This window comes from Pseudomonas sp. GM102, from assembly GCF_000282555.1.
Classification (GTDB): Bacteria; Pseudomonadota; Gammaproteobacteria; order Pseudomonadales; family Pseudomonadaceae; genus Aquipseudomonas.
Genome location: NZ_AKJB01000070.1, coordinates 1 through 57,671, shown reverse-complemented (window position 1 = coordinate 57,671; position 57,671 = coordinate 1). Strand labels below are relative to the sequence as shown.

Genomic DNA, 57,671 nt, shown 5'->3' with positions numbered 1-57,671 from the left:
AGCGCACTGTCGGCCACGGCACGTTGACCCTGTGCGTGGGCATGAGTGCATTGCACTTTTATCTCAGCGGGCAACGCTCGTTCAACGACATCTTGAAGAAACCCGGCGCCCGCCCCGCGCAGTTCTCGGCTACCGACCCGACACGTCGCGCCAAAGACCAATGGAACCAGGCTTTCGACGCCGCCCCCCATGGCACCGCAGACACGCTGCTGCCCTACGAAGAGATCGAATACCCGCACCTTCAAAACGATGACAGCCACGAGGCAGCCGATCGCCAACAGCATTTCCCGACCTATGTGCTGCCGGTGATCAATCACAGCCCTGGCGGCTATTGCCTGGCCTGGCCCGGCGCGGTGCCCGCCGAGCTACAGGCTGGCGAAATGGTCGGTATCGAGGATGCTGCCGGTCAAGGCTGGAGCATTGCAGTGGTGCGCTGGATCCGCCAGGTGCGGGGCGGTGGCACGCAGATGGGGATCGAGCAAGTCGCGCCTTGCGCCGAACCCTGCGGCCTGCAACTGATGCGCTCCGACGACGAGCACAGTCAGTACTTGCGCGGGCTGTTGCTGCCCGCCATCAGCGCCATCGACCTGCCGGCCACCCTGCTCACCCCGCGCCTGCCGTTCCAGGAAGGTCATAAGGTGCTGATCAATACCAACGGCGAGGAACGCCGGGCCGGGCTGGAGCGTCGGGTGGCGAGTACCAACAGCTTTAATCAGTTTGCCTACCGTTCGCTTGAGACAGCCAGAAACGAAAACGCCGCGAGGAACGGCGTGGTCGGGGCAGTGGAAGAATTTGATTCGTTGTGGAAGTCGCTTTGAGCGTCCGGCATTTGATCGGCGGTGATGCGTTCGCGGGCAAGCCTCGCTCCTACGGGTCCGCGCAACCCCTGTAGGAGCGAGGCTTGCCCGCGAAGAGGCCCGCCCAGACAACCTGAAACTCAGAGCTGCCCGTCGCGATCCCGAAAGCCCAGCAGGTACAGCACGCCATCCAGCCCAAGGGTGGAAATCGCCTGTTTCGCCGATTGCTTGACCAGCGGCTTGGCACGGAACGCTACACCCAGCCCGGCAATCGCCAGCATCGGCAGGTCGTTGGCACCGTCACCGACCGCAATCGTCTGCTCCAGACGCAAACCTTCCTTATGCGCCAGCTCACGCAGCAGATCCGCCTTGCGTTGCGCATCGACAATCGGCTCGACCGCCACACCCGTCACCTTGCCGTCGACCACTTCCAGTTCGTTGGCAAATACATAGTCGATGCCCAGCTTGGCCTGCAGTTGCTTGGCGAAGTAGGTGAAACCACCCGACAGAATCGCCGTCTTGTAGCCCAGACGCTTGAGTTCGGCGAACAGGGTTTCGGCGCCTTCGGTCAGGCGCAGCGAGGCGCCGATGGAGTCCAGCACGCTGACGTCCAACCCTTGCAACAAGGCCAGGCGCTCTTTGAAGCTGGCGCGAAAGTCCAGCTCGCCAGCCATCGCCCGCTCGGTAATCGCAGACACCTGGTCGCCCACACCGGCAGCCTTGGCCAGTTCGTCGATGACTTCGGCTTCGATCAGCGTCGAGTCCATGTCGAAGACTGCCAGACGCCGGTTACGGCGGAAAAGCGAATCTTCCTGGAAGGCGATGTCGACGTTCAATTCTTGAGCGACGCTGAGAAACTCGGCCCGCAGCGCTTGCGGATCCGCCGCCTCGCCGCGCACGGAAAACTCGATGCAGCCCTTGCCCTTGTCGGCAGGAGTGTCCAGCGGCATGCGCCCGGACAGGCGATCGATATGATCGATGTTCAGGCCATATTTGGCGGTGATCGAGCTCACGCGTTGCAATTGCTCGGCGGTCACTTTGCGGGTCAGCAGAGTGACAATGTGGCGTTTCTTGCCCTGATTGCCGACCCACAGCTGGTAATCCTCTTCGGACACCGGCGTGAAACGCACTTGTTGCTCAAGCTCATAGCCTTTGAACAGGATGTCCTTGAGCACCGAGTTACCTTGTTCGGTATCGGGAATTTCAACCAGGATGCCAAACGACAGAGTGTCGTGGATCACCGCCTGACCGATGTCGAGAATATTCACACCACCCTGGGCCAGAACGCCGGTAATGGCCGCAGTCAGACCCGGACGGTCGACTCCCGTGATGTTTATCAGGACGATTTCGCGCAAGGCGCACCCCCGCAGGTGGAAAAAAACCGCATTCTACCCATTTTCAGTGACCATCGGGCACCGCGAGCGCTTTGACGGTCTAGGGCCTGTCGCTATACTGCGCGTCAACTTCACGGACAAAGAGCCGAGCTCAAGTGAACCGGCCCACGCCAGTAAAAACCGATAACTTCTTTCTGCTGATCTTCCGGGCACTGCGTCATCGCCGTGTACCGATCGCATTGCGCATTGCCAGCCATAACGTGATCCTGGTCGCTCTGGCCCTGGTGATCTATGCCTGCGTGATGGGTTTGCAGTTCAAGCAGGCCATGCACGAGCAGGCGGATGCCTTGGGCGAAAGCCTGACCACCCAGACCGCGACCTCGGCCACGGAGCTGTTGGTGTCCAATGACATCCTCAGCCTGAATGTGCTGCTCAACAACCTGACCAAGAACAAACTGGTGGCTCACGCGGCCATTTACAGCGTGGATAACCGTATCCTCGCCGAAGCCGGTCAGCGCCCCAAGCACGGCCTGTTGGGCGAAGCCGAAGGCATGTACCAGAGCAAAATCACTTTCCAGGACGTGACTGCCGGGCAACTGCGCATCAGCCTGGACATGGATCAGTTCCAGCAGCCGATGACCATCAGCCTGCAAAGCATGGGCATTCTGAGTGCGATTCTGCTGGCGCTGTCCCTAGCCTTGAGCCTGCGCCTGGGGCGCAATATCTCCACACCGCTGATGCAATTGCGGGTGTGGCTGCGCAATATCGACGAATACACCCCGGCCACCGAGCGTCAGGATGAAGTCGGCGACCTCGCTCGTCAGTTGCACGCCAATTTCGCACCGGAGCCTGCCGAGCCAGAACCTGCGCCGGAGCCTGAATACGACGACAGCGATTACGAAGACGCCGACGATAACGAGCCGGCCTTCGAAGTGCGCAACCTGCGTGATCCAGGTTTCGACGAAACCAAGCCTGTAGCCGGCCTCAAGCCTGCACCACGACGTGTTGTCAGCACCGTCGAAGATGATGAGGACGACGAAGATCCGTTTGCCGACCTGCGTGACGACTCGACAAACAGCGGGCCGAAACCGGTGGCAAAACCGCAGGTATCGAACGCGCCTCAGCACAGCGCGGTACTGGCGGTACAACTGGGCGCACAGGATCAACTGCGTCGCCTGCCCCGCGCACGCCTGGAAGAACTGCTGAAACGCTACCGCGATTGCCTCGATCAGGCCGCTTCGCTCTACCAGAGCGAACTGCACACCCTGAACGATGGCAGCACGCTGATGCTGTTCCACACCGAAGACAGCGGCGACGATTACCTGACCAACGCTATCTGCTGCGGCGAGTTGCTGCGTGCCTTGGGTCATCAGTTGCAGATCGAAGTCGCCGACAGCGGCATCACCCTGCAATTGCAGTTGGGTCTGACGCTGGGGGACGAACTGTTCGGTCTGAGCCAGATCGACCTGCTGTTGACCGAAACCGCTCAGGATGCACTGGCCCTGTCGCAACACAGCCGCAACCTGCTGCTGGTGGAGCGCAAGATCAGTGACGACGCACTGATTCGCCAGCGTGCGCGGATCCGCCCGATCGCCAGCCCTGAAGGTGCATGTTGCGTAGAGCGCTTGATGGAGCCTTATCCGTCGATGCTGGAACGGCAACTGGCGCGGATGCACGAACGCCGGGCGTAAACCCCAGTCCCCCGGTAAAAAGAAGCCCGCAGACAAGTAATTGTCTGCGGGCTTTTTGGTGACCGCCTGAAAAGATCGCAGCCTTCGGCAGCTCCTACAAAGTTCGCATACACCTGCAAGGCCGCGGTCTACCCGGCCCCTTTGTTGCCTGCTCCGACGCCTTCGCGGGCAAGCCTCGCTCCTACGGGGCCGCGCAAACGGGGACTGCCCCACTCTTGTAGGAGCGAGGCTTGCCCGCGAAGAGGCCAGCAGCAGCGCTGGATTTCTCAATCTGCAGAAACAACAAAGCCCGCATCAATGGCGGGCTTTGCTTTGGATCAATCCAGGCTTAGAACCTGAACACTTCCATATCCGTGCGAATCGGCGAAGCCATCGGGATTTTCGGCTGCTTCTCCGGCTCTGCTGCCGGTGCCACAGGCTTGGCAGCCTGTTTGCGCGGCGCTTCGGCGATCGGCGGCTGGTTGGCCAGCGGCTTGAGCGCAGTCGACAGTTGCTCGGCCAGACGCTGCAGCAACACACCCTGAGCCTGAACCTGAGCCGCAGTCCCGCCAGTGTGCTGCTCCTGCAGATGAATGATGCGGTTATCGCGCACCTGACCACGACGGTCGATCAGGCGCCATTGCGCATCAAGGATCGCCGGTTGCGATGCCCCCGAATCCAGTCGCGTGATCGTCAGCAGCACCTGAACATCCGGCGTGAAGCCTAATGTCGCCGGTGCCAGGACAACGCGCTGACTGTCCAGATGGCCGGCGACCTGACGCAGCAACAGCTGATCAATATCGGACGACAGGCTACCCGCCCAACGACCATCAGCCGAAGCTTGCAGGCTGCCATCGGGCTGACGCTGCAACAAGGTTTCGCGTTGCAGGTAGTCGGCAACCGTTACCGGGCCCAACAATACCGCCATGCCCGCGCTTTGCGCAGGCTGAGCCGGACTTCCGCTGTCCAGCTGATACAGCGACACCGGTTGGTGAACGCTGCAACCCGCCAGGCCAAGAACGCCGGCGAGCATCAAAATAAAAGGAAGGCGCAGAGCAGTCATCGTCCCATCCAGGTGGCTGCCACAAGGCTAACCACAGTGAAAATACTCAAAAAATATGAAGAACGCTCAGCTACGCCGGCGCTTGAAAGGCCATATCATCCGTGAATATGCGTTCCGACTCCAGCGGCAAAGCGTCGATCTACGCGTTAAATCGTAGATCGAGCGCTCTAGGACGCTTAATTGAGGTTTTCGACGAACAGCGCATCCACCCTCTGAAAGCCACGTGGAAGTTTGTTACCGCGACGTCCACGCTCACCTTTGTAGTGTTCGAGGTCGTCCGCCTTCAGTGACAAGGTACGTTTTCCGGCCTGCAGCACCAAAGTGGCACCCTCCGGCAAAACGGCAATGTCCGTGACATATTCTTCGCGACTGGCAACACGTTCACCGGAAATCCCGATGATCTTATTCCCTTTTCCTTTACCTAATTGTGGCAAATCGCTGATTTTGAAAATCAGCAGCCGACCTTCGGTGGTCACCGAGGCCAGCCAGTTGTGCTCACGATCGGCTACCGGACGCGGCAGAATCACTTTGGCGTTGTTCGGCAAACTCAACAGGGCCTTGCCCGCCTTGTTCTTGGCTTGCAGGTCTTCACCCTTGACCACGAATCCGTAACCGGCGTCGGAGGCGATCACGTACAGCGAATCGTCTTCAGGCATCAGCACGCATTCGAAACTCGCCCCTGGCGGCGGCGTCAGACGGCCGGTCAGCGGTTCGCCCTGGCCGCGGGCCGATGGCAAGGTGTGGGCCGCGACCGAATAGCTGCGACCAGTGGAGTCGATAAACACTGCAAACTGGTTGGAGCGACCGGGCGCTAAGGCCTTGAAACCATCCCCGGCCTTGTAGGAAAGCCCGGTGGCGTCGATTTCGTGCCCCTTGGCAGAGCGAACCCAGCCTTTTTCCGACAGAACTACGGTCACTTTCTCGTTCGGCAGCAGATCGTGCTCAGTCAAGGCCTTGGCTTCTGCACGCTCGACGATTGGCGAGCGACGGTCGTCGCCATACGTTTCGGCGTCCTTGATCAGCTCGGTGCGTACCAGCTTTTTCAGCTTGGCTTCGCTGCCCAGCAGGGCTTGCAGCTTGGCTTGCTCCTTGAGCAGTTCATCCTGCTCGGCACGCAGCTTCATTTCTTCCAGTCGCGCCAACTGACGCAAACGGGTGTCGAGGATGTAATCGGCCTGGATTTCGCTCAGGGCGAAACGCTCGATCAGTGCGGCTTTCGGGTGTTCCTCGGTGCGGATGATGTGAATCACTTCATCCAGATTGAGGTAAGCGATCAACAAACCGTCCAACAGGTGCAGGCGACGCTCAACCTTGTCCAGGCGGAATTGCAGACGACGACGCACGGTCTGCACCCGGAACTCCAGCCACTCGACCAGCAAGGCCCGCAGGTTTTTCAGCTGCGGCTTGCCGTCCAGGCCAATGATGTTGATGTTGACCCGGTAGCTCGACTCCAGCTCTGTGCTGGCGAACAGGTGGGTCATCAATGCATCGTGGTCAAAGTTTTTGCGTGCACCGGGAATAATCACAATCCGGCACGGGTTTTCGTGGTCGGACTCGTCTCGCAGGTCAGCGATCTGCGGAGCCTTGGAGGGCTTGGCCTGCATCATGGCCGCGATCTGTTCCAGCACCTTGGCGCCGGAGACCTGATGCGGCAGCGCGGTGACGATGATGTCGCCGTCCTCGATGTGGTAAACAGCGCGCATGCGCACCGAACCCTTGCCGGTTTCGTAGATTTTCAGCAGGTCGGCGCGCGGCGTGATGATTTCCGCTTCGGTCGGATAATCCGGGCCCTGGATGTGCTCGCAGAGCTGCTCGACCGTGGCTTTCGGCTCGTCCAGCAAGCGCACGCAAGCGGTCGCGACTTCGCGCAGGTTATGCGGCGGTACGTCGGTGGCCATGCCCACGGCGATACCGGTGGTGCCGTTGAGCAGGATGTTCGGCAAACGGGCCGGCAATACCAAAGGCTCTTCCAGCGTGCCGTCGAAGTTCGGGCCCCAATCCGCAGTGCCCTGGCCCAGTTCGCTGAGCAGCACTTCGGAATAACGTGATAGCCGCGCCTCGGTGTAACGCATGGCGGCGAAGGACTTCGGATCGTCCGGCGCACCCCAGTTACCCTGGCCGTCGACCAGCGTGTAGCGGTAGCTGAACGGCTGGGCCATCAGGACCATGGCTTCGTAGCACGCCGAGTCGCCGTGCGGGTGGAACTTACCGAGCACGTCACCGACGGTACGCGCCGATTTCTTGTGCTTGGAATCGGCGTCCAGCCCCAACTCGCTCATCGCATAGATGATGCGCCGCTGTACCGGTTTCAGGCCGTCGCCGATATGCGGCAGGGCACGGTCCATGATCACGTACATGGAGTAGTTGAGGTAGGCATTTTCGGTGAAGTCAGCCAGTGACCGGCGTTCTACACCGTCCAGGCTGAGATCAAGGGAGTCGCTCATGCGGGCCTCATCAGTTCGTTGTCTGGCGCAGCAGCATGGTGCCACCGCGCTGGGTAAATTCAAGTTTGTTCAGTGCGCTCATACCGAGCAGCACCTGATTGCCGTGCAAACCGGGCGCCACCAGCGCGCGAACGTCACGCAGCACGATGTCGCCCAACTGCAGCCGGTCGAGGCGGGTTCGATAGCCCTCGCTCAAGCCATTGGCCGTGCTCAGGGTCACCCCGAAGCCTTTTTCCAGTTTCAGTCGCTCGGCCATTTCGGCCGGGATCGACACATCGGTCGCACCGGTATCGAGCATGAACTCCACGGGCTGGCCGTTGATCTGGCCGGTAGCAACAAAATGCCCCTGGCTGTTGCCGATCAGCTTCACTTCGATAAAACCTTGGCCCTGCTCAGAGCTGACGACGGTGTTGGGATTCTGTTGACGCTCCTCCCACTGACCGAAGAACCTCGTCGCCAGAAACAGCGCGGCGCACCAGGCCAGCACCATCAACACCCGACCGGCGCGCTTGCCCGGCGGTTGCTGACTCATGGCTTGGCACTCCAGCCGCCTTCAGGCACGGCAAAGCGCCAGACAATCGGGCGTACCTCGCCATCGGCTCGCGCACCGTTATTGTTGTCGATGCCGATCCAGGCGCCGTCGGCGTCCACGATCAACGCCTCCGCCAGCCCATAGGCCTGTGAATAACGACGGTTTTCCTGCAAGGCCTCGGTGGCAAACGACCAGCAGCGCTCCACCTTGGCTGTCACTGCATCACGGCGGCAAATCTGAAAGACATTGCGCTCAAGGGTAAACAGCTTGCCGTCGAACAATGACAGATCGGCAAAATCCCGAGAGCGCGCGCGGGCCTTGGGAAACTGTGCTGGTTGCATCTCCACTCCGGCTTCACTCAGCAGCACACAACCACCCTTGCAGTCCCAGACCGTTTGCTGACGCTTGATCATCAGCAAACCGCGGCGCTCACGTTCGGCAGCCAGCCACAGCGTGTCACCGGCCGGATTGATCGCCAGCCCTTCGAACAACGCATTGAAGTGCAGCAACATACCGCTGGCCCGTGCTTCGCGTACCAGCATCGGCGAGATTTTCAGCCAGGACGCAGGTCCGATTGGCGGAACTTGCAACACCGCCGCGTGCGCTTCGCTGACGATGTAACGATTGCCAGCGCTGTCGCAGGTGATGCCTTCGAAATCCAGGTCCCCGCCCCGCACGAACGACGCCGCCCAGGTCCGCGAACGCAAGCCCCAGGGCAAACCGCTGTCGGGCGGCAGGGGTACGTCGATGCGCACGGTTTCGGCTTGCCAGGTGTTGTTGCGGGTGTCGAGGCGATAGATTTGATCATCGTCACGATCCGAAACGGTCCACAGATCCTTGCCGCACTGGGCCAGCCCCGACAGATTGCCGCCGAGCATGCCGTCGACGGCATGCTCGGATAACAAGCGCAGCTCGGGTGCAGGCTCCGCCGAAACCGTTACCGAGGTCAGCAGCAACGCACACGCCAGGGCCCAGCCAAATCGCATCAGCCCAGAACCTCGGCCAGGTTGCCCTTGGACTCCAGCCAGGACTTGCGATCGCCAGCGCGTTTTTTCGCCAGCAGCATGTCCATCATTTCCGAGGTCGCGTCGAAATCTTCCAGCGTCAACTGCACCAGACGCCGCGTGTTCGGGTCCATGGTGGTTTCGCGCAGCTGCGGCGGGTTCATTTCACCCAGACCTTTGAATCGGGTGACCTGTGGTTTGCCGCGTTTCTTCTCGGCTACTAGACGATCGAGAATGCCATCGCGCTCGGCCTCGTCCAGGGCATAGTAAATTTCTTTGCCCAGGTCGATACGGTACAGCGGCGGCATGGCGACGTAGACGTGACCGGCATCCACCAGCGGGCGGAAATGCTGGACGAACAAGGCGCAGAGCAACGTGGCGATGTGCAGACCATCGGAGTCGGCGTCGGCGAGGATGCAGATTTTTCCGTAACGCAGCTGAGCGATGTCCGCCGAGCCCGGATCGACACCGATGGCCACGGCGATGTTGTGCACTTCCTGGCTGGCCAGCACTTCGCTGCCGTCGACTTCCCAGGTATTCAGAATCTTGCCGCGCAACGGCAGGATCGCCTGAAATTCTTTGTCCCGCGCCTGCTTGGCCGAACCGCCGGCGGAATCACCTTCCACCAGGAACAGCTCGGAGCGCATCGGGTCCTGCCCGGCGCAGTCAGCGAGTTTGCCCGGCAGTGCCGGCCCTTGGGTAATGCGTTTACGCTCGACCTTCTTGCTGGCCTTCAGACGACGGCCGGCGTTGTTGATCGCCAGTTCCGCCAGCAACATGCCGGTTTCCGGGTGGGCGTTGAGCCACAGGCTGAAGGCATCCTTGACCACACCGGAAACAAAGGCCGCCGCTTCACGGGATGACAGGCGCTCCTTGGTCTGACCGGAGAATTGCGGTTCCTGCATTTTCATCGACAGGACGAACGCGATGCGCTCCCAGACGTCTTCCGGCGCCAGCTTCACACCGCGCGGCAACAGGCTGCGGAACTCGCAGAACTCGCGCATCGCATCGAGCAAGCCCTGACGCAGACCGTTGACGTGCGTACCACCCTGGGCTGTAGGGATCAGGTTGACGTAGCTTTCCTGAACGCTGTCGCCGCCCTCGGGCAACCACAGCAACGCCCAATCGACCGCTTCTTTGTTACCGGCCAGGCTGCCGCAGAACGGCTCGTCCGGCAGGCGTTCGAATTCGCTGACCGCGTCCACCAGGTAGGAGCGCAGGCCGTCTTCGTAATGCCATTCGACTTTCTCGCCGGTGGCCTTGTCTTCAAAACTGACCAGCAGCCCCGGGCACAGAACGGCTTTGGCCTTGAGCACGTGCTTGAGGCGGCTGATGGAGAATTTCGGTGAATCGAAATACTTCGGGTCCGGCGCGAAGAACACGCTGGTGCCGGTGTTGCGCTTGCCGACGGTGCCGATCACTTCCAGCTCGGTCTTTTTGTAACCGTCAGCGAAAGTCATCTGGTATTCGTTGCCGTCGCGTTTTACACGTACCCGAACTTCGGTCGACAAGGCGTTGACCACAGAAATACCCACCCCGTGCAGACCGCCGGAGAACTGGTAGTTCTTGTTGGAAAACTTGCCGCCCGCATGAAGCTTGGTGAGGATCAGCTCCACACCCGACACACCCTCTTCCGGGTGAATGTCCACCGGCATGCCACGGCCGTCATCGCTGACTTCCAGAGAGTGATCGGCGTGCAGGATGACCTGCACCGATGTCGCATGCCCGGCCAAGGCTTCGTCGACGCTGTTGTCGATGACTTCCTGGGCAAGGTGGTTCGGCCGACTGGTGTCGGTGTACATGCCGGGGCGTTTGCGCACCGGGTCGAGGCCCGAGAGGACTTCGATGGCGTCTGCGTTATAAGAGCTAGCGCTGGGAGTGGCCATGGGGTCTCGTCGTCCGCCTGTAAAAAGTGTTCTGTGAAAAAGAGGCGACAAATCACAGTGCAGTGAAATCAATCGCCTGATACAAATCTGCGCCGATGCCGGCGAAACTCAGCATTGCCGGCAATTGCCCGGCAAAACCCTGGAAACTATGGTCGCCGCCCGCCTGGATGCGCAAGGCACAGGCCCGGTAATACTGCTGGGCGAGGCGATAATCCAGCGTTTCGTCGCCGGTCTGCAACCATACTTGAAACCGCTGCGGATCCTTGGGCGCCGGCACTTCCAGCTCGGCCAGGGCCGTCACATGGTCGTGGGTCAATTCCCAAGTCTCATCGGTATACAGATTTTTCTGCGTCCCCAGGAACCCGTCGAACATCCGGTGCGGGCTGACGGCAGGGTTGATCAACAGGGCTTTCAAGCCATGGCGCTCGGCCAAGTGAGTCGCATAGTAGCCGCCGAGTGAGCTGCCGACCAGCAGTGGCCGCCCCAGCTCGGCAATCGCCTGCTCCAGCTGACCGATGGCCTCGCGGGGATGGTGATGCAAGGCCGGCACACGCAACTGATCGCTCAAGCCCAGCCGTTCCATCACATTAATCAACTGACAGGCCTTTTTCGACGCCGGCGCGCTGTTGAAACCGTGGATATAAAGGATCGAACCAGACATTTGAGCTCCCTGTGCGTCGGGTAAAGAGGCGCAGTTTACAGGGTGTCGGGAAAATCGGGGATATGCGTGAAAATCAGGTTGCCTTGGCGGACGCCATCGCGAGCAGGCTCGCTCCCACAGGGGTATGCATTCCAATGTGGGAGCAAGCCTGCTCGCGATGACCGCGCCGCGGTCTTTCTGTATGTTCAGTAACCGTTGGAACCGTAATCAACCTGAAAATCGAAACCGGTGACGCGCTCAACGCCTGTTTCGAGCTGGCCATCCGGCAACAACCGCAACCACCGATACCCCGGCGCCTGCTCGCTCACCTTGAAATCATCACTGCCCGGCTCGAACTGAATGCAGGTCGAGGGCGATGCGATCAGGCGAACATTGTTGCGTAGCTGATCAATCTCCTGATGCACATGCCCCCACAACACCGCACGCACCTGTGGAAAGCGATCCAGCACCGCGAATAATGCTTCTGGATTGCGCAAGCCAATGGGCTCCATCCATGCACACCCGATCGATACCGGGTGATGATGGAAACACACCAGATGATGCCGCTCCGGTGCCTCACTCAACGAGCGAGCGAGTAACTGCAATTGCTCATCCTGCAAATACCCCGGCACCGACCCCGGCACCGCCGAATCGAGCAACGTGACCCGCCAGTTACCGATATCCACCACCGGCTCCAGCAGCGCACTCTGCACCGCCGCCACAGCCATGACCTGCGGCTCGTCATGATTACCGGGAATCCAGCGTGCCGGCGCATCGATCTGTCGGCTCAGGTCGCGAAACAGTTGATATGACTCCAGCGTCCCGTCCTGAGACAGGTCACCACTGGCAATCATCAGATCGATCTGCGGCTGCTGCTTCAATACCAGCTCAATGACCTGTTGCAGGCTGTCGCGGGTATTCATGCCCAGCAACGCCCCGTCCGCCTCGGCAAACAGATGGCTGTCGGAGAGTTGCACCAGCAACGCCGGATCGGCGGTGGTCAATGTGGATACGCTCGGCAAGGCGTTCTCCCAGGGCGTGATCACGGGATGGGTAAGTGCCGCAATTATGCTGGGGGACGATCAAAAGAGGAAATCTGTGAACCGGACGCAGTTCACAACTACACAGGGCTCTTAGCGCACAACGGCGTACTCGTGACCGCAAGCCAGGCAATGACTCAGCCATTCCCCCAGAAACAGATTGAGCTGAGCTTTTTCATCCGGCTGATGCATCGCGGCGTTCGGGTAAGGATAGATGCCGCGAAAGCGTCGTGCATGTTCAGCGCTGACCACTTCGGCCATGCACGCGTCGTGATACACCTGAACTTCAAGTTGCGGCACCGGCAGCCACGGCAGGCTGTGTTCCTGGCGGACTTGCAGGGTCGTGGTGTACGGACAAACCTGCAGCACTTCGAGGGCCAGCACGCCCAGCATCTGGTCGCCGTGGGTCACGGCAATGCGCCGCGCCTGCGGCTCGCTACGCATGTCCGGTAGCAGTCGCATCAGGCGCGCGTAGTTGGCCTCGCAGGAGGCTTGCAACCCCACGAGGTCGATCCGGTAGCGATCGCGCAGCTTGTTTACGACCATAACCCCCTCACTTCAACGCGGTTCAAAGCCAGCCATTGCAAGGCGATGATGCTTGCCGCGTTGGCAATACGTCCGTCGCGTACGGCTTGCAGGGCATCTTCGAACGCCCAGACCGTGACGCGAATATCTTCTGCCTCTTCCTCCAGCCCATGCAGGCCGCCAACCCCGGTTGTCTCGCAACGCCCCAGGTACAAATGCACAAACTCGTTACTACCGCCCGGCGATGGAAAATACTTGGTCATCGGCCAGAGCGCCCCGAATACAAGCCCAGCTTCCTCCTGCGCTTCGCGGTGAGCAACTTCTTCCGGTACTTCATCCTTGTCGATCAGACCGGCGACCAGTTCGATCAGCCACGGGTTGTCGGTCTTGCCCATGGCGCCGACGCGAAACTGCTCGATCAGCACCACTTCATCGCGCTGCGGATCGTACGGCAGCACACACACCGCATCGTGGCGCACGAACACTTCACGATTGATCTCGCGACTCATGCCACCGGCGAACAACTCATGACGCAAGTGCACGCGGTCGAGCTTGTAGAAGCCCTCGTAGCACTTTTCGCGCCGAACGATATCAACGGCGGTCGGAATGGCGTTGGCAAAATCAGTCATGACAATCCTCGTTTACTGCAAATCCGTTACGAGGCTCCTTTTTGTTACTTGCAACCTCGACTTCGCGCCATCCTAACGCGCCCGCGATGTTTGATGCAGCCCCTTTCCAGTCAGCGGGATAGACGGTGAGGGTGAAACCAACTCTAATTAGCTTAGTGGCGAACTGACTGCTTCGTTGAGAGTCGAAGCGGGTAACTTTTCGCCTTCCCCTGTTTCGTAAAGGACGCCCATGTCGCTTTTCAAGATTGCCTCCGTGGCCGCCATCGCCCTGACCCTGGGTGCGTGCCAGAGTTTGTTCCAGCCCAACTATCGAGCGCCGCTGGAAACTACCCGCGACGCATCGGAACAGTTGAAACCAGGCTGTGCCAACCCTGAATGCCCGTTGGTGAATATCGATACGCTGCGTTTCCCCGATGAGCCTGCACTAAACGGCATCATCGAAAAACGCCTGCTGCAAATGACCCGCACCTCACCCGAAGCCCCCGTAGCGCCCACGCTGGCGGCGTATCGCGAGCAGTTCTTGAGCAGCGCAGGCCCGCGCTACAGCAGCTACTTGCAAGCCAAGGTACGTGAGCAGCATGACGGCTTGGTGATCGTTGAATTGTCCAGCTACCTGGACACCGGCGGTGCCCATGGCACGCCGGGCCGCGGTTTCATCAACTATTCACGTCAACAGCATAAAGTGCTGACACTGTCGGATATGTTGGTTCCGGGGCAGGAAGAAGCGTTCTGGAAAGCCGCCCAAGTGGCGCACAACAGCTGGCTGATCAGCACCAAGCTCGATCAGGAACCGGAGTTCGTGAAGAGCTGGCCCTTCGTGAAAACCCAGAATGTGGCGCTGACCTACGGCGGGGTGATCCTCAAGTACGAAGTGAGCACCCTTGCGCCTTACGCATTGGGCCACGTCGAACTGAAGATCCCCTACCCGCGCCTGAACGGTATTCTCAAGCCTGAGCTGTTTCCCGGCCGTAGCTGAAGGCTCGACCGAGCAGCAGTTGCAGCAGCCCTGCCAGTACCAGCGACGGCAGGGTTGCGCCGATGTCCGGATAGAGATTGGCCAGCAAGTGATAGGTGCTCACCCCACCTAACCAGGCGAGCAACGCCGGCCAGCGCAATGCAGCTGACGCTACCTGGCCACTGCGCTTGCGCAGGATGAAGTGATCCACCAGCACCACGCCGAACAGCGGCGCAAACACCGAACCGATCAACAGCAGAAAGTTCTGGTACTGGGCCAATGGCGCCAGGCAGGCGATCAGCGTGCAGATGACGCCGATGGCCAAGGCCAGATGCTCGACTTTCAAGCGCAACAGAATCCCGCTGGACACCGCCGCCGAGTGAATATCGGCAAAGGCATTGTCCGACTCGTCCAACAGAATCAGCAGCAATGGAATCCCCAAACCTGCACCGGCCAACGCCAGCAGCAAGGCATTCACTTCACCGCTCGGCGCGAACGCCAGGGTGTAGGCCACGCCCAGGCTCATCAGCCAGAAATTACCGATAAAGAAGCCCAGCGCCGTACCGCCGAAGACATTCTTCGCACGCTTGCCGAACCGCGAGTAGTCGGCAATCAGCGGCAGCCAGGACAGCGGCATGGCGATCGCAATGTCAAAGCCCACGGCGAACGGCATCGAACCATCACCGGCCTGCGCCCACAACGCCGCAAGGTCGGTTTTGGCGAACAGGTTCCAGGTCAGCCAGATACACGCGGCCAACAGCAGCCAGATGCCCCACTTGCGCAGGATCTTGCGCACGAAGGTCAGTGGCCCGCTGACGGCCAGCAACGTCGCCAAACCACCGAAGAAAACTGTCCAAAGCAGCGGATTCGACAGCAGGCTGCCTTCGCTGAATGCGCGGGCGCCGAGCAGGCTGGCAGCGTCGCGCATCACGATGATTTCGAACGAACCCCAACCGATCAGTTGCAACAGGTTCAACACCGCCGGAAGGCTCGCGCCATGACGGCCCAGGCTGAGTTTAAGCGCGGCCATCGACGACAGGCCGGTGTCGCTGCCGATCACACCGACAGCGGCCAGCAACAGAACGCCGACCAGCGTGCCGAGAAAAATCGCCAGCAACGAGCCAGACAGGCCCAGACCCGGTGCGAGCAAAGCACCGGTCTGCAACACCATCAGGCCGATGCCAAGGGAGAACCACAGGGAAAACAGATCACGGCCGCCGAAGACACGTTTGTCGCTCGGCACCGCGGTATCCGGGGAGTAGGTGCTGGGTTGAATGCTCAAGGGGTGTTATCTCAGAGGAACATATGTTGTTGTAACCACAACCTGTAGGAGCGAGGCTTGCCCGCGAAAGCGGTGTGTCAGACAAACCGCCTTCGCGGGCAAGCCTCGCTCCTACAAGAGCTGCGCCAGCCTCGAAAGGCTGGCGCTGCGGATCAGATCAAACCTTCTTGTACAACTGACTACCTTCCTGCTTGAACCGCTCGGCCTGATCCGCCAATCCCTGGGCGACTTCGGCATCGACGGTTTCGATCCGCTGGTTGGCCGCGTATTCACGGACTTCCTGGGTGATCTTCATCGAGCAGAATTTCGGCCCGCACATGGAGCAGAAGTGCGCGACCTTGGCCGAATCCTTCGGCAGGGTTTCGTCGTGGTACGAACGCGCGGTGTCTGGGTCCAGGCCCAGGTTGAACTGGTCTTCCCAACGGAATTCGAAACGCGCCTTGCTCAAGGCATTGTCGCGAATCTGCGCGCCCGGATGCCCCTTCGCAAGGTCGGCAGCATGGGCGGCGATCTTGTAGGTGATGATCCCGGTCTTCACGTCATCCTTGTTCGGCAGGCCCAAGTGTTCCTTCGGCGTCACGTAGCAAAGCATCGCGCAACCAAACCAGCCGATCATCGCCGCACCGATACCCGAAGTAATGTGGTCGTAGCCTGGGGCGATGTCGGTGGTCAGTGGGCCGAGGGTGTAGAACGGCGCCTCGTCGCAGCATTCCAGCTGCTTATCCATGTTCTCTTTGATCAACTGCATCGGCACGTGACCCGGGCCTTCGATCATGCACTGCACGTCGTGCTTCCAGGCGATCTTGGTCAGCTCGCCGAGGGTTTCCAGCTCACCGAATTGTGCCGCGTCGTTGGCGTCGGCAATCGAGCCCGGACGCAGGCCGTCGCCCAGCGAGAAGCTGACGTCGTAGGCCTTCATGATTTCGCAGATGTCTTCGAAATGCGTGTAGAGGAAGTTTTCCTTGTGGTGCGCCAGGCACCACTTGGCCATGATCGAACCGCCACGGGAAACGATGCCGGTCACACGTTTGGCGGTCAGCGGCACATAGCGCAGCAGTACGCCGGCGTGGATGGTGAAATAGTCGACGCCCTGCTCGGCCTGTTCGATCAGCGTGTCGCGGAACAGCTCCCAGGTCAGGTCTTCAGCGGCGCCGCCGACTTTTTCCAGGGCCTGGTAGATCGGCACGGTACCGATCGGCACCGGCGAGTTACGGATGATCCATTCGCGGGTTTCGTGAATGTGCTTGCCGGTGGACAAGTCCATGACCGTGTCCGAACCCCAGCGAATGCCCCAGGTCAGTTTCGCCACTTCTTCTTCGATGGACGAACCCAGTGCGCTGTTGCCGATGTTGCCGTTGATCTTCACCAGGAAGTTACGGCCGATGATCATCGGTTCCAGTTCAGTGTGGTTGATGTTGGCCGGAATGATCGCGCGACCGCGGGCGATCTCTTCACGGACAAATTCCGGCGTGATGATTTTCGGCACGCTGGCGCCGAAGCTGTGACCGGCGTGTTGCTGGTCGAGCAAGCCTGCGGCACGGGCCACTTCAAGCTTCATGTTTTCGCGGATGGCAACGTATTCCATCTCGGCGGTAATGATGCCTTTGCGGGCGTAGTGCATCTGGCTGACGTTGGCCCCGGCCTTGGCGCGGCGCGGATTGTTGACGTGGGCGAAACGCAGTTTGGTCAATTCCGCATCGGCCAGGCGTTCCTGGCCAAAGTTGGAGCTCAAACCCGGCAGACGCTCGGTATCGCCACGGGACTCGATCCACGGTGAACGCACATCGGCCAGGCCTTTGCGCACGTCGATGATGACGTTGGGGTCGGTGTACGGGCCCGAGGTGTCATACACCACCACCGGCGCGTTGATTTCACCGCCGAAGTCGGTCGGGGTCACGTCCAGGCTGATTTCGCGCATCGGCACGAGGATGTCGGGGCGAGTGCCCTGGACATAGATTTTTTGCGAGCGGGTAAACGGCTGAACCGATTGCTGATCGACCTTGGCCGAGTCACTCAGGTTGGTTGCGATTTTTGATTTTGTAGTCATCACGGGCTCTCCAGACACACATCCAGGCAGTGGATTTTTGTCGGAGCGAACCTGTAAACGAATGGACGCACGGGCGCTGGGAAAACCAGCAGTGCTGTGCTCAGTGCTCGAGGGGTGTTCGATTGTCGAACAACATCCCGGACGAAGCACAAGAGGACTCGCCGGGTGACGAGAAATCTTGTTCCCTACGCAGGCGCTAACCTGATCAGGTTCAACGGGATCCGAAATTATTCGATCTCAGCCTCATAGCAAGGCACCCCGACAAGAACCCGGCCAGTCTAGACACAACCGGCAAAGAACGCCAACTCCGCAGCAAACACCATGATGAATGGCGCAATTGCAGGATTGTTGCCGTGCCTGCGTGCAACTACACTCGCTACGCCGTGCCGCGCCTTGACGCTGCAGGGCGCCGCGCCGTAGCCTTGGCGCTCAAATTATCAGCGTAATTTTTAGGGATGGCCTCATGCTGCGCAAACTCTCACTGGCCCTTGCCGTGTCTTGTGCGTCCAATGGAATGGCCTGGGCAGCAGAAGCGCCCTTATCGACCAAGACTGACCTGGTCAGCGTCTATCAGGAAGCGGTGGACAACAACGCCGATATCGCCGCTGCCCGCGCCCAATACGGCGCCCAGAAGGAAGTCGTGCCCCAGGCTCGCGCCGGCCTGTTGCCCAACCTGTCTGCCGGTGCCGACCTGAACAACACTCGCACCTCGCTCGACCAGCCATCGCTGACCTCGACCCGCAGCGGCACGGTGTACCAGGCGACTCTCGCGCAGCCGATTTTCCGCGCCGATCGCTGGTTCCAGTTGCAAGCCGCCAAGGACGTCAACGAACAGGCAGCCTTGCAACTCTCGGCCACCGAACAGAACCTGATTCTGCAAAGTGCCGAAAGCTACTTCAACGTGCTGCGCAGCCAGGACACCCTGGCCTCGACCAAGGCCGAAGAAGCGGCATTCAAGCGTCAACTCGACCAGTCCAACGAGCGCTTCGACGTTGGCCTGTCAGACAAGACAGACGTGCTGCAATCCCAAGCCAGTTACGACACGGCGCGGGCCAACCGGATTCTTGCTCAGCGCCAGGTGGATGACGCGTTCGAAGCGCTGATCACCCTGACCAACCGTCAGTACAACTCGATTCAGGGCATTGTCCACACCTTGCCGATCCTGCCGCCGGCACCAAACGACGCCAAGGCCTGGGTCGACACCGCCGCCAAACAGAACCTGAATTTGCTGGCCAGCAACTATGCAGTAAGCGCCGCCGAAGAAACCCTCAAGCAGCGCAAGGCCGGGCATGCGCCCACCCTGGATGCGGTCGCGCAATACAAGAAAGGTGACAACGACGCCCTCGGCTTTACCAACCCGAACCCGAACGGCGTGCGTTACGGTGGCGATGTCGAGCAGCGCACGGTTGGCCTGCAATTGAGCATCCCGCTCTACAGCGGCGGGCTGACCAGCTCGCAGGTGCGTGAGTCCTATTCGCTGCTGACTCAGACCGAACAACAACGCGAAGCCCTGCGTCGTCAGGTCGTGGAGAACACCCGCAACCTGCACCGCGCCGTGAACACCGACGTCGAGCAGGTGCAGGCCCGCCGGCAGTCGATCATCTCCAACCAGAGCGCGGTGGAAGCGACCGAAATCGGTTATCAGGTGGGGACGCGCAACATCGTCGACGTACTCGATGCCCAACGTCAGCTGTACACCTCGGTGCGCAACTACAACAATACCCGCTACGACTACATCCTCGACAACCTGCGCTTGAAGCAGGCCGCCGGCACGTTGAACCCGGGGGATTTGCAGGACCTGACGCGTTACCTCAAAGCCGACTACAACCCGGACAAGGACTTCCTGCCGCCGGATCTGGCCAAGGCTGCGGCGGAGCAGTTACGGGCTAATCCCGCCCAATAAAAGAAAACTCTGTGGCGAGGGAGCTTGCTCCCGCTGGGCTGCGAAGCGGCCCCAAACCCTGAGCATGCGGTCTGTCTGGTAGACCACATCGGCTGATTCCACGACTGCTTCGCAGCCGAGCGGGAGCAAGCTCCCTCGCCACAAAGGAGCAGTGACAAATTCAGGACTTGTCGATCAACCGCCCCAACCCATCCAGCAACCGCTGCAACGCGCCCTGATTGGTGCGCATCACTTTCAGCCCCGCCTCTGCCATCCGCTGCGCATCGCTCGGCAATTCGAACAGCCGCTGCACCGCCAGCGCCAGACCTTCGGCATCATCGACCTCGGCCAACGCCCCGGCGCTGCGCAACTGCGCGGCGATTTCGAGGAAGTTGAACAGGTGCGGCCCGCTGAGCACCGGTTTGGCCAATGCCGCCGGCTCCAGCAGATTATGGCCGCCGTTCGGCACCAGGCTGCCACCGACGAACGCGCTGTCGGCCAACGCATAGAGAAACAGCAACTCGCCCATGGTGTCGCCCAACAGCACCGAAGTGCCTGCGGTAACCGGCTCGCCCGTCGAACGCCGCACCGTGGCGAAACCCTGCTGCCGGCACAATTCGAACACTGGGTTGAAACGCTCCGGATGGCGCGGCACCAGAATCAGCAAGGCATCAGGATGATTGGCCAACAGACGACGATGAGCGGCCAGCACCACTTCGTCTTCGCCTTCATGGGTACTCGCGGCGATCCACACCGGGCGCTCCTGTGCCTGCCACTGCGCACGCAACTCGGCGGCACGTTGCAGCAGTTGCGGGTCGATGGTCAGGTCGAACTTGATCGAACCGGTCACTTCGACGGTTTCCGGGCGCGCGCCCAAATCCCGGAAGCGCTGCGCCTCGGCTTCGGTCTGCACCGCGAACAGGCTCATCTCGGCGAGCATCGGCCCGGTCAGTTTATGGAAGCGGCCATAGCCTTTGGCCGAACGCTCGGACAGTCGTGCATTGGCCAGCGCCACGGGAATCCCGCGCTTGGCGCATTGGTGGATATGGTTGGGCCAGAGCTCGGTTTCCATGATTACCGCCAGTTTCGGCCGGGCCCGATCAAGGAATCGCTTGGCTGCGCAAGGCAAGTCGTAAGGCAGATAGCAGTGCTGAATGCGCGGCTCGTTGGCGAACAGTGCCTGGATGCGCTCGGACCCGGTCGGCGTCATGCAGGTCACGGTGATCGGCAGCGTCGGGTAGCGTTGCAACAAGGCGCGGATCATCGGCGCCGCGGCGATGCTTTCGCCCACCGACACCGCGTGCACCCAGAGGCCGTCCGGTTTCATCGCCGGCAGCGCGAGGGAGAACCGCTCGCCAATGCGCTTGGCGTACGCCGGCGCCTTGCGCGCCCGTAGCCAAAGCCGAATCGCTACCAATGGCAGCCCCAGGTAAAACAGCGCGGTGTAGAGAGTTCTATTCATGGCGGCGGAGTTTATCGGTTTTTTAGCCGATCGCCTGCAAGTGCACGGCAAAACGTTCAGCCAGCCAACGGGCCGCCGGGCCGAGGGGCTCATCGCGACGCCAGACCAGTTCGACAATCAAGGCCGGCGGCGTCCATTCACTGGCCAGTTCGACCATCTGATTCTGATACGCCGGGTACTGCACCACATGTCGCGGCAACCAGGCCCAACCAAGGCCGCGCATCACCCATTCAGCCATCACATAGAAACTGTCGGCGCGCCAGACCTGCGGGCTGGCGGGCTCGCTGCCGGGATAGACGCTGGATTGCGTGGACATCAGCAACTGTCGATGCTGCGCCATTTGCTGGCAATCGACGTGCGCCTGCTTCGCCATGGGATGCCCCACACCGCACACCGTCACCATTTCGACGCTACCCAGCACCCGCCGCTCTAGGGCTTCGGGAATTTGCTCGTGATAAAACAGCAAGCCCAGATCGGCCCGGCGCTCCACCAATTTGCGCGCGACATCCCCCTGGGCGGCACTGGTCAGTTGCACTTCGAGGCTGGGAAACTTTTCTGCCAGAGCCTCGAAGCTTTCAACCACTGCTTGATAGGGCATCGCCTCATCCTGAGCCACACGCAGGCTCGCTTCCTGGCCGCGCATCATCGCCAGTGCCCGACCATTGAGGCGTTCACATTGGCGCAGCACTTCTCGCGCCTCTTCAAGCAGCGCGGTGCCGGCCTCGGTGAGTTTCGGCTGACGACCACTGCTGCGATCGAACAGACTGACGCCCAGGTCCTCTTCCAGCAGCGCAATCGAACTGCTGACCGCCGACTGTGCCTTGCGCTGATCCCGCGCCACCGCGGAGAACGAACGCTGTTCCGCGACACTGACAAACAAGCGCAGCTGTTCCAGATTCCATTGCATGTTCATGGCTCAACCCATCTCCAGATCAGATAGGTAATGACTTTACCGCATCTGGCGAATCTCTAGAATGCCGACCTCAGAGAGCAACACTTCATACGAGGATCGACCCATGACCGCCTACTACTACCTGGCCATCGCCATCTGCGCCGAAGTGATCGCCACCGTTTCGATGAAAGCGGTCAAAGGTATCAGCACGCCACTGCCGCTGCTGTTGGTCATCGTCGGTTACGGTATTGCTTTCTGGATGCTGACCCTGGTGGTGCGCAGTGTTCCGGTGGGCGTGGCCTACGCGGTGTGGGCCGGCATGGGCATCGTGATGGTCAGCGTCGCGGCGCTGTTTATCTATGGGCAGAAGCTGGATGTGCCGGCGATGCTGGGGATGGCGCTCATCGTATTGGGTGTCGTAGTCATCCAGCTCTTCTCCAAAACCGCCGGGCATTAAAACCCGAAGTGCGATCCATTGTAGGAGCGGGCTTGCTCGCGAAGAGGGGCTGTCAGTCAACATCTTTGTTGCCTGACACACCGCTTTCGCAAGCAAGCCCGCTCCCACAGGTTTTGCATCCATCCGATTGATCACCAACAATCCCCTTTTCTTCGAGTCTGTATACTGCGCCCTCGTCTTGAACACTGAGGTCGCTGCATGCCATCCGTTATTTCCACCGACGTTCTGATTGTCGGCGCTGGTGTCGCCGGCCTCTGGCTGAATGCGCGCCTGCGCCGCCAGGGCTTTTCGACCGTGCTGGTGGAAAGCGCCAGCCTCGGTGGCGGGCAGAGCGTGAAGTCCCAGGGGATCATCCACGGCGGCGCCAAGTACGCGTTGCACGGCGCCCTGACCGGCGCCTCGGAAGCCATTGCCGATATGCCGCGTCGCTGGCGTGAAGCGCTGGCCGGCGACGGCGAGCTGGATCTGTCCGGCGTGCGTCTGCTGTCCGAAGCCCATTACCTCTGGTCCCCCGGCACCCTCGCCGGCAACCTCACCAGTTTCTTTGCCAGCAAAGCCGTGCGCGGGCGGGTCGATCAGGTCAAGGGCGAGCAGCTACCACCAGCCCTGCAAGACAAGCGTTTCAAGGGCAAGGTCTATCGCCTGGCGGAATTGGTGGTTGACGTGCCAAGCCTGATCCAGCGCCTGGCCGATTTGGCCGGTGACGGTCTACTGGCCGGCCAGCACATCGAACCGCTGCTGGAAAACGGCGAACTGATCGGTTTGAAAGTCGACGAACGCGAGATTCGCGCCCAGCGCATCGTCCTCAGCGCCGGGGCCGGCACCGCCGATCTGCTCACGGCGCTGGGCCTGAGTCAGCCGGCCATGCAGCGCCGCCCCCTGCACATGATCATCGTCAAAGGCCCGGGCCTCAAACCGCTGTACGCCCATTGCCTGGGCGGCGGGCCGAAGCCGCGCATCACCGTGACCACCCACCCGGCCGCTGATGGCCAATGGGTCTGGTACCTGGGAGGCGACATCGCCGAAGCCGAAGGCGTGGCCCGCGATCCTGCAGCGCAGATAGCCACCGCGCAAAAAGAACTCGGCAATCTCCTGCCATGGATCGACCTCAGCACCGCGCAGTGGGCGACCTTGCGGGTCGAGCGCGCCGAGCCGCTGCAATCAGGCCTGACCCGCCCGGACAATGCCTTCCTCGCCGAGCAAGATCGCCTGCTGGTGGGTTGGCCGACCAAACTGGCCCTGGCGCCGGACTTCGCTGACCGGGTCCTCGCCGCACTGCAACGCGACGGCATCCAGCCGAGCCATCCGGCACCACTGCCGGAACTGCCGAAACCGCCGATGGGCGTCCCTGCCTGGGAGCAACTGCTGCCATGAGTCAACCAACCCTGCACGATCTGCATCGCCCTTTGGGCAGCACCGGCCTGCTGGTTTCGCCCCTGGGCCTGGGCACGGTGAAACTTGGCCGCGATCAAGGGGTGAAATACCCCAACGGCTTCCAGATCCCCGGCGATGACGAAGCGCGCATGCTGCTCAAACTCGCGCGCGACCTGGGCATCAACCTGATCGACACCGCGCCGGCCTATGGCCGCAGCGAAGAGCGTCTTGGCCCGTTGCTGCGGGGTCAACGTCAGGACTGGGTGATCGTCAGCAAGGTTGGCGAAGAATTTGCCGACGGCCAGTCGCACCACGACTTCAGCGCCGCCCATACGCGCCTCTCGGTGGAACGCAGCCTGCAACGGCTGGAAACGGATGTTATCGATCTGGTGCTGGTGCATTCCGACGGCAACGACCTGGCGATCCTCAATGACAGCGAGGTCTATGCGACCCTTGCCGAACTCAAGCGCGAAGGCAAAATTCGCGGTTTCGGTTTTTCCGGCAAAACCGTCGAAGGCGGCTTGAAGGCTCTGGAACAAGGTGATTGCGCGATGGTCACCTACAATCTGAACGAACAGAACGAGAAGCCAGTCATTGACTATGCTGCTGCTCACGGCAAAGCGATCCTGGTCAAAAAAGCCTTGGCCAGCGGCCACGTTTGCTTGAGCCCGGGCGTGGACCCGGTACGCGCCAGCTTCGAGTTGTTGTTTGAACACCCGGGTGTGGCCAGTGCCATTGTCGGGACCATCAATCCGCTGCACCTCGCCCACAACGTTGCGACCGTTGCGCAGGTCCTTCGTAGGGTCTGTTGACGTTTGGTGACGACCGCGACGCCAAACGTCAACAGACCCTAGCCATTGACGCCGCCCACGCGGCCTTAAGCAGGAGCCGACATGCCGCGTACGCTGATAAGAAAGAACCCGAGCAACTTCAAGACCCTGCCGTTATTCGTCGAAGCGACACCCGAAGGCCTGAGTTACCAGAGCGTCGGGATGCCGTTGAATTTCTCCCAGACTTTGCAACGTCGCCGCCCGGTGACGGTGCCCGACAGCGAGCGGTTTGCCCTGGAACTGGCGAACCTTGGGGTTTCGGTACGCCTGACCCTGCATTGGCAGAATCGCGATTACTGGGTGTTGGTGCGTCAGCGTCGGCAGGACCGCGGCGATGTGGTGCTCAAACTGATCTCGGGTTACGTACCGGCCCATGAACTGACCCTGCCACTGCACACGGCGACCCAGGAAATCGCCGAAGAGTGCCTGTTGGAAACCCCGGAAGGCTGGCTCAGCGGGCGTTTCAACGACACCTGGCTGCCCGCGCCCTACTCGTCCGCCCTGCATTACCGCGAAGCCCTGCCGTTTCGCCTGACACCGCTGTCCGGCTCGGCGCGGCCGGTGCGCTGCGCCAACATGCCGCTGATCGAGCGCCCGCGGGCCTATGTGCATTTGCCGACCGCGTCGCTGCAATTGATCTATGACTTGCGCCTGGACGTGCCCAAGGAAGCCAAATCCCTGAGCCTGTTCCATGTGGACGAACGGCTGGAGGGCGATCAATTGGTGGCCCGGCTCGATCGCAAACGTCCCGATTTGTATCTGATGCCACTTGAAGATGGGGTGCCCCTTCCCGAGCTGTATACGCTCAAGCGCGATAAGCTTTTACCGGCCAGTACCCGTGGACTGTATCTGGCAGAGAGCTTTGCCATCCAAGAAGGCTGGGTAGTGCGCGAAGAACGCATTCGCTGGAAGGACTGGATTGCACAACAAGGGGTGGGGGTACCGAAAGCCCGGCAACAAGGGTTGAAACAACTGAGCGTCAAGGCTCTGCGACTGGTGAGGCTGGTGCAGGGAACACTGCGTAAATAATTGTGAAGTTGTCGTGGACGCCAGTGCGATTCTTACAGTGGAGGTACGTTCCAAAACCACCTCTCACGGGGCTTCCGTCTTGTCCGATCGTTGCCTGTCCATGAACGTGCGAAACTGCGCAAACAGATGAAAGTAGCGATTCTCGCGCTTGCCCATACCCCGCTTGGGAGAGAACGACTCATCAGCAAATGCACCCGTGATACGAACACGGGACGCCTTGGTATCCATGGTGCAGATCCTGGCGCCTGCCTGTTGCAGAACGTATTTGAGCAGCCGTTCGGAATGTAACTTCCTTCCTGTCGCTTTACAGAAGTCGAAGATGTGCTCAATCCTTTTCCCATAAGCCATGTAGGTATCCCGTCCACAAATGGCAAAACGATCGTTCAATCCTCCCCACCACTGCCAATCAGGGATGTAAGTATTCAACCGCCTGGCATTGGGGTGCTTGAACACATAAGTGGGAAGCGGAGTGTGATAGAAATTATCCGGTCGCACGAATACTACGAAATCAGGATTGAAGGACTCCATCATGGCGGTGACGGTGTGCAGCGAATTCAGCTGATAGATCAGGTTGCGAAGTGATGCGTGCTCATCAGCCCACGTATCGCCGAGTGCTTTTACTTGTTCAAAATTCCAATGTTCCAGAACACCTTCCGTTGAGGTGAGTCGGCCGGTCATAGACTCAAAGACCTCATAGTTGTCCGCTGTCAGCTCCCCTCTCTCACCTGAACGTGCGTTCTGGATTTCGTCGATTTTATAGAGATGATAAAAGCACTTTACGTTGCTGTTCGAAGGCAGCTGCGCAAGAACATTTTCTTGAATGGAGGGAAAGCAGATTTCCGAATTTCTTGGAATACCAAAAAAAGCCACCGCAATATTTAACACTCGACAACACCCCTGAAAAAACCGAGCCTTTTCGGCGCTCTAGTAGCGACCAGTCACAAACCATGATTTATTTGCGACGAAGCAATACTTGCCACCAACTACGAGGCTGCAGAGGTACGACGATGACGTCCGACTTCTGCAACCAGTCCCGCTCATAGTCCCAGGCATGCCCGCCCCAGAGTTTTCCCGCTTCGTTGGAAAAACCTAATGTCATCAGTTGGTAGGTATAACCGGCGTGACTGCGCAGCCAATCGAACAGCACCAGCGCGTTGAAACCAGTGGACGGTCCAACATAACGTTTACCTCCTGGTCGATCGACCGGATAGTTCCACAATGCCGGTAACGGTATACGCTCCCAATAAAGAGCCACTCGCGGCAAAGGACACATTGCCTCCGTGCTTCCCACCAGCATCGTAAAACAACGCCCGCCAGCGTTTTCAAAAAAGCGCTGTACTTCAGGCCCATAGGGGAGGCCGAAAAAGTACGCGTCCGGCGCATTGAAACCATGCACGAATACATTGACGCTCTGCGGGCAAAGCAGTCCCGATTTAATACAGGTGTTGAAGCTGACCACTACGTCATCAATGCCTATATTCAACGCTTGAAAATCGGTCGACGTGATAGCCGGATTATTGGCTATAAGCACAACACGAGCGGCCTTGCGCAAGCACTCTTTCAGCTCCTCGGGCAGTCCATCCATAACAGACTGGTGCCCACCAGGCATCGTATCCAGTGCTACTTGCTCAGCGGCTTGAGGCTTTTGATATTCCATCATCTACTCCGGAACCTTCAGCCCGTGGCGTACCTTCACCCACAGGCGAGTGAGCGATGAAGGTGGTTGCCAAGGACGCATTTTACGCTGTATCTCGGTGGCCAGCGTACGCCCCACCCGGGCAAAGGAATACTGGTTCTGCGCGAATGCCTGTCCGTTACTGGCGATACGGGCCGTCAGCAAAGGATCACTTTGCAATAGCTCGAGTTTTTCCACAGCTTCATCTTCGGAACGATAGAACACCGTGTTGTGCATATCCCGAAAGCCCAGCAACTCGTCTTCTTCGCCCTGGCTCCAGGCCAACAGTACACAGCCACACGCCATCGCTTCAAAGTTCTTGATCATGAATTCGTTCATGCCGATATCGGCACTGACAAAAATCTTGATGCGATTGAGCATTTCCAGGTATTCGGTGCCTGACTTGGTGCGGGTGACCAGCATGCCAGTGCGCTGAGAAAGCGCTTCAAGGAGTGCCTTGCGTTGCGCATACTCGGTACTTTTCAGACTGCCCAGAAAAGCGATCGGAATGTCTCGAACACCGTCCATGTTATGCAGCATCTGTTCGTCATATCCTTTTGAAACGAACACTGCATCAATATTTTCAGCTTGCAACCGACGCGCAACAATAGCTCCAGAAACCAGTACGCGAGCACTTGGGAGACGGCTGTACAGGCGCGAATATACCCGTAGGTATTTACTCTCGGGCATGTAGTTCTGATAGGCGTCATGCTCGAGGAAAATCAGACCGGGAATACATTTTAGAACACTGAGCTGCGGGGCAAGACGCTTGACTCTGGAGAAAATCACGACCCGATCGAAGTTCTGATAATTGACCGAGGCGAGAAACGGACCAAGTTTCATCTGCTGTTTTTTGCTCAGACGATAGACGACACACTCATCGCAGTTCTGCTGCACGATCTCATACAGCCGATCCAGAATGACTCGTTGTTCGTCCATCACCAGAAGCATGACTTTCATACATTCATTACCGAGACAAAAGCAGCTAAGCGCGGGTTCGTACCCGCCGACATCAACAGGAACGGTTATACCCGCAGGGTAAAACCGCCCATATACCGCACAAAACGGAAGACGTCCACTTCAATGGTTGCGGATCTTCTCGACAATCGCTGTGGTCGAGCTGTTTTCCACCAACCCCAGCACTTTCACTGTCCCGCCATAAGCGGTGACGATGTCCGCCCCGACTACTTGCTCGATGCCATAGTCCCCCCCCTTGACCAGTACGTCCGGCTTGACCTCGCGCAACAGGTTTTCCGGTGTGCCTTCAGGAAAGCTGATCACCCAATCCACCGCGCCCAGACCGGCCAGTACAGCCATGCGACGGTCGACGCTGTTGATCGGCCGACCCGGCCCTTTCAAGCGGCTCACCGACGCATCGTCGTTGACCGCCACGATCAGACGATCGCCTTGGGCACGCGCCTGTTCGAGGTAGGTCACGTGGCCGGCATGCAGGATGTCGAAGCAGCCATTGGTGAACACAATCTTCTCGTTGTGTGCACGTGCGTCGTCGACTGCCAGCAACAGCTGCTCCAGCCCCAACACACCACGCTCGGAACCTTCTTCACGCTGAATTGCACGACGCAATTCCGGGGCACTGATGGCCGCGGTGCCAAGCTTGCCGACGACGATGCCCGCCGCCAGGTTGGCCAGGGCCACCGCGTGGGGCAGTTCTTCGCCAGCGGCGATCGCCGCTGCCAGGGTAGAAATCACCGTGTCACCGGCGCCAGTCACGTCGAACACTTCGCGGGCACGAGCTGGCAGGTGCAGCGCCGGATGATCCGGGCGCAGCAAGGTCATGCCGTGCTCGCCACGGGTCACCAGCAAGGCGCCGAGGTCAAGGTCGTGCATCAGCTGCGCGCCCTTGCTCACCAGCTCGTGTTCATCGGCGCAACCACCAACGATGGTTTCGAATTCACTGAGGTTCGGGGTGATCAGGCTCGCGCCGCGGTAGATCGAGAAATCCTTGCCCTTGGGATCGGCCAGCACTGGAATCCCACGGGCACGGGCGGCCTGGATCAGCACCTGATGGTTTTTCAGCGCGCCTTTGCCATAGTCGGACAGCACCAGCACCTTGATGCCTTCGAGCAATTCGTCGACTTGCTCGCCCAGCGCCAGGGCGTCGGTTGCGAAAGGTTCTTCAAAGTCGATACGCAGCAATTGCTGGTGGCGGCTCATCACCCGCAGCTTGACGATGGTTGGCTGGTGCGCGATGCGCTGGAACAACGCTCGCACGCCGGCGCCCTTGAGGCTATTGACCAGGCTGTCGGCAGCCTCGTCGTCGCCGGTCACGCCGACCAGCGAGGCCGGCGCACCGAGAGCGGCAATGTTCAGGGCAACGTTGGCGGCACCGCCCGGGCGGTCCTCGATTTGCTCGACTTTGACTACCGGTACCGGTGCCTCAGGGGAAATCCGTGAGGTACCACCATGCCAGTAACGGTCGAGCATGACATCGCCGACCACCAAGACAGGGGCTTGATCGAATCGCGGCATGGACAACTTCATGGAGCAACCCACATACAAAATGAACAGGGGCGCGATATTAGCACAGGGTTGGCGCTGGCTAGCGCGACGGCTGCAACCGGATGAATTGGCAAGAGGCTCTGCTCATTTATTGAGCAGAAATACCGATAGCCGCCGACAGCGTCCGCACGTTGCAGATCCTGATGTCGATCCCGCCCGGTCAGCGACGCTTCAGTTGAGCGAACCTTAAACAAGCGCGTTGTCGAGATTTATTTCGGCATGGTCAAAGCGTAAAGGGCTGATTACAAGCACCGGGACGCGTTGCACGCCGGTGAACGCGAGGGTGAGCCGGGCTCACCCTCGCAACGGTCAGGCGATATCTTCAGCCGGGGCGTCGAGGCCCATGGCGTTCAGGCGGGCGTAGTAACCGTTCTGCGCCAAAAGTTCTGCATGGGTGCCGCGCTCCACAATACGGCCCTGATCCATGACCAGAATCAGGTCAGCTTTCTCGATGGTCGACAGACGGTGAGCGATGACTAGAGTGGTCCGGCCTTTCATGACCTGATCCAGTGCGGCCTGAATATGCCGCTCGGATTCGGTATCGAGGGCAGAAGTGGCTTCGTCGAGGATCAGCAACGGAGCATTTTTCAGCAGGGCCCGGGCAATCGCCAGACGCTGGCGCTGACCACCGGACAACAACACACCGTTCTCACCGACCTGAGTGTCCAGCCCTTCGGGCAACTGCGCGATGAAGTCCATCGCGTAGGCGTCTTTTGCCGCTTTCTCGATGTCTTCACGGGGTGCACCGGCCAGATCGCCATACGCAATATTGTTGGCCACAGTGTCGCTGAACAGCGTCACATGCTGGGTCACCTGAGCAATGTGCTTGCGCAGATTCAGCAGTTTGTACTGTTCCACTTCAACGCCATCGATCAGGATCTCGCCCTTGTCGTGGTGATAGAAGCGTGGAATCAGGTTGGCCAGGGTCGACTTGCCACTGCCCGAACGCCCCACCAACGCCACCATTTGCCCCGGTTCTACCGTGAAACTGATGTCATCGAGTACCTGCCGCTCGGTGCCCGGGTAGGTGAAGCTCAGGTGGCGCACATCCAGCCGACCGCTGACGGCCTCGCGCTCGACGGTGCCTTTATCGAGTTCGGGTTCGACGTCCAGTTGCTCGAAGATACTCTCGGCGCCGGCGACACCTTTCTGAATGGTCGAACTGACTTCGGACAATTGGCGGATCGGCTTGGGTAACAGGCCCGCCAGGGTGATGTAGGCCACCATGTCACCGGCGGACGCATCACCGCGCAGGAACAGCACCAGGAACATCAGGACCGCCATGGCGCTGTAAATCACCAGTTGCAACAGCGGCGTATAGATGGCGCCCGTACGGGTCATGCGCAGTTGCTTGTCGGTATTGCCCTGGCTGGCGTTGAAGAAGCGCTTCTGTTCGTAGACTTCGCCGCCGAAGCTGCGCACCACGCGATAGCCCTGGATGGTTTCCGAAGCCACGTGGGTCACGTCACCCATGGCTGCCTGGATCTTCTTGCTCTGTTTGCGGAATTTCTTGCTGGCGGTACGCACCATCAAGGCGATCAACGGCAGGATCGCAACCATGACCAGTGTCAGGCGCCAGTTCATGAACAGCAGCGAGGCGAACAGGAAGATCACCGTCATGCCTTCTCGGATTACGACCTTGATCGCATCTGTAGCCGCCCCCGTGACCATGGTCACGTTGAAGGTGATGCGCGAAATCAGATGACCCGAGTTATGCTTATCGAAGTAGCGGTTGGGCAAGACCAGCAGGTTGTTGAACAACTGCACCCGCAAGTCGTGAACCAGCCCGAGGGAAACCTTGGCGAGGAAGTAGTTGCCCAGATAAGATCCCAGCCCCTGCCACGCGGCAATCAGAATGATCAGCAAGGGCACCGCCTGCAGCAGTTGCAGGTCACGCAGGTACGGCACGCTTGGAAACAGCACAGCTTCAGGGTTGGACAACCCGTCGACGAAGTACTTGAGGATGTAGCCGAGCATAGGCTGAGTCGAAGCGAAAATCAGAAAGCCGACAATGCTGATCAGGAACAGACTGATGTACGGCCGGACATAGCCGAGCAGGCGGAAGTAGATTTTCAAGCTCGATGGGCTTGCAGCGAGACTGGAGTCGGTCATATCACGCGAATGTCGATAAAAAGGACGCTGACTTTAGCACAGCTTCTTCAGGGTTCTGGCAATCGCATAAAGGCTGTTATTGTTAGGCGTCATATTCAGCATCAAATAGCCATCACCCCCGAGATAGCCGATCAACTTCAGGATTGAATCTTTCAGCATGCAACTCAGTGGTTTCAACAGCACGTCCAATCGAATCTTCGATTTCATTTGCCTCTGGATTCTTCCTCTCGGCTATTTTCTGCTTCTGTGTGCACTGTTCTTTCTGCCGGGTCGCAGCCTCTATCACAAGCTTTTTTATGGTTTGTTCAGCATTCCAGCGATGATTGCCCTTTGCCTGCGTCCGCGAGAATTCAAAGAGTTGCTCCGCGAGCCAATCTTTGTCGCGCTGCTGCTGTTCGTCGCCTGGGCGCTGCTCAGCCTGAGCTGGGGACCGCCGATGGAGCACCGTGTCGCTAGCCAGTTCAAACCCTCCTTGCACACACTATTGCTGTTCGCTGGCTGCTATGTGCTGGTGCGTTACCGTAGCGACATCGTTCAACCCCTGCTATTCAGTGCCGCGGTGGTGGGGCTGATCGCTTCGGCCTACAACTTGTTCATGTTTGCCCACATCTACGAACCGGGCATGCGCCTGATCGGTGGCGGCGCATTCGACAATCCGCTCCTCAGCTCCCACGTATTCGGCTTCTTTTGTACCTATTGGCTGAGCCTGAGCATGACCTGCAAACGTCGCCAGCTGCTCTGGCTGAGTATCCCGGCGATGGCGATCATGTTCACCGCGGTGATTGCCACTGGCTCCAGAACGCCGTTGGTTGCGTTGACACTGGCTGCATTCTGGCTGAGTTTCATCTGCTGGAACCGTCGCACCATCGTACTGCTGGGCACCCTGTTTATCAGCGGGACAGCGGTCGCCTTGCTGCTTTCGCAGATGATCATCGAACGCGGCGACTCCTATCGTTTCGAAATCTGGCAGTTGGCCCTACAGAAAATTGCCGATCACCCGTGGATAGGTCATGGCTACAACGCCAGCCTGACCCTCGACCCGGGTATTGGTTACGCCTTGCAGGAACCTCATAGCTTCGCCTTGGGCGTGCTTTACTACGTCGGCATCTTCGGGCTGCTGCCATGGTTGTTTTTCCAGGCCTGGGGGTTGCTGAGCAGCTGGCGGAATCGCCTGCAACCGCTGTTCATCATCGCCTCGACCTGGCTGGTATTCGGCATCGGGGCAGGCCTGACCGAAGGAGGCGGGATCATCTCCCGGCCCAAAGAACACTGGTTCCTGCTATGGATTCCATTGGCACTGATCGCCGCGCTGAGCATCAACCAGCGAGCCAGGCGCCTGTCAGCGATGCCGGTCAAGACGTTGACCTCGACGGCACTGCAACAGTTGACCGCCAGCGCTCAGGTGATCGAAGAAGATGGCCTGGGCCCCAAAGTCCTGCGCCTGATCGATGGCAGCTTCCTCAAGCTGTTCCGGCGCCGCCGCTGGTACACCTCGGGCAGCTTCAACCCCTATTCCGAACGTTTTGCCGCCAACAGCGAGCAATTGCGTAACAAGGGGATCCCGACCCCACAAATTCTGGATCTGTACCGTCTCAATGACGGCAGCAGCGCCGTGCACTACACGCCACTGCCGGGCAGCACCTTGCGTCAGGTTCTCCAAGCCATTACCGCCCCAGCTGTGCGTCAGGCGCTGGTAGAACGTTTCGGCAAGTTCATGGCGCAGTTGCATGAGCAAGGTGTTTATTTCCGCTCACTGCACCTGGGCAACGTATTGGTACTGGACGATGGTGAGTTCGGCCTGATCGATCTGGCGGACATGCGCATCTATCCGTCATCGTTGAGCCTGTCCCTGCGCCAGCGCAATCTGCGCCATATGCAGCGTTACACCGAGGATCGGCGCTGGCTGTTCGAGGACCATTTTGACGCGCTACTGCAGGGATACGCCGTGACGGCGTCGAAATCCGCGGTCGATAGCCTGCACAGGCAAGTGCTGGCCGGAGGGCACCCGGCAAGGGCTCATTGATACTCGACCTTTCGCCGAGAATATCGCTCGCTGAAGCATTGATAATGCAGTCTATGTAGCAGCTGGCGCAGGCTGCGCCAGTTGCTACCAAGTACGCCTCAAGAATGAATCAGTCTTTTTCCAGCGGCGAGAAATACAACCGCCCCAGACCGCGCCAGGTCTTCTTGTTCCAGGCCTTGAATGGTATCTGCGCCAGCAGCTCCCGCGCCAACTTGCGATCGCGATTGGCGGCTTTCAGGAACATCGAGCTGAGGAACTTGTAACGCACCTCGTCGTAGAGCGGATGATCGCTGAACAGCGCGTAGGAGCGCAGGATGTTGTCGATCATGAAGCGGTGATTCTTGTAGGAGTTGGTGGCGTGCTTGCGATAGCGCGCCATCAGCACATTCAAGCCATCGATGAAGTAACCGGCGCGGGTCACCTTCAACTCGATCAGCAAGTCCTCCAGGCGAATGTTCGGATCGAAGCCGCCCACCTTGTCCAGCGCTTCGCGGCGGATCATCAGCGTTGGTGCTGGCGGATAGGGCTTGCGCTCCAGGAACATGTCATCGAAATCAAGACGACGGAACGGCACGTCGCGACGCTGACGTTTCTCCGGATAGAGATTGCCGTCGGCATCGATCAGCTCGATGTTGCCGGCACAGATCCCGACCTCCGGCTTGCCATCCATGTACGCCACCTGAGTAGCGATACGCTCCGGCAGCATGATGTCATCGGACCCGAACGGCACAATCAGGCTCCCCTTTGAGCGCGCGATGGCGCCATTGAGGGTGTTGGTCAACCCCTGGTTCTGCTGAACCCGGAAATCGAAACCGTGCTGCGCCTGCAAGACATTGATCCGATCGACGCTGTCATCGCTGGAGCCGTCATCGATGACCAGCAGTTCGATATTTTTATAGGTCTGGTTGAGGACGCTGAGAATGCTTTCCTCGATATAACGGCCGTGGTTGTACGACGCGATAATGACCGTGACGAGGGGTTGGGCGTCGCTCATTGTTGTTCCTTGCGGGCTTGACTCAAGCCGGAGTCGATCAGGTTCAGGTACTCCTGGCGGAACACCTCGATATCGTGTTGTTCCTGGAGATAACGGTAGGCCTGTTCGCCCTTGGCCTTGAGCTCGTCGTCCGACAGCCCCAGGTAGTTATCCAGCGCAGCGACCAGCGTCGGCACGTCCGCCGGGGTAATCGCCAGACCGCCTGCGCCCTGAATCAGCGGCAACATGGCCGGTACATTCGAGGCGATTACCGGCAGATGCCCGCTCATGCCTTCGAGCAACGCCAGCCCCAAGCCTTCAGCCAGGGATGGCATGGTCCAGATGTCGAACGCGCGAACATACTGCAAGGCATTTTCCTTGAACCCCAGCAAAGACGCGCGACCGTTCAGGCCCAGGTGTTCGATTTCCGCAGCCAGGCGCGATTCTTCACGCCCCGCCCCGATGATTGCCAGTTGGGTGTTCGGGTATTTGTCCTTGAGCGCGGCAAAAGCCTGCAATAGATAGGTGTGGCCCTTGACCGGCACCAACCGCCCCAATGCACCGACCAGACGCACCGACGGCTCGATGCCCAGCAACTCGCGAGCACGCTCGCGGCTGTGCTGCAAACCTTCAGCCTGCTCGATGTCAATGGCGTTGGTGATCGCGTAGGTATTCTTGTCGGTAAAGCCGCAGTCACAATCGAGCAGGTACTGTTTGACTGCCGGCGACACGCCGACAAAGCGCCAGTGGCGATCGACCAGTCGCTGGGTCTGGCGGCGCCGGTAAAACCGGTCGTACTCGCCAAAACCATGGGAGATACCGATGCACAGCGGTACTTTCAACCAGCGATTGAGCGCCAGCATCATGTTCACCGGTTTGAAACGGTTGCAAATCACCACGTCAAATTTTTCTTTGCGGCAGAACTTGTACAACTGCCACATCGCACGCAGGCGCATGCCCTTTAGGGACTTGTCGGAAAACTCGAAATACACCGAACGGTCAGCGCGGCTCACCGCCTCGCCAGGACCGGGCTTGCCGCGCAGGAACGCCGCGACCACTTCATAGCGATCGCTCGGCAACGCCTTGACGATTTGTTCCGCCAAGTCGGCAAAATCATGGGCTTTGACGTTGTAGTCAGGCTGCAATTGCAGAACCTTTGACCGTTGACTCATAACTCTCCCCGGTGAAAACCAGTCGCATCGATGACCCACGCCGGCTCGGCGGCGATGCGCTTGACCTCGGCCGGATCGGGTGGAGGCAACCGTGACCATTCGTTGCGTTTCCAGCAGACGAAGTGAAAATACGGAAACCGGCGATCGCCATCGCGATCGCGATCATTACTCAAACAGCCATTGCGCCAATACCATTGATGCGGAAAATCATCCGTGCCGTCGTGCCACTTGATGCAGCCACCCGGGGTGCTGAACGCCTCGGTGAACTCGCTGCGACGACGCCAGGGATTGAACTTGCCCACCAGGGTGAACAACGGCTCGGGAAAATTTTTGCGCCAGAGGAAGATTCGACTGAATGCGCCCTCATCCAGTGCGTGATGCGCCTGATCGGTAAATCGCTTTTGCCAGTCCTTGATCTGCATGAACAACTCACGCTTGCGCGCAGTGTTGCGCATCAGGCAAAGATGCCCCGCCACTCGCCGCTCATGGGTGGAGAACAGGTCATAACTGGCCAGCCGAGCAGAGGTGAAATAACTTCGCAGGTCACCGTACACCAGATCAATATCGCCGAACGCCCAGAAATCATAGCCTTGCAGGCGGTCAACATGGATATGACCCAGAGCCGGCTTGATGTCGCAGAGCTTGTACGCCGCCTCAGGCGCAAAGTCGATATTCAGCCGTCGCGACACCAGCGCGCAGTACTCACTGAAGCTCATTGCCTCGACAGTTACATTGGGCGGAAGATTTTCGGGCGTACCGCAGTCACTGAACAGCAACCAGTCGATATCGGGGTTGCGTCGGCAACTCTCGAGGAAAAACGGCATCCAGAACGGCCAATGACCGAAGTACGGGATCAGGAAAAGAATACGCGGGCATGGATTGATCACAGAAATACTCACTACTGCTTGAATGCGCGACCATGCTAGGCCGCGTGATGCTTCATTTCTGCTTTACAGATGTTTCATCATGCTTCAAAACCCAGAATAACTCGTGGCGTCTGACCGCTTTACGAAAGAAATCGTTCTTTCCATAGACGGATGGCACTCTACTGGCCAGCAGCCACTGTATCAACCGTCGCAAACGGCGCTTGAACGGCATGGGCGGCTGCAGGTCGTGCATCATACCCAACGCCATCGCTTTATCACGCTGGCGCTCCAAAGCAATTGGCAGGCAGCAGGGCTGCATCGGCGTTACCGAATCGAATGCCGGCGGCAGGGCGATACCATGACTCGCATCACCCATCGGCCAACGATCATTGTCGTGCAGATGGTTGGCATAGCCAAGTACGGTGGTCGGCTGCCATTCCAGCCCTTTCAACGCTTCGAGAACCGCTTCCTGAGCACAGATGTGATCGGGATGCGGGTCGAGGGTCGGGTGCGGCAGCACGATCACTTCCGGACGGGCTTGCAGCAACAGCTCACGCAAGTCAGCCAGCAAATTATTCCAGGTTGGCGCACCGTCGACATCACCCGGCAGGACAAATGGATTCAGTTGACGAAAAAACCGGGTGTCGCTCAAATCCGCTTCTCGCGACCCCACCGGCGTGGCTGGAGCGGCCTGCATCGTCGCCAGTTGCAGACAAAAATACCCCAACTGCACGCAATGAGCCTCGGGCACCCCGGCCCAGCGCGGCACAGCGATACTGTCCCAAGCCCGCAAACGGCCCTTGAGGCGCGCCGCCTCGACCGTATTCAAGCCCATCTGTTGATAGTGCCCGGCTTCGATCTCCCCTGCGGTCAGGGTGACGATCCAGGCCTCATCGGCCTGACTGTACAAACCGTAGGCGGCCAGTTCGGCGTCATCGGCGTGGGGCGCAATCACCATCACCCGCTGACGGCGGTAGTCCGGATGCTCGAGCGCCCAGAGCACAGGCTCGCCGAGCAATCGACAGAAACGCCCGCGCAATCGCAGCTCACCTTGCGACAGCACTTGCGCCTGCCCCGTGAGGTTCAGGTAACGCAGGCCATTTACACCGCGTTCAAAGGTTTGCCGGTCGGGATTATCGCCACCCGCCAACTCGACCACAGGATCGATAAAGCGCCCCAGCCACGTGCTTTTCACCCGCAACGCCAGCACCAGTGTAGCGTCATCGACCAACATGACGCCCTCATCCAGACGCAGCCGCTCACCGTCCAGATAAATCTTGGGCTGCGGGGTATAAGGCGGGAAACTGTATTGGTAATCGTCTTTTGGCGAATAAAACAGATGGTCGGCGAACCACGCCTCATGGGCAACCCAGCCCAGCACCGCAAGCACCAGCGGCAGCCACCAGGCAACCAGCACCCCCATAGCGATCAACAGCATCAGCGCAATCATCAGGCTTATGCGTTTATTGCGCCGATGGCGCTTGAGCAATTGCTGTTTACGGCTCATGGCTTGGCTCATACGGTGAAGACCGGCACAGAATTGCACCAGCGGTCCTTGTACTCACGGTCGGTCCGACCAAAGGAAAACCGCAGAGGTTTATTCAGCGCGCGTGCATGCTCCCAGGCGCTTTGGGTGTTGAGAAAACTCAGCACGCTGCCGGGGCTGAATTCGCGGGTCTCGGGATCGACACCGCCGTTGACGTACTCGACGCTGATCCACTCCGGCGCCTCGACGCGGTATACCAGTTGAATTGCAATCGGTGCGTCGTTGAGGAAAATCACTGAGCCTATGAGCAATTCGCGCAATAGCTCGATCACCTCGCCCATCCGCTCGGCTCCGGTGGCCGGGAAACCCCAACGACGCTGGAACAGGTCGCAATAGATCGCCGCCAGTTCGCGGCTGGAAAACTCGGCAACCGGCCGCGCCACACCACCTGCTTCTTCCAGCAGACGCAATTCGCGGCGCTGGTTGTAGCGAAACTTCTTTGACAGTTCTTCAGGCGTCCGGGCCATGGCCAGTTGTTCGGCCTGCAGCTTGATGCCGGTAAAACGGCCTTCGCTCAGCGCCGACAGGTAACGTCCGCGATGACGCAACGGTGCCTGGGCATCGGCGGCGGCCGGCAGGATCAGCTCGGCATTGCCGAGGTCGAACAGGCCCTTTTTACCACTGCGCTTGAGCACGTCCTTGGACAGTGCCAGGTCGCGACCCCAGGTCGGGATGGCGGCTTTCACTTCGCCATCCTGTTCCCAGGCCAGATAGCGCACCGGAATGTCAGCCAACTGTGCCAGACGTTCGACCACCAGGGGATGAGTCGCGACGCTGCCGCCAAAACGTTGCCAGGCCTGTGCATACGTCGAGGCGTCGACCTGCGCCCAGCCACGTTCGCGCCAGCCTTCAAATCGGTTGAGCATCAGCCCCTCGGTGCCAGTTCGGTGACATGCGGCAAATGCCAGAAAGCGTCGCGCACCGCGCGATCGGAGAAGCGCTCACGCAAGCGGTCGAACATCAGCTCGGCACACTGGCGACGTTGCTGGTCATCCATCGCGGCCAGATGTTGCAGCCCTTGAGCCAAACGCTCGGCATCGCCCAGCGGAAACAGAATGCCGACGCCTTCAACCACTTCCCTGGCCCCACCGCACGCAGTGGCGAGCAACGGCACGCCGGCAGCCATGGCCTCCAGCAATACCATGCCGAACGGTTCGTGATCGGAGCTCAGGGCAAACACATCGAAAGCGCGGAAGTAGCGACGCGCCTCGGGCACCAGGCCAAGGAACAGCACGCGATCGCCGATACCCAGCTCACGCGCCATGGCCTTGAGATCCTGCTCCAGCCGACCGCTGCCAAGGATCACCAACTGACTGTTGGCCGGTAACCCCGGCAATGCAGCAGCAAAACCATGCAGCAGCGTGGCCTGATCCTTGTCCGGATGCAGGCGCCCGACGTTGCCGACGATCCAGGCATCCATCGACAGACCGAGGGTTTCCCGGGCCTCACGAACCGATACCTGACTGGACTGCAACGCCTGCACATCGATACGGTTATAAAGCGTCTGAATCCGCTCGACCGGCCATTTCGGCAAACAACGGCGCATGTCGTCACGCACCGCATCGGAGACCCCGAGCAGGCTCAGGCGCTTGCGGAAAATATGTGCGAACAGTTTGCGGGTACCGCGCTGGTAATCGCCAAACGCGTGATGCACGCCAATGACCGGCAACGAGGTGCCGAGCAAGGCGATATAGATCGGCTTGAAACGGTGAGCAATGCAAAAACTGAAATTGCGCGAGGCGGCGATCTTGCGCAGATCGCCGATGGCGCCCAGCTTCAGGCCACGAATGGCCTTGGAGCTGTATTCCATGAACAGCACTTCATCGGAAGCACAGCTCGCGGCGACTTCGGCATCGGCAGCCCCGGTCAGAAACACCGTGGTCACTCGATAACCGGTCCCCGCGAACAGGCTGGCGTACTGCCGGGCGCAGTCCAGAAACGGCCCGTCATAGCCGTGGCAGAACTGCAGCACATGGCGCTCAGCCGAGCGTGTCATAAGCGTCCGCACCTTCTTTGACCACCAGAATGTCTTCCATGATCAGGTACTGCAGGTCGGAACCGAAGAACATGTTCAAGGCGTCGGTCGGCGAGCAGATCATCGGTTCGCCACGACGGTTGAGCGAGGTGTTCAGCGACACGCCGTTACCAGTCAGCACTTCCAGCGCCTTCATCATGTCGTAGTAGCGCGGGTTGTATTCGCGCTTCAACACCTGGGCCCGGGACGTGCCGTCTTCGTGGACGACTTCCGGCACGCGGGTCTTCCACTCTTCAGCCACTTCGAAGGTAAAGGTCATGAATGGTGCCGGGTGATCGATCTTGATCATCTGTGGCGCAACGGTGTCGAGCATCGACGGGCAGAAAGGCCTCCAGCGCTCGCGGAACTTGATCTGGTGGTTGATGCGGTCAGCCACGCCAGTCGCACTCGGGCAACCGATGATCGAACGACCGCCCAAGGCGCGCGGACCGAACTCCATGCGGCCCTGGAACCAGGCCACCGGGTTGCCGTCGACCATGATCTTGGCGATGCTTTCCGGCATGTTCTCAAGCTTGCGCCACGCAGGCTTGCTCGGGTGACGGGCACAGGCCGCGAGCACGTCTTCGTTGCTGTAGGACGGGCCGAGATAGACGTGTTCCATCTTCTCGACCGGTACGCCACGGGCGTGGGACACGTAAGCCGCAGCGCCGACCGCGGTACCGGCATCGCCGGACGCAGGCTGAACGAACAACTCTTTGATGTCGTCGCGGGCAATGATTTTCTGGTTCAACTTGACGTTCAACGCACAGCCACCGGCGAAGGCCAATTTGCCGGTTTCCTTGAGCACATCGCCCAGATAGTGGTCGATCATCTGCAACGCCAGTTTCTCGAACAGCGCTTGCATGCTCGCGGCATAATGAATGTACGGCTCGTCGGCGATGTCGCCTTCGCGCTTGGGCCCCAGCCACTCGATCAGTTTCGGCGAGAAGTAGAAACCTTTGCCCTTCTCTTTATAACGACGCAGGCCGATGACGTTGGCGTAGTCGGTGTTGATCACCAGCTCGCCGTTCTCGAACGAGGCCAGACGCGAGAAATCGTATTTGCTGGCATCGCCGTACGGCGCCATGCCCATGACCTTGAACTCACCGTCGAGCATCTCGAAACCGAGGAACTCGGTGATCGCGCCGTACAGGCCGCCGAGGGAGTCCGGATCGAAGAATTCCTTGATCTTGTGGATCTTGCCGTTTTCACCGTAACCGAAGAAAGTCGTGGCGTACTCGCCCTTGCCGTCGATCCCCAGGATCGCGGTTTTCTCTTTGAAGCCGGAGCAGTGGTAGGCACTGGAGGCGTGGGCCAGGTGGTGCTCGACCGGCTCGATCTTGATTTTCTTCGGATCGAAGCCCAGTTGCTCGAGGCACCAGACAATCTTGTTGCGGTAGCGCTTGTAGCGACGGTTGCCCATCAGGATCGCGTCGAGGGCGCGGTCCGGGGCGTACCAGTAACGCTTGGCGTAGTGCCAGCGAGCCTTGCCGAACAGGCTGATCGGCGCGAAAGGAATCGCTACCACGTCAACGTCGGACGGTTTGATGCCCGCCTGTTCGAGGCAGAACTTCGCCGATTCATAAGGCATGCGGTTCTTTGCATGTTTATCGCGCACGAAGCGCTCTTCTTCAGCCGCCGCGACCAGCTTGCCGTCGATATACAGGGCTGCGGAAGGATCATGGCTAAGGGCGCCGGACAGGCCAAGAATCGTCAATGCCACAGGGGTCTAGCCTCTTTAGTCTGCATGCAGGCGCAACGCGCCTCAAAAATTAATGTGCCCTCGCAAGGGGCGAGAGACAGCTAAAGGGCGGGATTATAGCTTAAAAGCGGCGGCAAGCCTCTAGCGGGAAGTGGCAAGCTGGTGCGTTGACAGATGAAAGACCTCGACATAGACTCCTGCGCAAATGGACTGGGGGATCCCGGTCGGCGTTGTGGCCTCGGTGAGTTTCACCGGGGCTTTTCGCTTTCTGAGAGAGGGAAAATCTTTAAACCCCAGTTCTCGAAACCCTTCCCCACATTATTACGCCCGCCACTGCAGTAGAACTTGCGCTTGAGTACGTCAAAGGCACGATTTTCTTGCCCAGACCGCAAAACGCTCATGCCAATGGGTCTTGCAACAAGATCCGCTAGCTGTAACCCCGTAGAATTCACTTGCTTGGTTGCAAAGACGATATCGAACGGCAACTGAATACCCAATCGGTTCGCGCCATCGCACATGCGACGAAACTCCAGTTCAAGCTCGTTATCCTCCCGCTTCCCTCGACGCTCGAAAATCACATGAGTTAAAACGCTCTGTTGATTCTTTTCCTGTAAATACTCATAAAGCGTTTCCAGACAGAAGCCGAGTGCGACGTGATAAGGATTGTGGACAGGACCTTGTTTTTCGCGAAGGGCAGCTTTGTCGATAACACAGCTGATCAGGACGAAATTGCTGGCTTCAATGATGCCCGTCAATTCATCGAGAAAGGCATGTTTGTGTTGCCTCGACGTGAACAGACTAGAGAACGCTCCCTTTTCTTTTCGATATCCAATTCATGCAGACCGATCAGGTCGTGCCCCATATGATTAAATTTAAACTTCTGAAGGGCAGGAATAACCTTCTCGCAATAATGCCTTTTATGAAACACACAAAATGCCAGCACAAACATTGGATAGTTTGGATCTAATGTTTGCATCCCATGATCGCCACTCTCATCCACATAGATTATGAAATCGCTGTACCTCCCGAACGGAGGTAAAGGCTTTTTCGCCTCAACATTAGTCAAGGCTTCGTTTTCAAAAAGAAAAAACTGTTGAGAGGGCAAGATCGGGGTCGACACGCGCTATTCACCCTTTGTTTCTAACCAAGTGCGTTAGGTGTAGCACTGACACGCGAGAATACAAAAGAGTTACCCGCGGCCCGGACGCCAGTAAATCCTGATATTGCCGTCGGTTGCCTGCCGGTAAACTGTGTACGGCAAGGCAACCGTGTCCAGTGCACCAGACAAGGTCAAATCCAGCAAGACAACCGGCACCAGAATACCGGTGGGATCAGGCGGCGCATGCAGCAGGCAGAAGTCGTGGGCCAGACCGCTATAGATGCGAGGGATGGACTGGCAGTAGGTTTTTTGCTTTCTGAGGCCACGGGCGGCGGCCTCGTCATCCTGCAACACCGTGACAGCGGTCCCGCAGCCAGATAGCGCCAGTGAGAAAGTGCTCAGCAACACAGCCATTTTTATCGTCAAAATCTGCCCTCCGAGAACGTCAGGCAAACTAGCATCGCGGCTATTCAGGGCACAGTTCATGGGGTCTGTAGATCATGTAGGACGGTTCACAAGAATTTGTCCGCCTCTACCACTGGGTAACTCGACTGACAGTTCTGGCCTCATCGCGAGCAGGCTCGCTCCCACAGTGGTTCTCGGTCGCTCACAAAATTTGTGTTCGACATAAACCTATTGTGGGAGCGGGCTTGCTCACGAAAGGGTCGAAGACCCGACTCAGGCAGCGCTAGAGATATCTTTAGGCAAACGCTGGTCAATCACCTGATACAGCGCACTGCTCTCGGGCCAGTTGCGCATGAACCGCGCCCGGTCTCGCGCATATGCAGGGGCAAAGCTACTGACCGAACCATGCTGACACATCGAATCCAGATCGATCAGCGCCCAGCGATCCTGCTGCCAAAACAGGTTATGGCCCTTGAAATCGCCATGGCTGATCCGCTCGCGAATCAGCTCGGCGAACAGGTGATCCAGAGCCTGCAACTCGGCTTGCGGCGCTTCGCCGCTTTCCACGTACGGCGCAAATCGCTCGATGATGTCCGGCCCCGGCAAATACTCGGTCACCAGGTACGCCCGGCTGCGCAGCCAGAGAAAACGCTTCTCCAGTAACGCCAGCGGTTTGGGCGTGGCGATGCCCAGGAACGCCAGGCGATTGCCTTCACGCCATGAGTGCCAGGCGCGGCTCGGGCGCCAGAAACGTTTGAGCCAATGGGCAAAGCCTTTGATGTTGTAGCGTTTGACCACCAATGTACGACCAGCTACCTCGACCTTGCCGACACTCGCCGCGCCGCCGGTCTTGTACAGATGGCCTTGATCGAGCAAGGCGTCTGCCTGCTCCAGCACCGGCAACATCGCCGCCTCTTCCTCACGGCGAATCGCCCGCAAGCCGAACGCTCCGCGCCGGACGCTGAATAGCGTGCATTCGCGGCCGACCTTGATCAGGAAATCCTTCAAGCGCCAGCGACGGACCTTGTTGATCTGCTTCTGCAGCGCTTCCATGGGCAAGGCATGCTCGCCGTTCCCCAACAGGTAATACACCAGCAATTCTTCGGTGAAGGGTTCCAGCGATTTGGGTAACTGGGCGAAAAACACCCCGAGGTTTTCCAGGACTCTCTGCTGCGACAGTGGCTTGCCAGCCGTCTCGGCACAGATCCCGGCGCCATCGATCAAATACAACTGACCACCATGGCGCAACAGGTTGTCCAAATGCAAGTCTTCCTGCCACAGGCCTTTGCTGTGCAATTGCCCAATGGCGCCCAAGGCCTCGGCCAGCACCGCTGATTGCTCATCCGCCAGCACCGGCAAGTGTTCAACCTGTTTCCAGGCGCCCCCCAGGCTCTCGGCGCCTTCAAGGAAATCGAACAATAACCAGCCGCCTTCGCCGTCCTTCAGGCCATCAGCCAATAACAACGGCGTGGTCAGCCCCTGAGCGGCGAGCAAACGCACGCCGTCCAGTTCACGCTGAAAATGCCGCGCCGCTTTACCGCCGACCAGCAATTTGGCCAACACTGGCCGGCCGCGCCAGACCCCGGCACCCACGTAACGCTGCCCCGGCAACACCCGCAGCAGGCTCAGCAGCTGTAACTCCGCAGGCCCCGCGGCATCGGCCAGCGGAATGTTCAGTGGCAGACTCGGGCTGCGGCCGGCGTTTTTCAGTTCGGACAAACGCATCAACGCGCCTCCTTGTGACTGCGCCGCGCACTCAGGCGCGATACCCAACTGTCCACCAGCGAGCTGTTCAATGGCTGATCCAGATAAACCGCCAACAACTCGCGCAGCTGACTTTCGCTCCATTCCGGCGCCCGACGCAGCAACGGTTCCAGGTCTTTGACCCGATCACGTTGGCCGAACAACAGCGGACGGGTTTTTTCCAGATCGATCAACTGAGCCTGATAGCCGTCACCGGTGGCCCGCAGAAAAATATGCTTGGGATAGAAGCAACCGTGGAGTTGCCGCACCTCGTGCAGACGTCGCGCCAGTTGCCCACAGGCTTTCAGAATCGCCGAGTGCTGCGCCGTGCTCAGGTCGGACCAGCGCTGCAACAGTGAATCCAGATCATCCCAGCCGTCCAGCGCGCGGGTCAGCAGAATCGCCCGGACTTCGCCGTCGACCTTACGCTCACCGAAGAACGCCGCCTGCAACGCCGGAACACCCAGTTTCTGATAAAGACTGATGTTACGAAACTCACGGGCAAAACTCGGCTCGCCAAAGGGCGAATGCCACGTGCGGGTCAGATAGTTGCTCTGGCGCTTGAGGTAGTAGCCATGACCTTCCAGCTCCAGCCGAAACACACTGCTCCAGCCTTCACCGGCGGTATTGGGCTCATCCACCGCCTCGAGCTGTTTGGCCCAGAGTGCGTCAAAGGTGCCGAGACCATGACGCTCAAGCAGCGCACGGTCTTCAGCAGCCAGAAAATCAGTCATTCGCGTCCCTCGAAAAATCTCACCACGTGCCGAATCCGTTTCTTGTCGGCGGCATTGAGCCGGGTGCATTGGCGGTATTGCAGGTAGAAGCGCAGGCGCTGGGTGGCCGACAGGTGATATTTGGCCACTTTGTCCAGACAAGCCAGGTCTTTGGTGATTCGGTACTTGAGCCAGAAGCCGCGCCAGAAATCACCGTTGGGGCAGTCGATCAGAAACAGCCGGGACTCATCGTCGATCAACAGGTTGCGCCACTTCAAGTCGTTATGGGTAAAACGGTGGTCGTGCATGGTCCGTGTATAGCCCGCCAGCTGTCGACTGATGTTGTCGACCCAGGCGCGGTCCGCCAGTTTCGGATCATGCCGACCTGCCAGGGCCGACAAGTCTTCGGTATTGGGCAGCTCGCGCGTGATCATCGCCCCACGATCGTATGCCGCGCCGCGCCGTTCCAGTCCCCAAGCCACTACTTCGGCGGTAGGAATGCCCCACTTGGCGAAACGCTTGAGGTTCTGCCATTCAGCTTTCACCCGCGGCTTGCCCAGGTAACGGCGCAGGCCTTTGCCGGCGCCGACGTAGCGTTTGACGTAATAGTTGACGCCATTGCGCCGGACGCGAATGACCTCGGACAGTGGATCGCGGGTCAGTTGTTCGCCCTTGAGCGCGAACACCGCGTCAAGACTGCCGAAGTCTTCTGCCAGATCGCTGTAAGCAGGTTCCAGTGTCCAACCCGACATCAGAGCGCATCCCCGTATCGCTGCTTACGCTCGTAGAGCTTGTTGGCCTTGCCTTCGAGCCATGCCAGCAGTCCCGCTTCTTCGGCCAGAATCTGGCGCAGCGGCTGTTGGAAGTAACCCTTGAGGAAACGCAGTTTGTCGCGACGGGTCAAGCCAATGTCGAGCGCCGAAAAATACAGCGCCGCCAGGTCCTTGTTGCGCCAGCGTTGGGTAATCGTCGGACGGGTCTGAGCACGGTGCAGATCGATCACCGACAGCTTGAAATCGTCGGCTGTCACTGGTTTATCAGTGTGCAGCAGGAAGTGGCAGATGTAGCAGTCGCGGTGGTTGACCCCGGCGCGGTGCATCATGCCGGTCATGCGCGCGACTTCGGCGATCAGGGCACGCTTGAGTTTTGGCTCGGGCGGTTGCTTGACCCAGTCGATGCTGAAATCTTCGAGGCTGACGGTGGGCGCCAGCTCTTGCGTGACGATGAACGAATGCTGGTCCGCCGGGTTGCTGCCCTTTTCGCCGTAAGCGACAGCGGTCATGGTCGGTACGCCGACTTCTTGCAGGCGCTGAATAGCCTTCCATTCCTGGCCCGCGCCAAGCACTGGCAGCTTGGCGGTCAGCAGGTTCTTGAAAATCTCACCCCAGCCAATGCCACGGTGGATCTTCACGAAGAACCCGTGGCCGTCCACTTCAGTACGCAGTGTCCGGCGCGCTTCAAGCTCGCGGTACACCTCGCCCTTGAGGCCCTCGACTTCGGCAAACGGATCGCGCCCGGCCCAGAGGCTCTTGAACGGTTCAGCCAGCATCAACTTCATTAAGCGTGCTCCGCCAGAATCACATCGGCCGCGTGTTGCGGCATGCTGTAGAGGTCGGCCGTCTCGGCGAAGGCCAGACCGTTGCGGCTCCAGGCCGCCCGTGCATCCTGGTCGTTCAACATGCCGGTCAGGTATTGAGTCAGTTGGGCCTGATCGAAGGGCTCATCCAGCACCAGACCCGCATCGGCCTCGGCGATGTAATGGGCGTACCCACACACCGCGCTCACCAGCACCGGCAAGCCGGCCACCACAGCTTCTAGCAATACCGTCCCGGTGTTTTCGTTGTACGCCGGATGGATCAACAGATCGGCACCAAGCAGGAAACGCGGGATATCGCTGCGGCCCTTGAGGAACGTCACGTTGTCGCCCAGGCCCAAAGTGGCGCTCTGCAACTGAAATACTTTGGGGTCGTCCTGGCCAATTACAAACAGCCGAGTACGTTTTTTCAGTTCGGCGGGCAGCGCGGCCAGCGCCTTGAGGCTGCGGTCCACGCCTTTGGTCTTGAACCCGGAGCCGATTTGCACCAGCAGCAAATCGTCATCCTTGAGGTTGAACTCTTGACGAAACTCAGCCCGAATCTGGGCCGCATTGGCCGGCGCGCGACGGTCCTGGGAGATACCCGGCGGCAGTAAATGGAAGCGCGCAAGCGGCGTGTCGTAATGCTTGATGAACAGCGGCTGCTGGACTTCGGAAATCATCAACACTTCGGTTTTGGCGTCCTTGGCGAACACCGCGCGCTCATACTCGGCGAAGTGCCGGTAGCGGCCCCAGCGGCGGTACAGCGAGTTACGCAGGTTTTGCGCCTTGTCTTCGAAGCAGCCGTCGGCGGCGTAGTAAACGTCCAGGCCCGGCATTTTGTTGAAACCGATCAGGCGATCCACCGGACGCCTGGCCAGATCGGCCTCCATCCACTCGGTGAGTTTTTCGTTGCGCCGATGATTGAAGAACGCTTTGACCGGCGCCACCAGCACTTCGAAACCCGGCGGAACATCGCCTTCCCAGATCAGTGTGTAGACGCGAATCTGATGGCCGCGCTGCTGACATTCAAGGGCGATGCGCATGAAGTCGCGCTGCAAGCCCCCAAACGGAAAATATTTGTACAGGACAAATGCCAATTGCATCAGCGCAGCTCCTCAGCCAGTAACAACGTGCTCAGTCGGCTCGCGACACGCTCGGGATTCAGACGCGTGAAGCACAGAGGCCACTCGCGTTTCAGGTCGAACCGACGGGCATCGTCGGCCGTCGGTTGATAGGTGCATTTCTTTTGCAGGCACGGCGCGCAGGGAAAGTCGCTGGCCATATGAATCTGCGACTTGCCGTACGCCCCGGTCAGGCCCGGGTTGGTCGGGCCGAACAGCGACAGGGTCGGCACGTCCAGCGCCGCAGCCAGGTGACCGAGACCGGTGTCCACCGCTACGCAGGCTTGCGCTCCGGCCAGGACTTTGCCGACACCGGCCAGGTTCAGCTTGGGTAGCACTTCGACGTGTCGCATGTCTTTGGCAATGCGCTCGGCGCGGGCCTTTTCGACCGGATTACCCCACGGCAGCTTGACCGCCACGCCGAGGTAACCCACCCGCTCGGCCAGCTCGCGCCAATAGGCTTCGGGCCAGTGCTTGGTGTCCCACGTGGTGCCATGGAGAAACACCACGTACGGATTCTTGCGCGGTAATTCCACCAGTCGTTCGACGTTCAGGCCATAGTCGCCCAGCCCCTTAGGCAGGTCGTAACCAAGTGCCACTGCGAACAGCTGGCGCACTCGCTCTACCGCGTGCTGCCCACGGGCCACGGCCAGACGTCGGGAATAGAAGCGCGCAGCGATCGGTTCGCGGGCCGAGTTTTTGTCCAGCCCGGCCACTGGTGCTTTGACGTAGCGAGTCAGCAACGCGCTTTTCAGCAAGCCCTGGGCATCGATCACCAAGTCATATTTGGTCGCGCGAATGCTTTGCTTGAAACGCTTCCACTCGCCACTCTTGATGGTCTGCCAGATGTTCTTGCGCCAGCGACGGATCGCCACCGGAATCACCTTGCCCACGGCCGGGTGCCAGGTCGGAATCTCGGCGAAGCCTTCTTCCACCACCCAGTCGAACGTGATGCCGGGGATCGCCCGCGCCGCGTCGGTCAACGCTGGCAACGCGTGAATCACGTCGCCCAGCGAAGAAGTCTTGATCAACAGTACCCGCAAACTATTTGACCTCGACCACAGTGCCCAGCAACCGCTGCAAGGCTTCGTTCACCGCTTTGGGCATGAGTTGGCGCAAGCAATTGTAATGACCGAACCGGCAGGTGCGATCGAAGCACGGACTGCATTCGATGCCCAGGCGCACGATTTCGACATGCTCGGCCAACGGTGGCGTAAAGCCCGGCGACGTCGAGCCGTACACCGCCACCAACGGGCGGTTCAACGCGGCAGCCACGTGCATCAGGCCGGAGTCGTTGGAGACCACCGCATCGGCGCAGGACAGCAGATCGATGGCCTCGGCCAGGGAAGTGTCGCCACTGAGGTTCACCGACTCTTCACGCAAACCCGGTATCAGCCGCGCACGAATGTCTTCGCCCACCGCGTGATCGTTTTTTGAGCCGAACAGCCAGACCTGCCAGCCTTCACGGATCTTCGCTTCGGCGACCTTGGCGTAGTGCTCGGACGGCCAGCGCTTGGACTCACCGAACTCCGCGCCAGGGCACAGCGCCAATACCGGACGGTCGAGGGCCAGACCGAACTTGGCCAGCGCGCCGTCGCGGGTCACCGGGTCGATCTGCAGGCTCGGCCGTGGATACGGCTTCGGCAACTCGGCACCGGGCTCAAAGGCCAGGGCCATGAAGCGCTCGATCATCAGCGGGTAACGTTCGTTGTCGAGCGTGCGCACGTCATTGAGCAGGCCGTAGCGGAATTCGCCGCGCCAGCCGGTGCGTTTCGGGATGCCGGCGAAAAATGGCACCAGCGCCGACTTCAGGGAATTGGGCAGCAGGATGGCCTGGTCGTACTGACCGGCCAGGGATTTACCGATGCGCCGACGCGTCGCCAGTTCCAGCACACCATGGCCGAGCGGGAAGCTCAAGGCCTGGCGTACTTCGGGCATGCGCTCGAGAATCGGCCGGCTCCACTCGGGGGCCAGCACGTCGATTTCGCACTGCGGGTGGCGCTGTTTGAGACACTGGAAAAGTGTCTGCGCCATCACCATGTCACCGACCCAACTGGGCCCAACGATCAGAATTTTCATGTGGTTTCCAAAAACGAGCCGGGGAGGCATACGCCTCCCCGCCTCGAGAATCCAGCACCTGCGGGGTAAGCCGTCAGGTCATTTGGACGAGCCGATTGGGGCTCGTCGGATCAATTTAATACACATTCATGTCAGTCAGCATAAACCCCTGTGGCGAGGGAGCTTGCTCCCGCTGGGCTGCGCAGCAGCCCCAAAACTTGCCACCGCATTCTCACTGACAGACCGCACAAGCTGGTTCGGGAGCGCTTCGCACTCCAGCGGGAGCAAGCTCCCTCGCCACAAAAGCCCGCTCCCACATTCGAATCTCGTTGCCTGTTCAGCTTAACCCCAACTCGCGCCAGATCCGCATGACCTGCCGTCGTTCATCCACGAACTGGTCGCCCGGTATTACGCCGGCGTCCTTCTGCAAGGCCTCCCGGTGAGCGGCGGAGCGGTAGGCCTTATAGGCTTCACGCAACAGGCTGGCGTCTTCGGCGGGCATCAGCCCGACCTCCTCCAACCCTTCCAGAATGCGGATATTGTCGGTATAGCGCAGCAATGACGGATGCGCTTCAGACCATGCCAGAGCCGCGTATTGCACCATAAATTCAATATCGACGATACCTCCGGCGTCCTGCTTGAGATCGAACGGCGCCGTGGCCTCGAAGGCATTTGCCGCCGTGCCCGCCGCAGTGCTCTTGCTGCCGAGATTATCGCGCATCTTGGCGCGCATTTCGCTGACCTCCTGGCGCAAGGTCGGCAGGTCCCGCGGCTTGGCCAATACCGCCGCGCGAACCTTCTCGAATGCCTGGCCGACATCTTGACTGCCCACCAGCACTCGCGCCCGCACCAGCGCCTGGTGCTCCCAGGTCCAGGCTTCGTTTTCCTGATACCGGGCAAACGCCCCCAGGGAACTCACCAGCAAACCGGACGCACCGGACGGCCGCAGGCGCATGTCCACTTCATACAGCTGGCCGGAGTTGGTCTGCGCCGTCAGCAAATGAATGATGCGCTGCCCGAGCCGGGTAAAAAACTGCGCGCCATCGATAGGCTTCGGCCCGTCGGTTTCGGCCTGCGGATCGCCGTCGTGGATAAACACCAGATCCAGGTCCGAACTATGCCCCAGTTCCAGACCGCCGACTTTCCCGTAACCGACAATGATGAAACCAGGGTCGCACAAGCTGCCGTCGGTGCGCAGCGGCGTACCGTACTTGGCCACGGTCTGGCGCCAGGCCAGGGCCAGCACTTGTTCGAGGATCGCCTCGGCAAGCCAGGTCAGGTAATCACTGACCTTCATCAAGGGCAGGCTGCCGGCGATTTCCGAAGCGGCGACGCGCAAGCGGTGCGCCAGTTTGAAATGCCGCAGGGCTTCCATTTGTTGTTCGAGGTCATCTTCGGGAATCCGCGTCAGACGCTCGCGCAATTCAGCGGCCAATTCCGGCGCCAGCGGCGGCTTGAACAACCGGCCTTCGTTGAGCAATTCGTCGAGCAGCAGCGGAAAGCGCGTGATCTGCTCGGCAATCCATGGGCTCGCGGCACACAGCGTCAGCAGGCGGCGCAGCGCGCCGGGGTTCTCGGTCAACAACACCAGATAGGCGGAACGACGCGCCACGGCCTCCACCAGCGGCAGCACCCGCTCCAGCACCAAATCGGGGCTGGCATGCTCTACAGCCTGAGCCAGCAAGCGCGGAATAAAAGCATCGAGGCGTTCCCGCCCCAGGCGCTGCATGGCGCGCAATTGCGGGCTGCCACGCAGACTGGCCAAGGCTTTCAGCGCCTTGGAGGCGTCGGCGAAACCACCCTCTTCCAACTGACGGCACGCGGCCTCCTCGTCCTGCGCCTCCTCCCATAGCGGCAGCCATTCCCCTCCGACCACCACTTCGCTCTCGGCGCCGTCCTCTTCATCGGGATCGGCAATCACCTGAGCAAAGTGCCAGGCCACCCGGCCACGCCAGTACATCAGCTGTTCGTGGAACGCCGTCCAATTGGCAAACCCGAGCATAAAGGCAATGCGCGCCTGATCCTGTTCGCCATCCGGCAGCATCTGGGTCTGACGGTCGGCAATCGCCTGGATCGCGTGCTCGGTGTAACGCAGAAATTCGTAGGCTTCGCGCAATTCGCTGACCACCGCCGCTGGCAGGTAACCCTGACCTTCGAGGGTACTCAGTACTTTTAATAGAGGACGCTGCTGCAGGCTCAGGTCGCGGCCACCGTGAATCAGCTGGAAGGCCTGAGCGATAAATTCGACTTCACGAATACCGCCAGAACCCAGCTTGATATTGTCAGCCATGCCCTTGCGCCGGACTTCCTGCTGGATCAGCTGCTTCATCGTGCGCAGCGCTTCGATGGCCGAGAAGTCCAGATAACGCCGGTAAACGAACGGGCGCAGCATTTCTTGCAGTTGCGCCCCCGCCACTTGATCGCCGGCCACCACGCGCGATTTGATCATCGCGTAGCGTTCCCAGTCGCGGCCCTGATCCTGGTAATACTGCTCCAGCGCATTGAAGCTCAGCACCAGCGCGCCGGACGAACCGTAAGGCCGCAAGCGCATGTCGACGCGGAACACGAAACCGTCGACGGTCATCGGGTCCAGGGCCTTGATCAGACGCTGACCAAGGCGAATGAAAAATTCCTGGTTATCCAGCGACCGCTTTACACCGACGGTTTCACCGCCCTCGGGGTAGGCGAAGATCAGGTCGATGTCCGACGACAGATTCAGTTCCACGGCGCCGAGCTTGCCCATGCCGAGGATGACCATCTGCTGCGGCTCGCCGCTGCGCCGCCCGGTGGGCGTGCCGAACTGCTGGCAATGGCGCTGATACAACCACTGATAGGCCTGATCGATACTCGCATCGGCCATGTCCGAGAGGTCGCGACAGCTCTGGATCAAATCGGCCTGGCGAGTCAGGTCGCGCCAGATGATCCGCACTTGCTGGCGGGTGCGTTGGCGACGCAGGGCGCGGCCAAGTTGGTCGTCGGTTTCGGCTACGCTCACCGCCGTCGTAATCTGTGCGCACAACTCGCCCGGGGCAAAGGCGCGATCCAGCTCGCCGGACTGCACCAGCTCCAGCAACATCAAAGGGTCACGCACACTCTGTTCAATGACAAAGTCGCTGGCGGCGGTGACGCGGGCAAATTGTGCCCAACGCTCAGGCGTCCAGGCAGACAGGCCATGATCATCGGCAAGCGCCGCGACGGCCGTACGGAACGACTGCTCGGCACGGGTGACAAAGGGCAGGAGTACGCCGGGCAGTTCGGCAAGCGAAGGGAGGCTCATGGTCTATCCTTGATCGGCGTGTGAAGGGCTGCATGTAGTGATTCGTGAAAATGCGCTACCTGACCGACTGTCGAACAAAGGTTAGAAATAGCTGAAATTTGTTTATTTTTGGCAGCGATCATCAAGCCTTCACCTTTTTTGGTTGGCAAAAGACCAACCTTAACGATTATTCTCACAACGCAGCCGGAGGCCACAAGCCGATCTTCTGTAGTTTTACTACTCGTCTATACATTCGAAAGGCTGAAATGCCCGATGATTTGTAGTAAAACTACACGCCGCCGGAACATACCTCTCGGCAATCCAAGAATTTATATCGTCTGCCCACAAGGCCAGTCGCAAACTCAGGCAACCGATTCTGGAAGCCTTTCCGCCCTGGAGCAAGCCATGCAAGACCTCGATCCCGTCGAAACCCAGGAATGGCTGGACGCCCTGGAATCGGTTCTCGACAAAGAAGGCGAAGACCGTGCTCACTATCTGATGACCCGTATGGGCGAACTCGCGACCCGTAGTGGCTCGCAGCTCCCTTACGCCATCACCACGCCTTACCGCAACACGATCCCCGTTACCCACGAAGCACGCATGCCTGGCGACCTGTTCATGGAACGCCGCATTCGCTCGTTGGTACGCTGGAACGCGATGGCCATGGTAATGCGTACGAACCTGAAAGATTCTGACCTGGGTGGTCACATCTCCAGCTTCGCCTCCAGTGCGACCCTGTATGACATCGGCTTCAACTACTTCTTCCAGGCTCCGAGCGACGAACACGGCGGCGACCTGATCTACTTCCAGGGCCACACCTCGCCAGGCGTCTACGCCCGTGCATTCATGGAAGGCCGCATCACCGAAGACCAGATGAACAACTTCCGCCAGGAAGTGGACGGTCAGGGCCTGTCGTCCTACCCGCACCCTTGGCTGATGCCTGACTTCTGGCAGTTCCCGACCGTATCCATGGGGCTGGGCCCGATCCAGGCGATCTACCAGGCTCGCTTCATGAAGTACCTGGAACACCGTGGCTTCATCCAGCCGGGCAAACAGAAAGTCTGGTGCTTCCTGGGCGACGGCGAGTGCGACGAGCCGGAATCCCTGGGCGCGATCTCCCTGGCCGGCCGCGAGAAGCTGGACAACCTGATCTTCGTCATCAACTGCAACCTGCAGCGCCTCGACGGCCCGGTTCGCGGCAACGGCAAGATCATCCAGGAACTCGAAGGCGTGTTCCGCGGTGCTCAGTGGAACGTGACCAAAGTCATCTGGGGCCGTTTCTGGGACCCACTGCTGGCCAAAGACGTCGACGGTATCCTGCAACGCCGCATGGACGAAGTCATCGACGGCGAGTACCAGAACTACAAAGCCAAAGACGGCGCGTTCGTGCGTGAACACTTCTTCAACACGCCAGAACTCAAGGCGATGGTTGCAGACTTGTCCGACGACGAGATCTGGAAGCTCAACCGTGGCGGCCACGACCCGTACAAGGTCTACGCGGCGTACCACGAAGCGGTCAACCACAAAGAACAACCGACCGTCATCCTGGCCAAAACCATCAAGGGTTATGGCACCGGTGCCGGCGAAGCGAAAAACACTGCGCACAACACCAAGAAAGTCGATGTCGACAGCCTGAAGTTGTTCCGCGATCGTTTCGATATCCCGGTCAAAGACGACGAACTCGAAAACCTGCCGTTCTTCAAACCGGAAGAAGGCAGCGCCGAAGCCCGCTACCTGAGCGAGCGCCGTACCGCACTGGGCGGTTTCGTGCCTCAGCGTCGCGCCAAGAGCTTCAACATTCCAACCCCGCCACTGGACACCCTCAAGGCGATCCTGGACGGCTCGGGCGACCGTGAAATTTCCACCACCATGGCCTTCGTGCGGATCCTCGCGCAACTGGTCAAGGACAAGGAAATCGGTCCGCGCATCGTGCCGATCATCCCGGACGAAGCCCGTACCTTCGGTATGGAAGGCATGTTCCGTCAGTTGGGCATCTACTCGTCCGTCGGCCAGCTCTACGAGCCAGTCGATAAAGACCAGGTGATGTTCTACAAGGAAGACCAGAAAGGCCAGATCCTCGAAGAAGGCATCAACGAAGCGGGCGCCATGAGCTCCTTCATCGCTGCCGGTACCTCGTACTCCAGCCACAACCAGCCGATGCTGCCGTTCTACATCTTCTACTCGATGTTCGGCTTCCAGCGTATCGGCGACCTGGCCTGGGCCGCTGGCGACAGCCGCACCCGTGGCTTCCTGATCGGCGGCACCGCCGGCCGTACCACCCTGAACGGTGAAGGCCTGCAGCACGAAGACGGCCACAGCCACCTGCTGGCTGCCACCATCCCGAACTGCCGCACCTACGATCCAACCTACGGCTACGAGCTGGCGGTGATCATTCAGGACGGCATGAAGAAGATGACCGAAGAGCAACAGGACGTCTTCTACTACATCACCGTGATGAACGAGTCCTACCAGCAGCCAGCCATGCCGGCCGGTGCCGAAGAAGGCATCAAGAAAGGCATGTACCTGCTTGAGGAAGATACCCGCGAAGCGGCGCACCACGTTCAGCTGATGGGCTCCGGCACCATCCTGCGTGAAGTCCGTGAAGCGGCGAAGATCCTGCGTGAAGAGTTCAACGTCGGCGCCGACGTGTGGAGCGTTACCAGCTTCAACGAACTGCGTCGCGACGGCCTGGCCGTTGAGCGCACCAACCGTCTGCACCCGGGCCAGAAGCCTAAGCTGAGCTATGTGGAAGAGTGCCTGAACGGCCGTAAAGGTCCGGTCATTGCCTCTACCGACTACATGAAGCTGTTCGCTGAACAAATTCGTCAGTGGGTCCCGTCCAAGGAATTCAAAGTCCTGGGCACCGATGGTTTCGGCCGCAGTGACAGCCGCAAGAAGCTGCGTCACTTCTTCGAAGTCGACCGTCATTTCGTGGTGTTGGCAGCCCTGGAAGCCTTGGCTGACCGTGGTGACATCGAACCTAAAGTGGTGGCTGAAGCCATCGCCAAGTTCGGTATCAACCCGGAAAAACGCAACCCACTGGACTGCTGAGGAGACACTCTGTGAGCGAACTCATTCGCGTACCTGACATCGGCAGCGGTGAAGGTGAAGTAATTGAACTGTTTGTGAAGGTCGGCGACCGTATCGAAGCCGACCAGAGCATCCTGACACTGGAATCGGACAAGGCGAGCATGGAAGTGCCTGCGCCGAAGGCCGGTATCATCAAGAGCCTGAAAGTGAAGCTGGGCGATCGCCTGAAAGAAGGCGACGAACTGCTGGAACTGGAAGTCGAAGGTGCCGCTGCTGCGGCCCCTGCGGCTGGC

Annotated in this window: 46 protein-coding genes, 1 pseudogene and 1 riboswitch (1 of these 48 running past the window's edge); of the genes and pseudogenes, 11 read left to right on the top strand and 36 right to left on the bottom strand. The window is 59.6% G+C overall.

Annotated elements, in window-relative coordinates; all coding sequences use genetic code 11:
- Positions 1–818, top strand: the 3' end of a protein-coding gene (locus PMI18_RS11395; protein WP_007902607.1) for a hypothetical protein. The gene continues 973 nt to the left of window position 1, outside the view; the window shows 818 of its 1,791 coding nt (coding positions 974–1,791); the start codon falls outside the window, past its left edge; it ends in the stop codon at positions 816–818.
- Positions 819–937: 119 nt separating this feature from the next.
- Here PMI18_RS11395 and serB read toward each other — a convergent pair whose 3' ends face one another.
- A complete protein-coding gene (gene serB, locus PMI18_RS11400; RefSeq protein ID WP_007902606.1) occupies positions 938–2,152 on the bottom strand; it encodes a phosphoserine phosphatase SerB in 1,215 nt (404 codons plus the stop codon).
- Between the two features lie 134 nt (positions 2,153–2,286).
- On the opposite strand from serB, the gene PMI18_RS11405 reads away from it, so the two are divergent.
- Positions 2,287–3,822: an AhpA/YtjB family protein gene (locus PMI18_RS11405; protein WP_007902605.1), complete on the top strand. Its 1,536-nt coding sequence runs from the start codon at positions 2,287–2,289 to the stop codon at positions 3,820–3,822.
- A 328-nt stretch (positions 3,823–4,150) separates the two neighbouring features.
- On the opposite strand, the gene PMI18_RS11410 is transcribed toward PMI18_RS11405, so the two are convergent.
- The 9 genes from PMI18_RS11410 to PMI18_RS11450 all read right to left on the bottom strand — a co-directional run bounded on the left by PMI18_RS11410 (position 4,151) and on the right by PMI18_RS11450 (position 13,564).
- The gene (locus PMI18_RS11410; protein ID WP_007902604.1) at positions 4,151–4,864 is read right to left on the bottom strand and encodes a PqiC family protein; all 714 of its coding nucleotides are present in this window, start codon (positions 4,862–4,864) and stop codon (positions 4,151–4,153) included.
- Between the two features lie 176 nt (positions 4,865–5,040).
- Positions 5,041–7,308, bottom strand: a complete 2,268-nt coding sequence (parC, locus tag PMI18_RS11415) for a DNA topoisomerase IV subunit A (protein WP_007902602.1) — start codon at positions 7,306–7,308, stop codon at positions 5,041–5,043.
- A gap of 10 nt (positions 7,309–7,318) precedes the next feature.
- Positions 7,319–7,840 carry a retropepsin-like aspartic protease family protein gene (locus PMI18_RS11420; RefSeq protein ID WP_007902598.1) on the bottom strand — a complete coding sequence of 174 codons (522 nt, stop codon included), beginning with the start codon at positions 7,838–7,840 and terminating at the stop codon, positions 7,319–7,321.
- Positions 7,837–8,826, bottom strand: a complete 990-nt coding sequence (locus PMI18_RS11425; protein ID WP_007902596.1) for an esterase-like activity of phytase family protein — start codon at positions 8,824–8,826, stop codon at positions 7,837–7,839. The genes PMI18_RS11420 and PMI18_RS11425 overlap by 4 nt, the downstream gene beginning before the upstream one ends.
- Positions 8,826–10,730: a DNA topoisomerase IV subunit B gene (parE, locus tag PMI18_RS11430; protein WP_007902595.1), complete on the bottom strand. Its 1,905-nt coding sequence runs from the start codon at positions 10,728–10,730 to the stop codon at positions 8,826–8,828. Before parE ends, PMI18_RS11425 begins: the two co-directional genes overlap by 1 nt.
- Before the next feature lie 52 nt (positions 10,731–10,782).
- A complete protein-coding gene (locus PMI18_RS11435) occupies positions 10,783–11,391 on the bottom strand; it encodes a YqiA/YcfP family alpha/beta fold hydrolase (RefSeq protein WP_007902594.1) in 609 nt (202 codons plus the stop codon).
- Positions 11,392–11,576: 185 nt separating this feature from the next.
- The gene (gene cpdA, locus PMI18_RS11440; protein WP_007902593.1) at positions 11,577–12,392 is read right to left on the bottom strand and encodes a 3',5'-cyclic-AMP phosphodiesterase; all 816 of its coding nucleotides are present in this window, start codon (positions 12,390–12,392) and stop codon (positions 11,577–11,579) included.
- 111 nt (positions 12,393–12,503) lie between these two features.
- Positions 12,504–12,956 (bottom strand): DUF1249 domain-containing protein, encoded by a 453-nt coding sequence (locus tag PMI18_RS11445; protein WP_007902592.1) that lies wholly within the window; start codon positions 12,954–12,956, stop codon positions 12,504–12,506.
- Positions 12,947–13,564, bottom strand: coding sequence for an NUDIX domain-containing protein (locus PMI18_RS11450; protein WP_007902590.1), 618 nt, complete (start codon positions 13,562–13,564; stop codon positions 12,947–12,949). The genes PMI18_RS11445 and PMI18_RS11450 overlap by 10 nt, the downstream gene beginning before the upstream one ends.
- 229 nt (positions 13,565–13,793) lie before the next feature.
- On the opposite strand from PMI18_RS11450, the gene PMI18_RS11455 reads away from it, so the two are divergent.
- On the top strand, positions 13,794–14,540 hold the full coding sequence (locus PMI18_RS11455; protein WP_007902588.1) for an RsiV family protein: 747 nt from the start codon (positions 13,794–13,796) through the stop codon (positions 14,538–14,540).
- On the opposite strand, the gene cytX is transcribed toward PMI18_RS11455, so the two are convergent.
- Both cytX and thiC read right to left on the bottom strand, forming a co-directional pair.
- Positions 14,509–15,801 (bottom strand): putative hydroxymethylpyrimidine transporter CytX, encoded by a 1,293-nt coding sequence (gene cytX, locus PMI18_RS11460; protein WP_007902587.1) that lies wholly within the window; start codon positions 15,799–15,801, stop codon positions 14,509–14,511. The two genes, PMI18_RS11455 and cytX, sit on opposite strands and share 32 nt — an antisense overlap.
- 157 nt (positions 15,802–15,958) lie before the next feature.
- Positions 15,959–17,848 carry a phosphomethylpyrimidine synthase ThiC gene (gene thiC, locus PMI18_RS11465; RefSeq protein WP_007902586.1) on the bottom strand — a complete coding sequence of 630 codons (1,890 nt, stop codon included), beginning with the start codon at positions 17,846–17,848 and terminating at the stop codon, positions 15,959–15,961.
- A gap of 165 nt (positions 17,849–18,013) precedes the next feature.
- Positions 18,014–18,119: riboswitch (TPP riboswitch) on the bottom strand.
- A gap of 192 nt (positions 18,120–18,311) precedes the next feature.
- On the opposite strand from thiC, the gene PMI18_RS11470 reads away from it, so the two are divergent.
- Positions 18,312–19,751 carry a TolC family outer membrane protein gene (locus PMI18_RS11470; protein ID WP_007902585.1) on the top strand — a complete coding sequence of 480 codons (1,440 nt, stop codon included), beginning with the start codon at positions 18,312–18,314 and terminating at the stop codon, positions 19,749–19,751.
- A 160-nt stretch (positions 19,752–19,911) separates the two neighbouring features.
- On the opposite strand, the gene waaA is transcribed toward PMI18_RS11470, so the two are convergent.
- Positions 19,912–21,192, bottom strand: a complete 1,281-nt coding sequence (gene waaA / locus PMI18_RS11475; RefSeq protein WP_007902584.1) for a lipid IV(A) 3-deoxy-D-manno-octulosonic acid transferase — start codon at positions 21,190–21,192, stop codon at positions 19,912–19,914.
- 22 nt (positions 21,193–21,214) lie between these two features.
- Complete coding sequence (locus tag PMI18_RS11480) at positions 21,215–22,105, bottom strand: LysR family transcriptional regulator (RefSeq protein ID WP_007902583.1); 891 nt, start codon at positions 22,103–22,105, stop codon at positions 21,215–21,217.
- Between the two features lie 103 nt (positions 22,106–22,208).
- Here PMI18_RS11480 and PMI18_RS11485 point away from each other — a divergent pair, with 103 nt between their 5' ends.
- From PMI18_RS11485 to PMI18_RS11500, 4 genes are all read left to right on the top strand, one after another.
- Positions 22,209–22,541 carry a DMT family transporter gene (locus PMI18_RS11485; RefSeq protein ID WP_007902582.1) on the top strand — a complete coding sequence of 111 codons (333 nt, stop codon included), beginning with the start codon at positions 22,209–22,211 and terminating at the stop codon, positions 22,539–22,541.
- A gap of 198 nt (positions 22,542–22,739) precedes the next feature.
- Positions 22,740–23,915, top strand: coding sequence for an NAD(P)/FAD-dependent oxidoreductase (locus PMI18_RS11490; RefSeq protein ID WP_007902581.1), 1,176 nt, complete (start codon positions 22,740–22,742; stop codon positions 23,913–23,915).
- Complete coding sequence (locus tag PMI18_RS11495) at positions 23,912–24,727, top strand: aldo/keto reductase (protein WP_007902580.1); 816 nt, start codon at positions 23,912–23,914, stop codon at positions 24,725–24,727. The genes PMI18_RS11490 and PMI18_RS11495 overlap by 4 nt, the downstream gene beginning before the upstream one ends.
- An 81-nt stretch (positions 24,728–24,808) precedes the next feature.
- A complete protein-coding gene (locus PMI18_RS11500) occupies positions 24,809–25,774 on the top strand; it encodes a hypothetical protein (RefSeq protein ID WP_007902579.1) in 966 nt (321 codons plus the stop codon).
- A gap of 63 nt (positions 25,775–25,837) precedes the next feature.
- On the opposite strand, the gene PMI18_RS0129630 is transcribed toward PMI18_RS11500, so the two are convergent.
- From PMI18_RS0129630 to msbA, 5 genes are all read right to left on the bottom strand, one after another.
- Positions 25,838–26,659, bottom strand: coding sequence for a hypothetical protein (locus PMI18_RS0129630; protein ID WP_033036609.1), 822 nt, complete (start codon positions 26,657–26,659; stop codon positions 25,838–25,840).
- 67 nt (positions 26,660–26,726) lie between these two features.
- Entirely contained in the window at positions 26,727–27,431 is a 705-nt protein-coding gene (locus PMI18_RS11505; protein ID WP_007902577.1) for a hypothetical protein, read from the bottom strand.
- Positions 27,432–27,434: 3 nt separating this feature from the next.
- Positions 27,435–28,409 (bottom strand): glycosyltransferase, encoded by a 975-nt coding sequence (locus PMI18_RS11510; protein ID WP_007902575.1) that lies wholly within the window; start codon positions 28,407–28,409, stop codon positions 27,435–27,437.
- A gap of 120 nt (positions 28,410–28,529) precedes the next feature.
- Complete coding sequence (gene hldE, locus PMI18_RS11515) at positions 28,530–29,951, bottom strand: bifunctional D-glycero-beta-D-manno-heptose-7-phosphate kinase/D-glycero-beta-D-manno-heptose 1-phosphate adenylyltransferase HldE (protein WP_007902573.1); 1,422 nt, start codon at positions 29,949–29,951, stop codon at positions 28,530–28,532.
- 327 nt (positions 29,952–30,278) lie between these two features.
- Positions 30,279–32,081, bottom strand: a complete 1,803-nt coding sequence (gene msbA, locus PMI18_RS11520) for a lipid A export permease/ATP-binding protein MsbA (RefSeq protein ID WP_007902571.1) — start codon at positions 32,079–32,081, stop codon at positions 30,279–30,281.
- A gap of 157 nt (positions 32,082–32,238) precedes the next feature.
- Between msbA and PMI18_RS11525 the strand changes: the two genes are divergently transcribed.
- A complete protein-coding gene (locus PMI18_RS11525) occupies positions 32,239–34,104 on the top strand; it encodes a bifunctional O-antigen ligase/aminoglycoside phosphotransferase family protein (RefSeq protein ID WP_007902569.1) in 1,866 nt (621 codons plus the stop codon).
- 109 nt (positions 34,105–34,213) lie between these two features.
- Here PMI18_RS11525 and PMI18_RS11530 read toward each other — a convergent pair whose 3' ends face one another.
- The 17 genes and pseudogenes from PMI18_RS11530 to glnE all read right to left on the bottom strand — a co-directional run bounded on the left by PMI18_RS11530 (position 34,214) and on the right by glnE (position 54,369).
- Complete coding sequence (locus PMI18_RS11530) at positions 34,214–35,098, bottom strand: glycosyltransferase (protein ID WP_007902562.1); 885 nt, start codon at positions 35,096–35,098, stop codon at positions 34,214–34,216.
- Positions 35,095–36,249: a glycosyltransferase family 4 protein gene (locus tag PMI18_RS11535; protein ID WP_007902559.1), complete on the bottom strand. Its 1,155-nt coding sequence runs from the start codon at positions 36,247–36,249 to the stop codon at positions 35,095–35,097. The genes PMI18_RS11530 and PMI18_RS11535 overlap by 4 nt, the downstream gene beginning before the upstream one ends.
- Complete coding sequence (locus PMI18_RS11540) at positions 36,246–37,136, bottom strand: DUF6625 family protein (RefSeq protein WP_007902553.1); 891 nt, start codon at positions 37,134–37,136, stop codon at positions 36,246–36,248. The genes PMI18_RS11535 and PMI18_RS11540 overlap by 4 nt, the downstream gene beginning before the upstream one ends.
- A gap of 52 nt (positions 37,137–37,188) precedes the next feature.
- Complete coding sequence (locus tag PMI18_RS11545; protein WP_007902551.1) at positions 37,189–38,622, bottom strand: PIG-L deacetylase family protein; 1,434 nt, start codon at positions 38,620–38,622, stop codon at positions 37,189–37,191.
- A gap of 8 nt (positions 38,623–38,630) precedes the next feature.
- Complete coding sequence (locus PMI18_RS11550) at positions 38,631–39,527, bottom strand: antimicrobial resistance protein Mig-14 (RefSeq protein WP_007902549.1); 897 nt, start codon at positions 39,525–39,527, stop codon at positions 38,631–38,633.
- The gene (locus PMI18_RS11555; protein ID WP_007902548.1) at positions 39,527–40,657 is read right to left on the bottom strand and encodes a glycosyltransferase; all 1,131 of its coding nucleotides are present in this window, start codon (positions 40,655–40,657) and stop codon (positions 39,527–39,529) included. The genes PMI18_RS11550 and PMI18_RS11555 overlap by 1 nt, the downstream gene beginning before the upstream one ends.
- Complete coding sequence (locus tag PMI18_RS11560) at positions 40,641–42,398, bottom strand: carbamoyltransferase family protein (RefSeq protein WP_007902547.1); 1,758 nt, start codon at positions 42,396–42,398, stop codon at positions 40,641–40,643. The genes PMI18_RS11555 and PMI18_RS11560 overlap by 17 nt, the downstream gene beginning before the upstream one ends.
- 227 nt (positions 42,399–42,625) lie before the next feature.
- A pseudogene (locus PMI18_RS0129625) lies at positions 42,626–43,497 on the bottom strand (DUF3800 domain-containing protein).
- Between the two features lie 69 nt (positions 43,498–43,566).
- A complete protein-coding gene (locus PMI18_RS11565) occupies positions 43,567–43,902 on the bottom strand; it encodes a YceK/YidQ family lipoprotein (RefSeq protein ID WP_081499870.1) in 336 nt (111 codons plus the stop codon).
- A gap of 252 nt (positions 43,903–44,154) precedes the next feature.
- The gene (locus PMI18_RS11570; protein ID WP_007902540.1) at positions 44,155–45,606 is read right to left on the bottom strand and encodes a lipopolysaccharide kinase InaA family protein; all 1,452 of its coding nucleotides are present in this window, start codon (positions 45,604–45,606) and stop codon (positions 44,155–44,157) included.
- Positions 45,606–46,358 carry a lipopolysaccharide kinase InaA family protein gene (locus PMI18_RS11575; RefSeq protein WP_007902538.1) on the bottom strand — a complete coding sequence of 251 codons (753 nt, stop codon included), beginning with the start codon at positions 46,356–46,358 and terminating at the stop codon, positions 45,606–45,608. Before PMI18_RS11575 ends, PMI18_RS11570 begins: the two co-directional genes overlap by 1 nt.
- Entirely contained in the window at positions 46,355–47,089 is a 735-nt protein-coding gene (locus tag PMI18_RS11580) for a lipopolysaccharide kinase InaA family protein (protein WP_007902534.1), read from the bottom strand. The genes PMI18_RS11575 and PMI18_RS11580 overlap by 4 nt, the downstream gene beginning before the upstream one ends.
- Positions 47,089–47,895 carry a lipopolysaccharide core heptose(I) kinase RfaP gene (gene rfaP, locus PMI18_RS11585; protein WP_007902532.1) on the bottom strand — a complete coding sequence of 269 codons (807 nt, stop codon included), beginning with the start codon at positions 47,893–47,895 and terminating at the stop codon, positions 47,089–47,091. The genes PMI18_RS11580 and rfaP overlap by 1 nt, the downstream gene beginning before the upstream one ends.
- Positions 47,895–49,016, bottom strand: a complete 1,122-nt coding sequence (locus PMI18_RS11590; RefSeq protein WP_007902531.1) for a glycosyltransferase family 4 protein — start codon at positions 49,014–49,016, stop codon at positions 47,895–47,897. Before PMI18_RS11590 ends, rfaP begins: the two co-directional genes overlap by 1 nt.
- Positions 49,016–50,077 (bottom strand): lipopolysaccharide heptosyltransferase I, encoded by a 1,062-nt coding sequence (gene waaC, locus PMI18_RS11595; protein ID WP_007902530.1) that lies wholly within the window; start codon positions 50,075–50,077, stop codon positions 49,016–49,018. The genes PMI18_RS11590 and waaC overlap by 1 nt, the downstream gene beginning before the upstream one ends.
- Before the next feature lies 1 nt (position 50,078).
- Complete coding sequence (waaF, locus tag PMI18_RS11600; RefSeq protein WP_007902529.1) at positions 50,079–51,113, bottom strand: lipopolysaccharide heptosyltransferase II; 1,035 nt, start codon at positions 51,111–51,113, stop codon at positions 50,079–50,081.
- A 316-nt stretch (positions 51,114–51,429) separates the two neighbouring features.
- A complete protein-coding gene (glnE, locus tag PMI18_RS11605; protein ID WP_007902528.1) occupies positions 51,430–54,369 on the bottom strand; it encodes a bifunctional [glutamate--ammonia ligase]-adenylyl-L-tyrosine phosphorylase/[glutamate--ammonia-ligase] adenylyltransferase in 2,940 nt (979 codons plus the stop codon).
- Between the two features lie 384 nt (positions 54,370–54,753).
- Between glnE and aceE the strand changes: the two genes are divergently transcribed.
- Positions 54,754–57,399, top strand: a complete 2,646-nt coding sequence (aceE, locus tag PMI18_RS11610) for a pyruvate dehydrogenase (acetyl-transferring), homodimeric type (RefSeq protein ID WP_007902527.1) — start codon at positions 54,754–54,756, stop codon at positions 57,397–57,399.
- An 11-nt stretch (positions 57,400–57,410) separates the two neighbouring features.
- On the top strand, positions 57,411–57,671 hold a 261-nt coding region (locus PMI18_RS11615), incomplete at its 3' end, for an acetyl-CoA carboxylase biotin carboxyl carrier protein subunit (RefSeq protein WP_007902526.1).

Bases quoted from the DNA above. Each gene is read 5' to 3' on its own strand.
- PMI18_RS11410 (WP_007902604.1), bottom strand. From the start codon at position 4,864: ATGACTGCTCTGCGCCTTCCTTTTATTTTGATGCTCGCCGGCGTTCTT.
- parC (WP_007902602.1), bottom strand. From the start codon at position 7,308: ATGAGCGACTCCCTTGATCTCAGCCTGGACGGTGTAGAACGCCGGTCA.
- PMI18_RS11420 (WP_007902598.1), bottom strand. From the start codon at position 7,840: ATGAGTCAGCAACCGCCGGGCAAGCGCGCCGGTCGGGTGTTGATGGTG.
- PMI18_RS11425 (WP_007902596.1), bottom strand. From the start codon at position 8,826: ATGCGATTTGGCTGGGCCCTGGCGTGTGCGTTGCTGCTGACCTCGGTA.
- parE (WP_007902595.1), bottom strand. From the start codon at position 10,730: ATGGCCACTCCCAGCGCTAGCTCTTATAACGCAGACGCCATCGAAGTC.
- PMI18_RS11435 (WP_007902594.1), bottom strand. From the start codon at position 11,391: ATGTCTGGTTCGATCCTTTATATCCACGGTTTCAACAGCGCGCCGGCG.
- PMI18_RS11445 (WP_007902592.1), bottom strand. From the start codon at position 12,956: ATGGTCGTAAACAAGCTGCGCGATCGCTACCGGATCGACCTCGTGGGG.
- PMI18_RS11450 (WP_007902590.1), bottom strand. From the start codon at position 13,564: ATGACTGATTTTGCCAACGCCATTCCGACCGCCGTTGATATCGTTCGG.
- PMI18_RS11455 (WP_007902588.1), top strand. From the start codon at position 13,794: ATGTCGCTTTTCAAGATTGCCTCCGTGGCCGCCATCGCCCTGACCCTG.
- thiC (WP_007902586.1), bottom strand. From the start codon at position 17,848: ATGACTACAAAATCAAAAATCGCAACCAACCTGAGTGACTCGGCCAAG.
- PMI18_RS11470 (WP_007902585.1), top strand. From the start codon at position 18,312: ATGCTGCGCAAACTCTCACTGGCCCTTGCCGTGTCTTGTGCGTCCAAT.
- waaA (WP_007902584.1), bottom strand. From the start codon at position 21,192: ATGAATAGAACTCTCTACACCGCGCTGTTTTACCTGGGGCTGCCATTG.
- PMI18_RS11480 (WP_007902583.1), bottom strand. From the start codon at position 22,105: ATGAACATGCAATGGAATCTGGAACAGCTGCGCTTGTTTGTCAGTGTC.
- PMI18_RS11485 (WP_007902582.1), top strand. From the start codon at position 22,209: ATGACCGCCTACTACTACCTGGCCATCGCCATCTGCGCCGAAGTGATC.
- PMI18_RS11490 (WP_007902581.1), top strand. From the start codon at position 22,740: ATGCCATCCGTTATTTCCACCGACGTTCTGATTGTCGGCGCTGGTGTC.
- PMI18_RS11495 (WP_007902580.1), top strand. From the start codon at position 23,912: ATGAGTCAACCAACCCTGCACGATCTGCATCGCCCTTTGGGCAGCACC.
- PMI18_RS11500 (WP_007902579.1), top strand. From the start codon at position 24,809: ATGCCGCGTACGCTGATAAGAAAGAACCCGAGCAACTTCAAGACCCTG.
- PMI18_RS11505 (WP_007902577.1), bottom strand. From the start codon at position 27,431: ATGGAATATCAAAAGCCTCAAGCCGCTGAGCAAGTAGCACTGGATACG.
- PMI18_RS11510 (WP_007902575.1), bottom strand. From the start codon at position 28,409: ATGAAAGTCATGCTTCTGGTGATGGACGAACAACGAGTCATTCTGGAT.
- hldE (WP_007902573.1), bottom strand. From the start codon at position 29,951: ATGAAGTTGTCCATGCCGCGATTCGATCAAGCCCCTGTCTTGGTGGTC.
- msbA (WP_007902571.1), bottom strand. From the start codon at position 32,081: ATGACCGACTCCAGTCTCGCTGCAAGCCCATCGAGCTTGAAAATCTAC.
- PMI18_RS11525 (WP_007902569.1), top strand. From the start codon at position 32,239: ATGCAACTCAGTGGTTTCAACAGCACGTCCAATCGAATCTTCGATTTC.
- PMI18_RS11530 (WP_007902562.1), bottom strand. From the start codon at position 35,098: ATGAGCGACGCCCAACCCCTCGTCACGGTCATTATCGCGTCGTACAAC.
- PMI18_RS11535 (WP_007902559.1), bottom strand. From the start codon at position 36,249: ATGAGTCAACGGTCAAAGGTTCTGCAATTGCAGCCTGACTACAACGTC.
- PMI18_RS11545 (WP_007902551.1), bottom strand. From the start codon at position 38,622: ATGAGCCGTAAACAGCAATTGCTCAAGCGCCATCGGCGCAATAAACGC.
- PMI18_RS11550 (WP_007902549.1), bottom strand. From the start codon at position 39,527: ATGCTCAACCGATTTGAAGGCTGGCGCGAACGTGGCTGGGCGCAGGTC.
- PMI18_RS11555 (WP_007902548.1), bottom strand. From the start codon at position 40,657: ATGACACGCTCGGCTGAGCGCCATGTGCTGCAGTTCTGCCACGGCTAT.
- PMI18_RS11570 (WP_007902540.1), bottom strand. From the start codon at position 45,606: ATGCGTTTGTCCGAACTGAAAAACGCCGGCCGCAGCCCGAGTCTGCCA.
- PMI18_RS11575 (WP_007902538.1), bottom strand. From the start codon at position 46,358: ATGACTGATTTTCTGGCTGCTGAAGACCGTGCGCTGCTTGAGCGTCAT.
- PMI18_RS11580 (WP_007902534.1), bottom strand. From the start codon at position 47,089: ATGTCGGGTTGGACACTGGAACCTGCTTACAGCGATCTGGCAGAAGAC.
- rfaP (WP_007902532.1), bottom strand. From the start codon at position 47,895: ATGAAGTTGATGCTGGCTGAACCGTTCAAGAGCCTCTGGGCCGGGCGC.
- PMI18_RS11590 (WP_007902531.1), bottom strand. From the start codon at position 49,016: ATGCAATTGGCATTTGTCCTGTACAAATATTTTCCGTTTGGGGGCTTG.
- waaF (WP_007902529.1), bottom strand. From the start codon at position 51,113: ATGAAAATTCTGATCGTTGGGCCCAGTTGGGTCGGTGACATGGTGATG.
- glnE (WP_007902528.1), bottom strand. From the start codon at position 54,369: ATGAGCCTCCCTTCGCTTGCCGAACTGCCCGGCGTACTCCTGCCCTTT.
- aceE (WP_007902527.1), top strand. From the start codon at position 54,754: ATGCAAGACCTCGATCCCGTCGAAACCCAGGAATGGCTGGACGCCCTG.